54 protein-coding genes, 1 other RNA gene and 1 pseudogene (2 of these 56 cut by a window edge) are annotated in these 56633 nt (G+C 64.3%); 26 read left to right on the forward strand and 30 right to left on the reverse strand.

The genetic code is table 11. From position 1 onward, the window contains the following. The 4 genes from ruvB to ACP2YO_RS43515 form a co-directional block, all read right to left on the reverse strand. Nucleotides 1–496, reverse strand: the 5' end (the start) of a protein-coding gene (ruvB, locus tag ACP2YO_RS43500; protein ID WP_426437294.1) for a Holliday junction branch migration DNA helicase RuvB. Its footprint begins 554 nt before the window's first position; only the first 496 of its 1050 coding nucleotides appear in the window; the start codon lies at nt 494–496; the stop codon falls past the left edge of the window. Nucleotides 497–677: 181 nt separating this feature from the next. Then, nucleotides 678–1295, reverse strand: coding sequence for a Holliday junction branch migration protein RuvA (gene ruvA, locus ACP2YO_RS43505; protein ID WP_426437295.1), 618 nt, complete (start codon nt 1293–1295; stop codon nt 678–680). 307 nt (nt 1296–1602) lie between these two features. Continuing rightward, nucleotides 1603–2130 (reverse strand): crossover junction endodeoxyribonuclease RuvC, encoded by a 528-nt coding sequence (ruvC, locus tag ACP2YO_RS43510; RefSeq protein ID WP_426437296.1) that lies wholly within the window; start codon nt 2128–2130, stop codon nt 1603–1605. A 182-nt stretch (nt 2131–2312) separates the two neighbouring features. Then, on the reverse strand, nt 2313–3059 hold the full coding sequence (locus ACP2YO_RS43515; RefSeq protein WP_426437297.1) for a YebC/PmpR family DNA-binding transcriptional regulator: 747 nt from the start codon (nt 3057–3059) through the stop codon (nt 2313–2315). 212 nt (nt 3060–3271) lie between these two features. Between ACP2YO_RS43515 and ACP2YO_RS43520 the strand changes: the two genes are divergently transcribed. From ACP2YO_RS43520 to ACP2YO_RS43540, 5 genes are all read left to right on the forward strand, one after another. Then, nucleotides 3272–5032: a methyl-accepting chemotaxis protein gene (locus tag ACP2YO_RS43520; protein ID WP_426437298.1), complete on the forward strand. Its 1761-nt coding sequence runs from the start codon at nt 3272–3274 to the stop codon at nt 5030–5032. Nucleotides 5033–5061: 29 nt separating this feature from the next. Beyond that, on the forward strand, nt 5062–6474 hold the full coding sequence (locus ACP2YO_RS43525; protein WP_426437299.1) for a methyl-accepting chemotaxis protein: 1413 nt from the start codon (nt 5062–5064) through the stop codon (nt 6472–6474). Between the two features lie 264 nt (nt 6475–6738). Beyond that, nucleotides 6739–7203, forward strand: coding sequence for a (2Fe-2S)-binding protein (locus tag ACP2YO_RS43530; protein WP_426437300.1), 465 nt, complete (start codon nt 6739–6741; stop codon nt 7201–7203). 10 nt (nt 7204–7213) lie between these two features. Then, the gene (locus tag ACP2YO_RS43535; protein ID WP_426437301.1) at nt 7214–9391 is read left to right on the forward strand and encodes a molybdopterin cofactor-binding domain-containing protein; all 2178 of its coding nucleotides are present in this window, start codon (nt 7214–7216) and stop codon (nt 9389–9391) included. Then, complete coding sequence (locus ACP2YO_RS43540; protein WP_426437302.1) at nt 9388–10734, forward strand: c-type cytochrome; 1347 nt, start codon at nt 9388–9390, stop codon at nt 10732–10734. The genes ACP2YO_RS43535 and ACP2YO_RS43540 overlap by 4 nt, the downstream gene beginning before the upstream one ends. A gap of 10 nt (nt 10735–10744) precedes the next feature. On the opposite strand, the gene ACP2YO_RS43545 is transcribed toward ACP2YO_RS43540, so the two are convergent. From ACP2YO_RS43545 to ACP2YO_RS43565, 5 genes are all read right to left on the reverse strand, one after another. Then, nucleotides 10745–11569, reverse strand: coding sequence for a TIGR00282 family metallophosphoesterase (locus ACP2YO_RS43545; protein ID WP_426437303.1), 825 nt, complete (start codon nt 11567–11569; stop codon nt 10745–10747). Between the two features lie 2 nt (nt 11570–11571). Next, the gene (locus ACP2YO_RS43550; RefSeq protein WP_426437304.1) at nt 11572–12150 is read right to left on the reverse strand and encodes a 5-formyltetrahydrofolate cyclo-ligase; all 579 of its coding nucleotides are present in this window, start codon (nt 12148–12150) and stop codon (nt 11572–11574) included. Nucleotides 12151–12356: 206 nt separating this feature from the next. Continuing rightward, a non-coding RNA gene (gene ssrS / locus ACP2YO_RS43555) (6S RNA) lies at nt 12357–12518 on the reverse strand. 162 nt (nt 12519–12680) lie between these two features. Continuing rightward, entirely contained in the window at nt 12681–13064 is a 384-nt protein-coding gene (locus ACP2YO_RS43560; RefSeq protein ID WP_426437305.1) for a cell division protein ZapA, read from the reverse strand. Continuing rightward, on the reverse strand, nt 13061–13381 hold the full coding sequence (locus ACP2YO_RS43565) for a DUF4164 domain-containing protein (RefSeq protein ID WP_426437306.1): 321 nt from the start codon (nt 13379–13381) through the stop codon (nt 13061–13063). Before ACP2YO_RS43565 ends, ACP2YO_RS43560 begins: the two co-directional genes overlap by 4 nt. A 345-nt stretch (nt 13382–13726) precedes the next feature. On the opposite strand from ACP2YO_RS43565, the gene tkt reads away from it, so the two are divergent. The 9 genes from tkt (at nt 13727) to ACP2YO_RS43610 (ending at nt 23347) form a co-directional block, all read left to right on the forward strand. After that, entirely contained in the window at nt 13727–15709 is a 1983-nt protein-coding gene (gene tkt / locus ACP2YO_RS43570) for a transketolase (RefSeq protein ID WP_426437307.1), read from the forward strand. 164 nt (nt 15710–15873) lie between these two features. Next, nucleotides 15874–16881, forward strand: a complete 1008-nt coding sequence (gene gap / locus ACP2YO_RS43575) for a type I glyceraldehyde-3-phosphate dehydrogenase (protein WP_426437308.1) — start codon at nt 15874–15876, stop codon at nt 16879–16881. Nucleotides 16882–16891: 10 nt separating this feature from the next. After that, nucleotides 16892–17026, forward strand: a complete 135-nt coding sequence (locus ACP2YO_RS43580) for a hypothetical protein (protein WP_426437309.1) — start codon at nt 16892–16894, stop codon at nt 17024–17026. Between the two features lie 14 nt (nt 17027–17040). Further along, the gene (locus tag ACP2YO_RS43585) at nt 17041–18234 is read left to right on the forward strand and encodes a phosphoglycerate kinase (protein WP_426437310.1); all 1194 of its coding nucleotides are present in this window, start codon (nt 17041–17043) and stop codon (nt 18232–18234) included. 47 nt (nt 18235–18281) lie between these two features. Next, complete coding sequence (gene fba / locus ACP2YO_RS43590; RefSeq protein ID WP_426437311.1) at nt 18282–19349, forward strand: class II fructose-bisphosphate aldolase; 1068 nt, start codon at nt 18282–18284, stop codon at nt 19347–19349. 179 nt (nt 19350–19528) lie between these two features. Then, on the forward strand, nt 19529–20572 hold the full coding sequence (locus ACP2YO_RS43595) for a class I fructose-bisphosphate aldolase (RefSeq protein WP_426437312.1): 1044 nt from the start codon (nt 19529–19531) through the stop codon (nt 20570–20572). Further along, the gene (locus ACP2YO_RS43600; protein ID WP_426437313.1) at nt 20573–21250 is read left to right on the forward strand and encodes a thiamine phosphate synthase; all 678 of its coding nucleotides are present in this window, start codon (nt 20573–20575) and stop codon (nt 21248–21250) included. A gap of 7 nt (nt 21251–21257) precedes the next feature. Continuing rightward, nucleotides 21258–22334: a tetratricopeptide repeat protein gene (locus ACP2YO_RS43605; protein ID WP_426437314.1), complete on the forward strand. Its 1077-nt coding sequence runs from the start codon at nt 21258–21260 to the stop codon at nt 22332–22334. Between the two features lie 218 nt (nt 22335–22552). Next, nucleotides 22553–23347: an inositol monophosphatase family protein gene (locus tag ACP2YO_RS43610; protein WP_426443467.1), complete on the forward strand. Its 795-nt coding sequence runs from the start codon at nt 22553–22555 to the stop codon at nt 23345–23347. A 14-nt stretch (nt 23348–23361) separates the two neighbouring features. On the opposite strand, the gene ACP2YO_RS43615 is transcribed toward ACP2YO_RS43610, so the two are convergent. From ACP2YO_RS43615 to ACP2YO_RS43625, 3 genes are all read right to left on the reverse strand, one after another. Next, nucleotides 23362–24495, reverse strand: a complete 1134-nt coding sequence (locus ACP2YO_RS43615; protein ID WP_426437315.1) for an AAA family ATPase — start codon at nt 24493–24495, stop codon at nt 23362–23364. An 87-nt stretch (nt 24496–24582) separates the two neighbouring features. After that, nucleotides 24583–27744, reverse strand: coding sequence for a multidrug efflux RND transporter permease subunit (locus ACP2YO_RS43620; protein WP_426437316.1), 3162 nt, complete (start codon nt 27742–27744; stop codon nt 24583–24585). Nucleotides 27745–27750: 6 nt separating this feature from the next. Further along, complete coding sequence (locus tag ACP2YO_RS43625) at nt 27751–28959, reverse strand: efflux RND transporter periplasmic adaptor subunit (protein WP_426437317.1); 1209 nt, start codon at nt 28957–28959, stop codon at nt 27751–27753. 534 nt (nt 28960–29493) lie between these two features. Here ACP2YO_RS43625 and ACP2YO_RS43630 point away from each other — a divergent pair. Genes ACP2YO_RS43630 through ACP2YO_RS43645 form a run of 4 tightly spaced genes read left to right on the forward strand, consistent with a single transcriptional unit; the run spans nt 29494 to nt 32376 of the window. Further along, nucleotides 29494–30486: a flagellar motor protein MotA gene (locus ACP2YO_RS43630; protein ID WP_426437318.1), complete on the forward strand. Its 993-nt coding sequence runs from the start codon at nt 29494–29496 to the stop codon at nt 30484–30486. 15 nt (nt 30487–30501) lie between these two features. Then, nucleotides 30502–30873, forward strand: coding sequence for a VOC family protein (locus ACP2YO_RS43635; RefSeq protein WP_426437319.1), 372 nt, complete (start codon nt 30502–30504; stop codon nt 30871–30873). Nucleotides 30874–30897: 24 nt separating this feature from the next. Then, complete coding sequence (locus tag ACP2YO_RS43640) at nt 30898–31926, forward strand: peptidoglycan -binding protein (protein WP_426437320.1); 1029 nt, start codon at nt 30898–30900, stop codon at nt 31924–31926. Continuing rightward, nucleotides 31927–32376, forward strand: coding sequence for a GNAT family N-acetyltransferase (locus ACP2YO_RS43645; protein WP_426437321.1), 450 nt, complete (start codon nt 31927–31929; stop codon nt 32374–32376). It abuts the gene before it with no gap. Nucleotides 32377–33329: 953 nt separating this feature from the next. On the opposite strand, the gene ACP2YO_RS43650 is transcribed toward ACP2YO_RS43645, so the two are convergent. After that, entirely contained in the window at nt 33330–34322 is a 993-nt protein-coding gene (locus ACP2YO_RS43650) for an aldo/keto reductase (RefSeq protein ID WP_426437322.1), read from the reverse strand. Nucleotides 34323–34432: 110 nt separating this feature from the next. Between ACP2YO_RS43650 and ACP2YO_RS43655 the strand changes: the two are divergent. Then, nucleotides 34433–35326, forward strand: a pseudogene (locus tag ACP2YO_RS43655) (LysR family transcriptional regulator). 216 nt (nt 35327–35542) lie between these two features. Here the strand turns inward: ACP2YO_RS43655 and ACP2YO_RS43660 are convergent. After that, nucleotides 35543–36997, reverse strand: coding sequence for an amino acid permease (locus ACP2YO_RS43660; protein ID WP_426437323.1), 1455 nt, complete (start codon nt 36995–36997; stop codon nt 35543–35545). A gap of 402 nt (nt 36998–37399) precedes the next feature. Between ACP2YO_RS43660 and ACP2YO_RS43665 the strand changes: the two genes are divergently transcribed. Then, entirely contained in the window at nt 37400–37684 is a 285-nt protein-coding gene (locus ACP2YO_RS43665; RefSeq protein ID WP_426437324.1) for a hypothetical protein, read from the forward strand. A gap of 3 nt (nt 37685–37687) precedes the next feature. Here the strand turns inward: ACP2YO_RS43665 and ACP2YO_RS43670 are convergent, their stop codons facing one another. After that, nucleotides 37688–37996, reverse strand: coding sequence for a PilZ domain-containing protein (locus tag ACP2YO_RS43670; RefSeq protein WP_426437325.1), 309 nt, complete (start codon nt 37994–37996; stop codon nt 37688–37690). Nucleotides 37997–38354: 358 nt separating this feature from the next. Between ACP2YO_RS43670 and ACP2YO_RS43675 the strand changes: the two genes are divergently transcribed. The 3 genes from ACP2YO_RS43675 (at nt 38355) to ACP2YO_RS43685 (ending at nt 42115) form a co-directional block, all read left to right on the forward strand. Beyond that, nucleotides 38355–39863 carry an AMP-binding protein gene (locus tag ACP2YO_RS43675; RefSeq protein ID WP_426437326.1) on the forward strand — a complete coding sequence of 503 codons (1509 nt, stop codon included), beginning with the start codon at nt 38355–38357 and terminating at the stop codon, nt 39861–39863. Between the two features lie 158 nt (nt 39864–40021). Then, nucleotides 40022–40993: a S1C family serine protease gene (locus ACP2YO_RS43680; protein WP_426437327.1), complete on the forward strand. Its 972-nt coding sequence runs from the start codon at nt 40022–40024 to the stop codon at nt 40991–40993. A gap of 39 nt (nt 40994–41032) precedes the next feature. Next, nucleotides 41033–42115 carry a phospholipase gene (locus ACP2YO_RS43685; RefSeq protein WP_426437328.1) on the forward strand — a complete coding sequence of 361 codons (1083 nt, stop codon included), beginning with the start codon at nt 41033–41035 and terminating at the stop codon, nt 42113–42115. A gap of 22 nt (nt 42116–42137) precedes the next feature. Here the strand turns inward: ACP2YO_RS43685 and ACP2YO_RS43690 are convergent, their stop codons facing one another. Further along, nucleotides 42138–43037 (reverse strand): SDR family oxidoreductase, encoded by a 900-nt coding sequence (locus tag ACP2YO_RS43690; RefSeq protein ID WP_426437329.1) that lies wholly within the window; start codon nt 43035–43037, stop codon nt 42138–42140. Nucleotides 43038–43079: 42 nt separating this feature from the next. Further along, nucleotides 43080–43820 carry an SDR family oxidoreductase gene (locus tag ACP2YO_RS43695; RefSeq protein WP_426437330.1) on the reverse strand — a complete coding sequence of 247 codons (741 nt, stop codon included), beginning with the start codon at nt 43818–43820 and terminating at the stop codon, nt 43080–43082. Nucleotides 43821–43938: 118 nt separating this feature from the next. On the opposite strand from ACP2YO_RS43695, the gene ACP2YO_RS43700 reads away from it, so the two are divergent. After that, entirely contained in the window at nt 43939–44826 is an 888-nt protein-coding gene (locus ACP2YO_RS43700) for a LysR family transcriptional regulator (protein WP_426437331.1), read from the forward strand. Nucleotides 44827–44844: 18 nt separating this feature from the next. Here the strand turns inward: ACP2YO_RS43700 and ACP2YO_RS43705 are convergent, their stop codons facing one another. Together ACP2YO_RS43705 and ACP2YO_RS43710 are read right to left on the reverse strand one after the other, a co-directional pair. Next, nucleotides 44845–45498 carry a nucleotidyl transferase AbiEii/AbiGii toxin family protein gene (locus tag ACP2YO_RS43705; protein ID WP_426437332.1) on the reverse strand — a complete coding sequence of 218 codons (654 nt, stop codon included), beginning with the start codon at nt 45496–45498 and terminating at the stop codon, nt 44845–44847. After that, nucleotides 45485–45799 carry a hypothetical protein gene (locus tag ACP2YO_RS43710; RefSeq protein WP_426437333.1) on the reverse strand — a complete coding sequence of 105 codons (315 nt, stop codon included), beginning with the start codon at nt 45797–45799 and terminating at the stop codon, nt 45485–45487. The genes ACP2YO_RS43705 and ACP2YO_RS43710 overlap by 14 nt, the downstream gene beginning before the upstream one ends. A gap of 150 nt (nt 45800–45949) precedes the next feature. On the opposite strand from ACP2YO_RS43710, the gene ACP2YO_RS43715 reads away from it, so the two are divergent. Next, entirely contained in the window at nt 45950–46156 is a 207-nt protein-coding gene (locus ACP2YO_RS43715; protein ID WP_426437334.1) for a hypothetical protein, read from the forward strand. 108 nt (nt 46157–46264) lie between these two features. Here ACP2YO_RS43715 and ACP2YO_RS43720 read toward each other — a convergent pair whose 3' ends face one another. The 3 genes from ACP2YO_RS43720 to ACP2YO_RS43730 all read right to left on the reverse strand — a co-directional run bounded on the left by ACP2YO_RS43720 (nt 46265) and on the right by ACP2YO_RS43730 (nt 48581). Beyond that, entirely contained in the window at nt 46265–46594 is a 330-nt protein-coding gene (locus ACP2YO_RS43720) for an agmatine deiminase family protein (RefSeq protein WP_426437335.1), read from the reverse strand. Continuing rightward, nucleotides 46558–47226, reverse strand: a complete 669-nt coding sequence (locus ACP2YO_RS43725) for an agmatine deiminase family protein (RefSeq protein WP_426437336.1) — start codon at nt 47224–47226, stop codon at nt 46558–46560. Before ACP2YO_RS43725 ends, ACP2YO_RS43720 begins: the two co-directional genes overlap by 37 nt. Nucleotides 47227–47444: 218 nt before the next feature. Next, the gene (locus ACP2YO_RS43730) at nt 47445–48581 is read right to left on the reverse strand and encodes an L-dopachrome tautomerase-related protein (protein ID WP_426437337.1); all 1137 of its coding nucleotides are present in this window, start codon (nt 48579–48581) and stop codon (nt 47445–47447) included. Between the two features lie 234 nt (nt 48582–48815). Between ACP2YO_RS43730 and ACP2YO_RS43735 the strand changes: the two genes are divergently transcribed. Continuing rightward, nucleotides 48816–49187: a winged helix-turn-helix transcriptional regulator gene (locus ACP2YO_RS43735; protein ID WP_426437338.1), complete on the forward strand. Its 372-nt coding sequence runs from the start codon at nt 48816–48818 to the stop codon at nt 49185–49187. A 125-nt stretch (nt 49188–49312) separates the two neighbouring features. Here the strand turns inward: ACP2YO_RS43735 and ACP2YO_RS43740 are convergent, their stop codons facing one another. From ACP2YO_RS43740 to tilS, 8 genes are all read right to left on the reverse strand, one after another. Next, nucleotides 49313–49990, reverse strand: coding sequence for a DsbA family protein (locus tag ACP2YO_RS43740; RefSeq protein WP_426437339.1), 678 nt, complete (start codon nt 49988–49990; stop codon nt 49313–49315). 36 nt (nt 49991–50026) lie between these two features. Further along, nucleotides 50027–50764, reverse strand: coding sequence for a sulfite exporter TauE/SafE family protein (locus tag ACP2YO_RS43745; RefSeq protein WP_426437340.1), 738 nt, complete (start codon nt 50762–50764; stop codon nt 50027–50029). Nucleotides 50765–50899: 135 nt separating this feature from the next. Beyond that, nucleotides 50900–51622: an LrgB family protein gene (locus ACP2YO_RS43750; RefSeq protein ID WP_426437341.1), complete on the reverse strand. Its 723-nt coding sequence runs from the start codon at nt 51620–51622 to the stop codon at nt 50900–50902. Then, the gene (locus tag ACP2YO_RS43755) at nt 51619–52005 is read right to left on the reverse strand and encodes a CidA/LrgA family protein (RefSeq protein ID WP_426437342.1); all 387 of its coding nucleotides are present in this window, start codon (nt 52003–52005) and stop codon (nt 51619–51621) included. Before ACP2YO_RS43755 ends, ACP2YO_RS43750 begins: the two co-directional genes overlap by 4 nt. 274 nt (nt 52006–52279) lie before the next feature. Beyond that, nucleotides 52280–53479 (reverse strand): ABC transporter substrate-binding protein, encoded by a 1200-nt coding sequence (locus tag ACP2YO_RS43760; protein ID WP_426437343.1) that lies wholly within the window; start codon nt 53477–53479, stop codon nt 52280–52282. A 135-nt stretch (nt 53480–53614) separates the two neighbouring features. Continuing rightward, entirely contained in the window at nt 53615–54034 is a 420-nt protein-coding gene (locus ACP2YO_RS43765) for a DUF3052 domain-containing protein (RefSeq protein WP_426437344.1), read from the reverse strand. A gap of 12 nt (nt 54035–54046) precedes the next feature. Further along, a complete protein-coding gene (gene ftsH, locus ACP2YO_RS43770) occupies nt 54047–55969 on the reverse strand; it encodes an ATP-dependent zinc metalloprotease FtsH (protein WP_426437345.1) in 1923 nt (640 codons plus the stop codon). Nucleotides 55970–56225: 256 nt separating this feature from the next. Beyond that, nucleotides 56226–56633: the final stretch of a tRNA lysidine(34) synthetase TilS gene (gene tilS, locus ACP2YO_RS43775; RefSeq protein ID WP_426437346.1), read on the reverse strand. It continues 615 nt past the right edge of the window; 408 of the gene's 1023 nt are visible here — the last part of the coding sequence; the start codon falls outside the window, past its right edge; it ends in the stop codon at nt 56226–56228.

The following is a 56633-nucleotide window of genomic DNA, read 5'->3' on the forward strand; positions in this document are numbered from 1 at the left end:
GAAGCCCCGCGCGCGTCGTGGCGCCGACCAGGGTAAATTTCGCCAGCTCGATCTTGACCGAGCGTGCCGCCGGGCCCTCGCCGATGATCAGGTCGAGCTGAAAGTCCTCCATCGCGGGATAGAGCACTTCCTCGACCGCCGGGCTCAAGCGATGGATCTCGTCGATGAACAGCACATCGCGTTCTTCGAGATTGGTGAGCAGCGCCGCGAGGTCGCCCGCCTTGGCGATCACGGGCCCGGAGGTGGCACGAAAGCCGACGCCGAGCTCGCGCGCCACGATCTGCGCCAGCGTGGTCTTGCCGAGGCCGGGGGGACCGACGAACAGCACGTGATCCAGCGCCTCGCCGCGCTTCTTTGCGGCTTCGATGAAGATCGAGAGATTCTTGCGCGCCTGCGCCTGGCCGACGAACTCCGACAGCGACTGCGGGCGCAGCGCGGTGTCGCCGACATCATCGGTACGGCGTTCGGGGGTGACGATGCGAGAGGGGGTGTTCATGGACGCAACATAACATGATCGCCACCTCCCCCCTTGCGGGGGAGGTCGGCGCGCAGCGCCGGGAGAGGGGTAAGCCACAAACGCCAGCGCCCGCGGCTACCCCTCTCCCCGGCCCTCCCCCGCAAGGGGGGAGGGAGCGCAGCGGGGCGCTCGGTCCGAGTGGCGCATAATTTCGGGGCACTCACTTCGACAATTCCTTCAACCCCAGCCGGATCAGTTGCGCGGTTTCCGCCTTCTCGCCGGCGCTGCGCGAGGCGGCAGCAATCGCGGCCGCCGCCTGCGGTTGACCGTAGCCGAGATTGACCAGCGCGGAGATCGCGTCCGTCACGGGGCGCGGCGCGCGGTTGTTGTCGAGCGCCCCGGACAGATGCACCACGGCCGGATCGACATTGGCAAAACCCGGCGCCTTGTCCTTCAATTCGGTCACGATACGTTCGGCCACCTTCGGACCGACCCCCGGGGTGCGCGCGACAGCTGCCTTGTCACGCAGCGCGATTGCGTTGGCGAGATCGGTCGGCGGCAACGTGCTGAGCACCGCGAGCGCGACCTTGGCGCCGACGCCCTGCACGGTCTGCAGCAGGCGAAACCATTCGCGCTCGTGATCCGAGCGGAAGCCGAATAGCTTGATCTGGTCCTCGCGGACATAGGTCTCGATTGATAGCACCGCCGCCTCGCCCGGCGACGGCAATGCCTGCAGCGTACGGCCCGCGCAATGCACCTGATAGCCGACGCCGCCGACATCGAGGATGACGTAATCCTCACCATAGGAATCGACCAGGCCCTTGAGCTTGCCGATCATGAGGCACCGGCCGATGGGTTCCCTCCCCCCTTGCGGGGTCCGAGGCGAGCGAAGCTCGCTCTCGAGGTTAGGGAGAAGGGTGCCGCTTGCTCGGCTGCGTGATGTGACACGAGAGCAGCTCGCGCAGGATGGATTGCACTAGCTTGCAACATCTCTTTGGTCGGAGCCCGGGGCTTACCCCTCTCCCCAACCTCGAGAGCGAGCTTCGCTCGCCTCGGACCCCGCAAGGGGGGAGGGAGCCTGACCAGCGTGCGCTCCTCACGTCCGAGCGTGCTCACCTCACCTCGCATGAACTCGCAAGCGTCACTCATAAGCTCGCCACCCTCAGACGCAGCGCGGTGCTCTGGCGATGATGGGCGTGGGTGATTGCGATCGCGAGCGCATCGGCGGCGTCGGCAGATCGCGGCTCGGCTTTCGGCAGCAGGATCTTCAGCATCACCTGGATCTGGGCCTTCTCGGCATGTCCCGCACCGACCACGGTCTTCTTGACTTGGTTCGGCGCATATTCGGCGACCGAGATGCCGAACATCGCGGGCGCCAGCATGGCGACGCCGCGGGCCTGGCCGAGCTTCAGCGTGGCGACACCGTCCTTGTTGACGAAGGTCGCTTCCACCGCAGCTTCCGCCGGCTTGAAGTCGCCGAGCACGGCGGCAAGCCCCTCATGGATCGCGAGCAGGCGGCTCGCCAGCGGCAGGTCGTCCGGCGGCTCGACCGAGCCGCATCCGATATAGACGAGACGATTGCCCTCGGTCTCGATCACGCCCCAGCCGGTGCGGCGGAGGCCCGGATCGATACCGATGATGCGGACGGGGGAGCGAATCGGCTGGGATGTCATGGGGTAGTGATACCGCCTGCCTGCTACGAGCGAAACAGAAACAGAACGTCGTCCCCTGCCCCGGTCGTCATTCCCGCGAAAGCGGGGATCCAGTACGCCACGGCTTATCGGCTCAAGCCCATCTGCCTCTGGAATTACTGGGTCGCCCGGTCGAGCCGGGCGATGACAGCGGAGCAAGCGGATCAGCCGCCCAACTTCGCCATCAGTGCGTCGGACACTTCGAAATTGGCGAATACGTTCTGCACGTCGTCGTGGTCGTTGAGCAGGTCCATCAGCTTCAACAGCTTTTCGCCGGTCTCGTCGTCGACTGAGAGGATATTCTGCGGCTTCCAGATCAGCGCCGCCTTGCGCGCTTCGCCGAACTTCGCCTCCAAGGCCTTGGCAACCTCACGAAAGGTCTCCTGGGACGCATAGACCTCGTGGCCACTTTCGCTGGAGGCGACGTCGTCGGCGCCGGCCTCGATCGCGGCATCCAGCATGGCGTCGTCGGAGGCGACGCTGGAATCATATTCGATGACGCCGGTGCGGTCGAACATGAAGGCGACCGAGCCGGTTTCGCCGAGATTGCCGCCGGACTTGGTGAAGAAGGAGCGGATGTCGGAGGCCGCACGGTTGCGGTTATCGGTCAGTGCCTCGACGATCACGGCGACGCCGCCGGGGCCGTAGCCCTCATAGCGGATCTCATCATAATTCTCGCCATCGCTGCCGGCGGCCTTCTTGATTGCCCGCTCGATATTGTCCTTGGGCATGTTCTCGACGCGGGCGGCGACCACGGCTGCGCGCAGGCGCGCATTCATCGCGGGGTCGGGGGTGCCGAGCTTGGCCGCTACGGTGATTTCGCGGGCCAACTTGCCGAAAAGCTTCGACTTCTGGGCATCCTGCCGGCCCTTGCGGTGCATGATGTTCTTGAATTGGGAATGGCCGGCCATGCGGAGTCTCTTGGTAGGTGTCAGTCAAACGGGGTGGAAAACGCGGCGTTATAAGCCCGTCGCGGGCCAAAATCAAAGATCAGCGAGGCCTTCCGGTACAGGAACAGGTCCGTATGCCGGAATATGAGGCACCTGTTAACCCTGACTTCATGACCGGGTGAGAGGATCACGCGTCTCATCTCAATTCCCAAGATCAACTCCGAAGAGTCACCATGGCGTTCGGTTTGTTTCGAAGGCGAGGACCGGAGCCGGTCGCGCCTGCCATAGAATCAAGGGTTCCCGCGCTAGCGGTCGCACCCGAGACCCCGACCTCGGCCGAGAGCGATTCGGCCAGGGAAATCCTGGAACTGCTCGAACTTGAGCTCGGCGGCATGATCCGCAAGCTCGAGCGCGCCGCCAGTTCCGTGGCCGACGGCGCCGAGGCGACCGCTGCAACCCTGGCCACCATCCGCGCGCGCACCGACGCCCTGACCGGCCGCTCAAGCGCTGCGCAGAGCACCGCGACGACGTTTTCGAATGCCGCCGGCAGGTTCACCCATTCCGCTGAGGGCATCGGCCAGCAGGTTCGCAGCGCCAGCAGACTGGCCGATGACGCCGCCGCCGCGGCCCGCGAGGCCACCGCCAATGTCGACCGCTTGCGCGAATCCTCCGCCGCGATCGGCAACGTCGTCAATTTGATTGCGCAGATCGCGCGGCAGACCACGCTGCTGGCGCTCAACTCGACGATCGAGGCGGCGCGCGCCGGCGCCGCGGGCAAGGGCTTTGCGGTGGTCGCCACCGAGGTCAAGGCGCTGGCGGTGCAGACCCAGAGCGCGACCGAGGAGATCACGAAGAAGATCGATGCCCTGCAGAAGGACGCCACCGGGTCCGCGGACGCCGTCCACCGCATCTCGCAGGCGATCGAGGCGATCCGCCCGGTGTTCGAAAACGTCAACGGCGCGGTCGCCGAGCAGAACCAGATCACCGGCGAGATGGGCCAGAACGCAGCGTCCGCCTCGGACTTCATCGTCTCGGTCGGCGACAGCGCCGGCGAGATCGACAGCGCGACCAGGGAAGCGGCTGTTCATGGCGACGATGTCGCCAAGGCCGGCAAGGCGGTGACCGCCTTCGCCCAGAAGCTCAAGTCACGCTGCGCGGTGCTGTTGCGCCAGAACGAGCGCGGCGATCATCGCAAGAACGAGCGCCTGCCCTGCAGCCTCAAAATCGAGATCAAGACCGCAACGCGCACGATCACCGCACCCGTCTACGAGATCGCGATGGACGGCATCGTGATCGCCGGTCAGGACGCCGACAAGTTGCCGGCTCACGAGAGCCTCACCGCGACGCTGCAGGATATCGGCGCCTGCCGGATCAGGATCGGTGAACGCACCAAGGCCGGCGCCCAGGCGCGGTTCGAGGCGCCGAGTGCCGCGCTGCGCGAAGCGATCGAAGACAAGATGTGGGCGATCCACGAGGAGAACACCGAATTCGTCGCCCGCGCGATGGAAGCCGGCGCCGCGCTGACCCGGATCTTCGAGAATGGCGTCGCGAGCGGCGCGGTCGCGATCGAGGATATGTTCGACACCAATTATGTCGAGATCGCCGGAACCAATCCGGTGCAGTACCGCACCAGGATGCTCGACTGGGCGGACCGCGCGTTGCCGCCGTTCCTGGAGGCGTTCCTCGCCAAGGAGAAGCGCCTGGCGTTCTGCGCCGCGGCTGACCAGAACGGCTATCTGCCGGTCCACAACAAGATCTACTCGCATCCGCAGCGGCCGGGCGACGTCGCCTACAACACCGCCAACAGCCGCAACCGCCGCATCTTCAATGACGCCGCAGGCCTTGCCGCCGGCCATAACCAGCGCGCCTATCTGATCCAGAGCTATGCGCGCGACATGGGCAACGGCAACACCGTGATGATGCGCGAGATCGACGTGCCGATCCGCGTGCAGGGACGGCATTGGGGTGGTTTCCGGACCGCCTACAAGCTTTGATCGAAACCGCGCACGGAGCGCATGCAGCGATGTCGGTTGCGCAAGCCGAACAGCAGGTGACCTCGACCAGCGAGCGGCTGGTCGATCAACTCGCCAACAGGATCGGTGGACTCGGCGTCGAACTCGCCGATGTCGCCGGCAACGTCCAGGACGTCGCTGCCCGCGTCCTGGGCCAGTCGGAGCGCTTCGGCGATCTGCAGAAGACCGCCGAGCAGATGGTTTCGGCCAACCACAACATCGCCGGCGCCTCGCAGGCCGTCTTGTCGGCAACCACGGCCGCGGTCGGCGAGATCACCCAGTCGCGCGCCGTGGTCGAGACCGCGGTCCGGCACATTGCCGAGCTGATCGAGGCGGTCGGCCGCATCGAGCATCGCCTGGCGTCAGTCGGCACCGCGCTCGCCAGCGTCGCAAAAGTCTCCGGATCGATCGAGGCGATCGCGCGGCAGACCAATCTCCTGGCGTTGAACGCCACCATCGAGGCGGCGCGGGCCGGCGCCGCCGGACGCGGTTTTGCGGTCGTCGCAAGTGAAGTGAAGAATCTCGCCGAGGCGACCCGGCAGGCGACCCAGTCGATCGGAGATACGGTTCGCGGCCTCGACGGCCAGGTCACCAGCCTGATCGGCGAGAGCAGCGATGCCACGGTGCGGGCCAAGGACGCCGGCGACGGCGCCGCGCAGATCCAGAGCATCATCGCACGCGTGCAGAGCGGCTTTACCTCGGTCGGACACGAGATCGATGCCGTCGCCAAGGCCGCCACCACCAATCTCGAACAATGCGACCGCGTGATCTCGGAACTCGGCCATCTCGCCGGCGGCGTCGACCTGTCATCGAAGGAACTGAAGCAGGCCGACGGACGGGTGGCGAGGCTGCTCGAACTCTCCGAGAGCCTGATCGTGATGATCGCCGACAGCGGCGTGCAGACTTCCGACGCGCCGCTGATCCGCGTCGTGATCGAGACCGCGAAGCAGATGTCCGGGCTGTTCGAGGACGCGATCGGGCGCGGCGAGATCACCCTCACGCAGCTGATGGACGAAAAATATCGCGAGATCGCGGGCACCGATCCGAAGCAGTATCTGACCGATTACACCGCCTTCACCGATCGCGTGCTGCCCGCGATCCAGGACCCGATCCAGCAAAGCGATCCGCGCATCGTGTTCTGCGTCGCCTGGGCCAAAGGCGGCTATCTGCCGACCCACAATCCGAATTATCGCCTGCCGCAGGGGCCGGACCCGGTCTGGAACAACGCCAATTGCCGCAACCGCCGCCTGTTCAACGACCGCGCGGTGAAGAAGGTCGCGGCCAATACAAAACCGTTTCTGCTGCAGACCTACCGGCGCGACATGGGTGGCGGCAACTTTGTCCTGATGAAGGACCTGTCATCGCCCATCGTCGTCCGCGGCCGTCACTGGGGCGCGTTCCGGATGGGCTTCCGGCAAAGCTGAGGACAAACAAATTCGAGCGCCCGCTCTTGGCAATTGCCAATCGAGCACTGAATGACGACCGTCATCTCAATTAGCCTAAAACTGAAGCTGATATGCCGCACGATCGCGTGAACGATAGCAGCCTCGATCGAGCAGCCTTCATGCAAATCAGGCATCATGCAAATTGGGCTTGCGGACGAACTCTTCGCTTCCCAACTTATCGCAGCGCGGTAGTGTTGCGGGCAACGTGTCCGCTGCCCGCGGCCATCGATCCTGGGGGTGCTTATGGCAATAACGTTGACCATCAACGGCGAAGCGAAATCCTTCGATGCCCCCGCCGAAATGCCGCTGCTCTGGGTCTTGCGCGACATTCTCGGCATGACCGGAACCAAGTTCGGTTGCGGCATCGCGCAATGCGGCGCGTGTACGGTGCACATTGACGGCAAGCCGGTGCGATCCTGCGTGCTTCCCGTCGGCGCGCTGCACGACAAGGCCGTCACCACGATCGAGGGAATCGGCGCATCGGCTGCCGGTGCCAAGGTGCAAAAGGCCTGGCTCGATCTCGAGGTGATCCAGTGCGGCTATTGTCAGTCGGGCCAGATCATGTCGGCTGCGGCGCTGCTCGCATCGACACCAAGTCCCGATGATTCCGATATCGACGCCGCCATGGCGGGAAACATCTGCCGCTGCGGCACCTATGTCCGGATCCGGGCCGCCATCAAGCAGGCCGCCTCCGGGCGCCAGTCATAGGAGCGGCGTCATGACATCAGCTGAAAAACAGTCCGACGCCGTTTCCCGCCGCGCGCTGCTCGCCGGCGGTCTTGCAAGCGGCTTCCTGCTCGCCTTCTACCTTCCGGTCCGGGCCGCCAACGAGCCAACACAGCCGCCGGAGGCGACCGACGGCGAATTCGCGCCCAACGCCTTCATTCGCATCGATCCCGCCGGCCTGACCACGCTTGTGATGCCGCAAGTCGAGATGGGCCAGGGAATCTATACCTCAATCGCGATGATCCTGGCCGAAGAGCTCGACGCGGATTTCTCGAACATCGTCCTGGAGCACGCGCCGCCCAACGAAAAACTGTACGCGAATCCGATTTTCGGGATCCAGGCGACAGGCGGCTCGACATCGGTGCGCGCGTTCTGGAAGCCGCTTCGCGAAGCCGGCGCAACGGCCCGCGCCATACTGATTCAGGTCGCCGCGAAGCAATGGCAGGTCGAACCCGGGACATGCGTCGCGTCGTATGGCGAGGTGATCCATTCGCAGAGCGGGCGCAGGCTCGGCTACGGCGCGCTGGCGCGGGACGCCAATGGGCAAACACCGCCGAAGAATGTCGCGGTCAAGGACCCGAAGGATTTCGTGCTGATCGGCAAGCCCGTGAAGCGCTTCGACACCCCGGACAAGGTCAACGGCACGACGATCTATGGCATCGACGCCATGGTTCCGGGCATGAAATTCGCGACCTTGGCGTCGTCTCCGGTGTTCGGCGGCAAGATCGGCAAGGTCGACGACACCGCGGCGAAAAAACTTCCGGGCGTTCGGCAGGTCATCGTTCTCGACGACCTGGTGGCAGTGGTCGGCGACCACATGTGGGCGGCAAAAAAGGGCCTCGAAGCACTCGACGTGACCTGGAATGAGGGCGCCAATGCGCGTCTCAATTCCAAGGACATCTGGGAAGATCTGCGCGCCGCCAGCGAAAAGGACGGCGCGGTCGCGAAATCCGACGGTGATATCGCCAGGGGGCTTGCGACCGGTGACAAACTCGAAGCCGCCTTTGAGTTGCCGTTTCTCGCGCATGCGACCATGGAGCCGTTGAACTGCACCGTTCATTTCAAGGGCGACTCCTGCGAGATCTGGACCGGCACGCAAATCATGGCGCGGGTGCAGTCGGAGGCAGCGAAGGCAGCTGGGCTGCCGGCCGAGAAGGTGACCGTGAACCAGCATCTGATCGGCGGCGGTTTCGGCCGCAGGCTCGAGCCCGACATGGTGGTCGCGGCGGTTCGCATTGCCAAGCAGGTCGACGGACCGGTCAAGGTGGTGTGGACCCGCGAGGAGGACATGCAGCACGACGTTTATCGGCCGGTCTATCGCGACACAATCGCCGCCACGCTGTCCGGCGGCAAGATCGTCGGCTGGAAATATCGCATCACGGGCGCGGCCATCATCGCGCGCTGGCTGCCACCGGCGTTCCAGAAGGGCGTCGACATCGACGCCGTCGACGGCGCCGTGGACATTCCCTACGACATCCCCAACATCCACATCGAATACAACAGGGCCGAGCCGCCGGCGGTGCCGACCGGCTTCTGGCGCGGCGTCGGTCCCAACAACAACGTGTTCGCCATGGAATGCTTCATGGACGAACTCGCGCGCAAGGCCGGCAAGGACCCGGTCACGTTCCGCCGCGACATGCTTGGCAAGAACCCGCGCCAGTTGGCCGCGCTCAACCTCGCCGTGGAAAAGTCAAACTGGGGCCAGCCCCTTCCCGCGCGCGTCGGGCGCGGCGTTTGTGCGCAGCCATCGTTCGGCAGCTACCTCGCCACGGTGGTGGAAGCGGAAATCGACGAACAGGGCGAGGTGCATCTGCGTCGCGTCACAACGGCGGTCGACACCGGCATTGCGGTCAATCCTGATACCATCGCGGCGCAGATCGAAGGCGGGCTGATCTTCGGCCTGACCGCCGCGCTCTATGGCGAAATCACCATCGACAAGGGACGGGTGCAGCAGTCCAATTTCCACGACTATCGCATGCTGCGGATCGACCAGGCCCCGAAGATCGACATTCATCTGATCAAGAGCGGCGAGGCGCCCGGAGGCATCGGCGAGACCGGCGTGACGGCGGGTCCGCCCGCTTTGCGCAACGCCATCTACGCCGCGACCGGCGTCGCGCTGCGGAGGCTTCCGATTGATCGCAGGCTGATCGCCGCGGAGAAGAAGGCATGAGCTCCGCCACGCGCCGCATCCTCGGAAGCATCGTCGCGATCGTGGTGGTCGCACTCATTGTCGGCGTCTGGGTCATTCGCGGCCCCGGGCCGATGGCGTTCGGGACCGGCCCGAATGTCGAACTCTCCGAATACAAGGACACCAATCCAACCGGCGTACCAGCCTCTCTGGCCAAGGCGAGCCTCGTCGAACGCGGCGAATATCTGGCGAAGGCGGCGGACTGCATGGTCTGCCACACCGCGCAGGGCGGCAAGGAATATGCCGGCGGCCTCGGGTTCAAATTGCCGTTCGGCATACTCTATTCGACCAACATCACGCCGGACAAGGAAACCGGGATCGGCAATTACAGCGACCAGGAGTTCCTGAATGCCTTGCATGCCGGCATCCGCCGCGACGGCGCGCGGCTTTATCCGGCGATGCCATACACGTCCTACACCTACATCACCGACGCAGATGCATTGGCGATCAAGGCCTATCTGTTCAGCCTGCCGCCAGTGCGCGCAGAACCACCGGTCAATACGCTGGCATTTCCATTCAATCAGCGCTGGGGAATGATGTTCTGGTCGGCGGTGTTCAACCCGGATACGCGGTTCGAGCCGGATATTTCGAAGTCGCCCGAATGGAATCGCGGTGCCTATCTCGCAGAGGCGCTGGCGCATTGCGGCGAATGCCACACGCCGCGAAACCTGGCGTTTGCGCTGAACAACCGCAAGAAATTCGCGGGCGCCCTCACCGCCGGCTGGCGCGCCTTCAACATCACGTCGGACAAGTCCACCGGCCTCGGCAATTGGAGCGATGAGGATCTCGCGGCCTATCTCTCGAACGGGCATGCGACCGGCCACGGCACTGCGTCGGGCCCGATGGGCGAGGCCGTCGACCACAGTTTCAGCCAATTCGCACCCGAAGACATCCGCGCGGTCGTGGCCTATCTGCGCAGCGTGCCGCCGGTCGCCTCACCCGATTTGCCGGCGACCACGGCGCCGCCCGCCTCCGCCTCGCACAAGGAAGGCCCGACGGCTGATGCGCGCGGCAAGATGGTGTTCGAGGGCGCCTGCGTCAGCTGCCACGGCTGGAGCGGTGAGAGCGCCGTCTCGCCGATGGCGACCCTGACCGGCGCGTGGGCCGTGAACGATCCCGGCGCAACCAACGTCGCGCAGATCGTGATATCGGGTACCAAGCGGCATACGCCCGATGGCGCACTCTCGATGCCGGCCTTCGGCCACGTCTATTCCGACGACGAGATCGCAGCGGTCGCCAATTACGTGACCGCGCGGTTCGGCACCAGGGGATCGAAACTCACGGCGCAGGACGTGGCGGAGTTGCGCGAGCAGACGGCGCAGTAGCTCCGGATTCTCACACCCAGAAACTTGGCACCGCGGGCTCGAGCCGGCCGCCGGCCCGCACCGGTGCGATCTTTGTGGCAAGACCGGTCGCGTCGTCGGTCTCGACCGCGACGCCGCTCAGCGTCGCAGGCCCCGCGGCCGGCTCGAACCGGCCGGACGGAATGCCGGTGAGGAAGCGCTGCAGCGGCTCCTCCTTCTGCATGCCGATCACCGAATCATAATCGCCGGTCATCCCGGCATCGCTCATATAGGCGGTACCGGCAGGCAAGACCTGATGATCGGCGGTCGGCACATGGGTGTGGGTGCCGACCACAAGGCTGACGCGGCCGTCGCAGAAGAAGCCGATGCCCTGCTTCTCGCTGGTGGCCTCGGCATGGAAATCCAGCACGATGGCGTCGGCGCCCTCGCGCAAGGGACAAGCCTCGAGCTCGCGCTCGATCGCTGCGAAGGGATCGTTGGAGGACGGCTCCATGAACACGCGGCCGATCGCATTGATGACGAGCGCGCGCTTGCCGTTCTTGGTATCGATCAGCGCCGAACCACGGCCGGGAGAATGGCGCGGAAAATTCAACGGGCGGATCAGGCGCGGCGCGCGCTCGATGAAGACCAGCGCCTCCTTCTGATTCCAGGCGTGGTTGCCGAGCGTGATCGCATCGGCGCCGGCGTCGAGCAGTTCCTGGTAGATCGCCTCGGTGATGCCGAAGCCACCGGCGGAGTTCTCGCCATTGACGATGACGAGATCGAGCGACCAGTCCTTGACCATGCCGGGGAGGTGGTCGGTGATGGCGGTGCGGCCGGTCCTGCCGACGACGTCACCAACGAAGAGAATACGCAATGCTAGGCACTCCGGAAATCGAACGTCTTACGCTCCGTTAGCACATAATCCAGCGAGACGTCGTGCGACAGCGCCGGAATTACTTTGGTTTCCTGTGCGGCGAAAGCAAGCCCGGCACCGATCACGTGCTTGGCTTTGCGCAGATGCGCGAAGGTATAGTCGTAATAGCCGGCGCCATAGCCGATGCGGTGACCGAGCCGGTCGAAGGCCGCGAGCGGCACCAGCATGACGTCCGGCTGCACCTCGGCCGCGGCCGGCGACGGCTCGGGGATGCCGAGCGGCCCGAGCATCAGCCGGTCATGCGGCGACCAGACGCGGAAGGTCAGCGACTGGCCGCGCGCATTGACGCAGGGCAGCGCGAGGCGCGCACCTTTGGCTGCGAGTTTCAGCATCAGCGGGGCCGGATCGATCTCGCTGCGGATCGGCGAATAGCCCGAGACGATCATGCCCTGCGCGATCTCGAACGGCGCGCCGCGCTTGGCCAGCGCCTCGGCGGCGGCGCCGCGCTGCTCGTCGCTCAGCGCATCGCGCTTGGCGAGCGCCAGCGCCCGAAGCTCGGCCTTCGATGGAGATGCGTGCATGACCCATCTTCCGCTGTCATCGTCCCCAGGAGCGCACGATCCGGTATTCCAGAGACGCTTGCATTCTTGACTGACAGGCCGCGCCGCACTGGATACCCCGCAAGGAATCCCGCATCGGACGAACCAAAGGCGAGACCCGATGACGGGATACGCGACTGCACCTCAATCGCCACAACGCGACGACTAAGGAAACAGACGAAATTCAGTGCGAAGCCACAGAGGCCGTTGGAGCGCTCGATCCCGGAGTTCCCTACGAAAGTAGGTGGGCACCATATGTCCGAGTCCACGGACCCGGCCAGGGACAGTTCCCTAAAGGATCGATAAGGCCCCGGGGATATTATGGCTCCTGACGCACGACGCAGCTTCGCGAGGACCAATGTAGCGACGAAGTCGCGGTTCCGCCAGCGGGAAGAACCTACAATCCCGGCCAGCTCCGTCTTCCGTCATTGCGAGCGGAGCGAAGCAATCCATGCCACCGCGCCGAGGGATGGATTGCTTCGCTCCGCTCGCAATGACGAGTTCGGGGTCGACTACCCGATCGCGATCCCGCCGCCGACCGTGCGGTTGAGCACTTGCGTGGTGCGTTCGATCCGCTCGGCGGCGGCATTGAGTGCGTTGGAGACCGCCGTCTGAGTCGCGCGGGCGCGGTCGGTGGCCGCGACGCGCGCGTTGCGTAGCTGCTCGACCTCTTCCTCGAGGGTGCGGATGCGTGCCCCGGCGTCGAGCAGTTCGTCGCAGGCGGTGAGCGCGGCCATCACGGTCAGCCTGGCGTCGCCGATCTCGCCGAACTTGCCGCGCAGGGATTCCACGCGGGATTCCAGATTCTCCGCGAGCTTGAGCAACCGCACCTCCTGGCCCTCCTCGCAGGCCATCCGGTATTGCCGGCCGTTGATGGTGACGTTGATGTGGCTCATTTGCTGTCTCCACCCTCGAGCACGGCGCGGATGGTGCCGATCGCCGTGTCGAGTTTTTCCGCGATCTCGCGATTGGTGCGTTCGAGCCTGCGCGTCTTCACCAGCGACCCGTCGAGCTCGTCGGCAAGCCTTGAGCGGTCGGCCCCGAGCGCCTGGATCCGGCTCGCCAGTTCGTTCTCGTCGCGGTCGGCTTCGCGGCGCCGCTCCACCGAGCTCTCCAGCGCATCGAGTGCCGACATCAGCCGCTTGGTTGCAGCATCGATGTCGGCAAGAGGTGCCTCGGTATTGCCAGACCCGTTGGCGGGACGATCACTCATGAGACGCGGCGCGGACCCTTGATATAAGCCTGATGCAAGCCTGCATATAAGCCTGCCTGGGCTAGCCTGCTGCACGGCAAAACTGGCGTTTCGGCAAGCGTTTAGGAGACGAAATTTACGTGGCAAGCGAGCCCAGCGCAACGCCAGCGCAGAACTATGCACCGATCAATCAAAATGGGCGATTCGGAGCAACTTTTCCCCGTTTTGGGGCGTTTGATCGCCTTGGACTTCGGGAATTGAGGTGCTAATCCACCCTCAACCCCGTAAGGCCATCACGCGCGTGTCGCGGCTGCCCGCCCCGACGCATCTCGCAAGCTAGCTCCTCATTTCAGGCGGAATTTCATCATGACGCAGGTCGATCATACCCGTATGGCCAATGCGATCCGTGGCCTTGCCATGGACGCCGTCGAGAAGGCGAACTCCGGCCATCCAGGTCTGCCGATGGGCGCCGCCGACATGGCGACGGTGTTGTTCACGCAATTCCTGAAATTCGACGCGGCCGATCCGGCCTGGCCGGATCGCGACCGCTTCGTCCTGTCGGCCGGCCACGGCTCGATGCTGCTCTATGCGTTGCTGTACCTCACCGGCAACAAGGAGATGACGCTCGACCAGCTCAAGCATTTCCGTCAGCTCGGTTCGCTGACCCCGGGACACCCCGAGAATTTCCACACCAAGGGCATCGAGACCACCACCGGCCCGCTCGGCCAGGGCATCGCGACCGCGGTCGGCATGGCGCTGGCCGAGAAGATGCTCGCCGCCGAATTCGGCAAGAAGATCGTCAACCACCACACCTATGTGATCGCCTCCGACGGCGACCTGATGGAAGGCATCTCGCAGGAAGCGATCGCGCTGGCCGGCCACTGGCGCCTGAACAAGATGATCGTGCTGTACGACGACAACGGCATCTCGATCGACGGCCCGACCTCGATCTCCGACTCGGTCGACCAGGTGAAGCGCTTCAAGTCGGCCGGCTGGGCCTCCGAACTGATCGACGGCCAGGACCAGCAGGCGATCGCGGCCGCGATCACCCGCGCACAGAAGTCCAGCAAGCCGACGATGATCGCCTGCAAGACCACGATCGGCTACGGCGCCCCGCACAAGGCCGGCACCAACAAAGCCCATGGCGAGGCGCTCGGCGCCGAGGAGTTGAAGGGCGCTAAGGAAAAGCTCGGCATCTCGCTCGAGCCGTTCTCGGTGCCGGACGACGTGCTGAAGGCATGGCGCGAGGCCGGCAGCCGCGGCGCTGCCGCACACAAGGAATGGGACGAGCAGTTCGCCCAGCTCGGCACCCGCAAGCGTGCCGAATTCGAGCGCCGCCTCCGCCACGAGCGTCCGCAGGCGCTTGCGAAAGCGCTGCGCGCCCACAAGAAGTCGCTGCTGGAAAAGCCGCTCAACATCGCGACCCGCAAATCGTCGGAAGCCGCGATCGAGGTGATCGCCGCCGCGATGCCGATGGAATTCGTGGCCGGGTCCGCCGACCTCACCGGCTCCAACAACAACAAGGCGAAGTCGGCAGAGGATTTTGCCGCCAAGACGCCGAAGGGCCGCTTTATCCATTACGGCATCCGCGAACACGGCATGGCAGCGTGCCTCAACGGCATCTTCCTGCACGGCGGTTTCGCGCCGAACGGCGCGACCTTTCTGGTGTTCACCGACTATGCGCGCGGCGCGATGCGGCTGTCGGCGCTGATGGGCACCGGTGTCGTTTATGTCATGACCCATGATTCGATCGGCCTCGGCGAGGACGGCCCGACGCATCAGCCGGTCGAACATCTTTCCGCACTGCGTGCGATTCCCAACATGCGCGTGTTCCGCCCCTGCGACGCCGTCGAAACCGCCGAGTGCTGGGAGCTCGCGCTAAACCGCATTGATGGTCCGACAGTGCTGGCGCTGACCCGCCAGAACCTGCCGCAGCTCCGCACCACGGCACCGAACGACATCCCGTGCAGCCACGGTGCCTACGAACTGGTGCCGGCGCAGGGTGACGCAAAAGTGTCATTGTTCGCGTCGGGTTCCGAGGTCGAGATCGCGGTTGCCGCGCAGAAGCAGCTCGCCGAGCGTGGCATTGCGACGCGGGTGGTATCGGTGCCGTCGCTGGAATTGCTGCTGGCACAGCCCGCCGAACGGCAAAACGCCATCATCGGCAATGCTCCGGTCAAGATCGCGATCGAGGCTGCGGTGCGCTGGGGCTGGGATGCGGTGATCGGCCGCGATGGTGAATTCATAGGCATGCACGGTTTCGGTGCCAGCGGCCCGGCGAAGGACCTTTACAAGCACTTCGGCATTACTGCTGAGGCCGTCGTTAACGCTGCGCTGAAGCGCGTCTGACGCTGGCCTGACACCCGCCCGCCGAAGGTTGAGCTTGCCGCGAAAAAGGATTACCAAAGCTCCATCTTTTCCGTACGCGCCCGGCCGAACCGGACGTTCCGCCGTAACACCTTCGTGGGACACCTCCCGCGCGGCGGGCAGCAGCTTTTAGAGGAGAGACGAGCATGGCAATCCGCGTCGCGATCAACGGGTTTGGCCGCATCGGCCGCAATGTGTTGCGTGCCATCGCCGAGTCCGGCCGCAAGGACATCGAGGTGGTCGGCATCAATGACCTCGGCCCGGTCGAGACCAATGCGCACCTGCTGCGCTTCGACTCCGTGCACGGCCGCTTCCCCGGCACGGTGACCGTCGACGGCGACTCGATCAGCGTCGGCAACGGCAAGATCAAGGTCTCGGCCGAACGCGATCCGACCAAGCTGCCCTGGAAAGAGCTCGGCGTCGACGTCGCGCTGGAATGCACCGGCATCTTCACCGCCAAGGACAAGGCCTCCGCCCACCTCACCGCCGGCGCCAAGCGCGTGCTGGTCTCGGCTCCGGCCGATGGCGCGGATGCGACGATCGTCTACGGCGTCAACCACGACACGCTGACCAGGGACCATCTGGTGATCTCGAATGGGTCCTGCACCACCAACTGCCTGGCGCCGGTCGCCAAGGTGCTGAACGACACCGTCGGCATCGAGACCGGCTTCATGACCACGATCCACGCCTATACCGGCGACCAGCCGACCTTGGACACCCTGCACAAGGATCTCTATCGCGGCCGCGCGGCGGCGATGTCGATGATCCCGACCTCGACGGGGGCTGCAAAGGCGATCGGCCTGGTGCTGCCGGAACTGAAGGGCAAGCTCGACGGCGTCTCGGTCCGCGTACCGGTCCCGAACGTCTCGGTGATCGACCTCAAGATCGTCGCCAAGCGCAACACCGATGTGAAGGAAATCAACGAGGCGATGAAGCGGGCCTCCGAGCAAGAGCTCAAAGGCGTCCTCGGCTACACCACCGCGCCGAACGTCTCGATCGACTTCAACCACGATCCGCACTCGTCGACCTTCCACATGGACCAGACCAAGGTGCAGAACGGCAATTTCGTGCGCGTGATGTCGTGGTACGACAATGAGTGGGGCTTCTCCAATCGCATGGCCGACACCGCGGTCGCAATCGGAAAGCTGCTGTAAGGCACACTGAATGACCCTTCCGGCCTGGATCGGCATTCCCGGCGCGGTTCTGTTGATCGCGTTCATCGTGTACGGCTTCCGCCAGGGCACGAAGGTGACGACCAGGCAGGAAGGGAATCCGCCAGAGCGCGATTTTCCCTCCTGACCTGTGGTCATCGCATGAACAAATTCCGCACCCTCGACGACGTCGATGTGAAGGGCAAGCGCGTGCTGCTGCGCGTGGACCTCAACGTCCCCATGGACAATGGCCGCGTCACCGACGCCACGCGGCTCGAGCGCGTCGCTCCCACCATCACCGAAATCTCCGACAAGGGCGGCAAGGTGATCCTGCTCGCCCATTTCGGCCGGCCCAAGGGACGCGATCCCAAGGACTCGCTCAAGCCCGTCGCCGAAGAACTGTCGAAGGTCATCAAGCGTCCCGTCGCCTTCGCCGACGACTGCATCGGCGGGGTGGCGGCCAAGGCCGTCGGCGCCATGAAAGACGGCGATATCCTCTGCCTGGAGAACACGCGCTTCCACAAGGAGGAAGAGAAGAACGATTCCGGCTTCGTCGCGGAGCTCGCCAAGCTCGGCGACATCTGGGTCAACGACGCCTTCTCGGCCGCACATCGCGCGCACGCCTCGACCGAAGGCCTCGGCCACAAGCTTCCGGCCTATGCCGGCCGCACCATGCAGGCCGAACTCGACGCGCTTGGCAAGGCGCTGGATGCGCCGACCAAGCCCGTGATCGCGATCATCGGCGGCGCCAAGGTGTCGACCAAGATCGACCTGCTGGAAAACCTGGTGGGCAAGGTAGACGCGCTGGTGATCGGCGGCGGCATGGCCAACACCTTCCTGCACGCGCAGGGCGTCGGCATCGGTAAGTCGCTCGCCGAAAAGGATCTTGCCGCGACCGCGCTGCGCATCATGGTGAAGGCCAACGCCGCCAACTGCGCCATCATCCTGCCGGTCGACGCCGTCGTCGCCAGCCAGTTCGCGGCCAACGCGCCGTCGCATGCCTACGGCCTCGACGCGATCCCCGCCGACGGCATGATCCTCGACGTCGGCCCGCAATCGATCGCGCGCATCCATGCTGCGATCGACGATGCGGCGACCCTGGTCTGGAACGGCCCGCTCGGTGCCTTCGAGCTGACACCGTTCGACCGCGGCACGGTGGTGTCGGCCAAGCATGCCGCCGAACGCACCAAAGCCAAGAAGCTGATCTCGGTCGCCGGTGGCGGCGACACCGTGGCGGCGCTCAACCAGGCGGGCGTCGCCGGAGATTTTTCCTACGTCTCGACCGCGGGCGGCGCGTTTCTTGAATGGATGGAAGGCAAGCCGCTGCCGGGCGTCGAAGTTCTGAAGAAGGGCTGATTCACGGGTTCACGCGCGAAAGCGCTGTAAATGCAGGGAGAAACTGAATGGCACGCATTACGTTGCGGCAATTGCTCGACCACGCAGCCGAGCACGACTACGGCGTACCGGCGTTCAACATCAACAATATGGAGCAGGCGTTGTCGATTATGGCGGCAGCCTCCGAGGTCGATGCCCCCGTCATCATCCAGGCCTCGCGCGGCGCGCGCTCGTATGCCAACGACGTCATGCTCAAGCACATGATGGACGCCGTCACCGAGATCTATCCGCAGATTCCGGTTTGTGTGCATCTCGACCACGGCAACGAGCCCGCCACCTGCATGACCGCGATTCAGGCCGGCTTCACCTCGGTGATGATGGACGGCTCGCTGAAGGCCGACGGCAAGACCCCGGGCGACTGGGACTACAATGTCGGCGTCACCAGGACCGTGACCGGCATGGCCCATCTCGGCGGCATCTCGGTCGAAGGCGAACTCGGCGTGCTCGGCTCGCTCGAGACGGGCATGGGCGACAAGGAAGACGGCCACGGCGCCGAGGGCAAGCTGTCGCATGACCAGCTTCTCACCAATCCCGACGAAGCCGTGAAGTTCGTCAAGGAAACCAGGGTCGACGCACTGGCGATCGCGATGGGCACTTCACACGGCGCCTACAAGTTCACCCGCAAGCCCGACGGCGACATCCTCGCCATGAAGGTGATCGAGGAGATCCACCGCAAGCTGCCGAACACGCATCTGGTGATGCACGGCTCCTCGTCGGTGCCGCAGGATTTGCAGGAGATCATCAACGCCAATGGCGGCAAGATGAAAGCGACCTGGGGCGTGCCTGTTACCGAGATCCAGCGCGGCATCAAGAACGGCGTGCGCAAGATCAATATCGATACCGACAACCGGATGGCGATGACCGGCCAGATCCGCAAGGTCCTGCACGAAAATCCGGAAGAGTTCGATCCGCGCAAATACCTGAAGCCGGCGATGGAAGCGATGACCAAGCTGTGCAAGCAGCGCCTGCAGGAGTTCAACACCGCAGGCCAGGCCAGCAAGATCAAGAAGGTCCTGACCACGGCCGAGATGGCCAAGCGCTACGCCAAGGGCGAACTCGATCCCAAGGTTGCCTGAACCATATCGCCTGACAACATCAACGACGGGACACCGGTTCTGACACAGTCGGAGGCGGTGTTCCGATCGGCGGCCTGCCGCAGCTGCAACAAACGGCCGCCGACGAACGTTTTCTAGGCAATCGCCCGATAACCGCCTATTTTGGCTCGCAAAGGCAATTCGCTCTGGAGGACGCCTCGATGAATCTCGCTGACCTCAACAATGTAGCGCTTGCCATGGTGACCCCGGGCAAGGGCCTGCTCGCCGCCGACGAATCCTCGGGCACCATCAAGAAGCGTTTTGACGCCATCAAGGTCGAATCGACCGAAGACAGCCGCCGCGACTATCGCGAGATGCTGTTCCGCTCGCACGAGGCGATGAGCAAATACATCTCCGGCGTCATCCTTTACGACGAGACGATCTGGCAGAATGCCAAGGACGGCACGCCGCTGGTCAAGCTGATCGAGCAGGCCGGCGCCATTCCCGGCATCAAGGTCGACGAAGGCACGCAGGCCTTGCCGAACTGCCCGGGCGAACTCGTCACCGTCGGCCTCGACAAGCTCGCCGAACGGCTGGCGAAATATTACGAGCGCGGTGCGCGCTTCGCGAAATGGCGTGCCGTGATCGATATCGGCAGCGGCACGGGCGGCAGCCGCAGCATCCCGACCATGACCGCGATCCGCGTCAACGCGCACGCGCTGGCGCGCTACGCGGCGCTGTGCCAGGCCGCGCAGATCGTGCCGATCGTCGAGCCGGAGGTGCTGATGGACGGCGATCACGACATCGACCGCTGCTACGAAGTGACGCAGCGCGTGCTGAACCGCACCTTCCAGGAATTGCGGGTGCAGCGTGTCGCGCTGGAAGGCATGATCCTGAAACCGAACATGGCGATCTCGGGCAAGAAGTGCGCGAAGCAAGCCTCGGTTCAGGAGGTCGCCGAGAAGACCGTCCGCCTGCTCAAGAGCTGCGTGCCGGCTGCTGTGCCGGGCATCGCCTTCCTCTCCGGCGGCCAGGACGACGAGGAAGCGACCGCCCATCTCGACGCCATGAACAAGATCGGCAATTTGCCCTGGCCGCTGACCTTCTCCTACGGCCGCGCGCTGCAGGCGGCGCCGCAGAAGGCATGGTCCGGCAAGGCCGACAATGTCGCCGCGGGCCAGCGCGCCTTCTCGCATCGCGCCAGGATGAACGGCCTGGCGAGCACCGGCAATTGGGACGCTGGCCTTGAAAAGCAGGCGGCATAGTTGGCCACCAAACCCGTCCCGCCGCGGCCGGCCCCGCGCCTCTATCTCGCGACGCCTGAGGTCGACGAGCCCGCGCAGCTTGCTGCCGATCTTCCTGGCCTGCTGGCCGCGGCCGATGTCGCCGCGGTGCTGGTGCGGCTGCGCGAGACCGACCAGCGCACCATGATCTCGCGGGTCAAGGCGCTGGCGCCGGCAATCCAGACTGCGGGCGCGGCGGTATTGATCGACGGCTACCCCGAAATGGTGGCTCGCGCCGGCGCCGACGGCGCGCATCTCACCGGCATCGCTGCGATGGAAGACGCGATGCCGTCGCTGAAGCCGGACCGCATCGTCGGTGTCGGCGGGCTCGCGACGCGCCACGATTCGATGGCCGCTGGCGAGGCCGGTGCCGACTATGTGCTGTTCGGTGAACCCGATCCCGCAGGGCAGCGCCCGTCGATAGAGGCGATCGCCGAGCGGCTCGGATGGTGGGACGAATTGTTCGAGCCGCCCTGTGTCGGCTTCGCCGTCTCGCGCGAGGAGGCCGAGGAATTCGCCGCCGCCGGCGCGGATTTCGTCCTGGTCGGAGACTTCATCTGGACCGATCCGCGCGGCGCGAAAGCGGCGCTGATCGAGATTGGCGAGGCGGTTGCGCAAGCCCACGCCAGAACGTTCGGAAAGGCCGGGGCCGAGGGATGACGCCGGAATGAAGCGCCTACGTCCGATAGGTGTTGCGCTCGGCTGCACGATGCTTGCGAGCGGCGCGATGGCTCAGCTTTCGATCACGCCGCCCTCCCAGACACCGCCCGCCAAGAAGGAGGCCCCGAAGGAGAAGCCGAAGGTCCATTCGCCGGTAGCCAAGAAGCCAACGCCCAAGCCCGCAGCGACGCCAACGCCAACGCCGACCGCCTTGCCGTCGCTGAAACAGGCCTTCGACGATCCCAACGTCGATCTGGTCTACGGCGCCTATCAGCGCGGTTTGTACAAGACCGCATTCGACCTCGCGACCGCGCGCGCCCAGTACAACGGCGATCCCAAATCGATGACGATGCTGGGCGAACTCTACGCCAACGGCCTTGGCGTCAAGCGCGACTACGCCAAGGCCGACGAGTGGTACCGGAAAGCCACCGACGGCGGCGATCGCGAGGCGATGTTCGCGCTCGCCATGATGAAGATCGCCGGCCGCGGCGGTACAGTGGACAAGGACGGCGCGGTCAACCTGCTGGCCTCGGCGGCCAAGCTCGGCGAGCCCAAGGCGGCCTACAATCTCGCGCTGCTCTATCTCGACGGCCAGACCCTGCCGCAGGACGTCAACCGCTCCGCCGAACTGCTGCGCATGGCCGCGGACGCCGGCAACCCCGAGGCACAATACGCGCTCGCGACGTTCTACAAGGAAGGCACCGGCGTGCCAAAGGACCTCGAGAAGTCGGTGAGGCTGTTGCAAGCCGCCTCGCTCGCCGACAATGTCGACGCCGAGGTCGAATATGCCATCGCGCTGTTCAACGGCACCGGTACGCCGCGCAACCAGCCGGCGGCAGTGGCACTGCTGCGGAAGGCCGCCCGGCAGAACAGCGCGATCGCGCAGAACCGGCTGGCCTTCGTGCTGGCAACCGGCGAGGGCGCACCGATGGACAAGGTCGAGGCACTGAAATGGCACACGGTGGCCAAGACCGCCGGCAAAGGCGACCCCGCGCTCGACGAGATGCTCGCCGACATGACCCCCGGAGACCGCGCCAAGGGCGAGGACGCTGCCCGGAAATGGATCGGAAACAACGTCAAATGACGCCTTGACGGCGGCGGCTACAGAGGGCACCCAATCGGCAACCTCCCGGCTCCGCAGCCGCCACCGTCATCCTGAGGTGCGAGCAGAGCGAGCCTCGAAGGATGCACGGCCCGGCCGGTGGCCGCCGATCCTTCGAGACGCGCGTTCCCGCTCCTCAGGATGACGGGACTACCTTTGAATCCGTCACCCGGCACAATCGCACCGAAGAAACCACCATCATGCTCTATTCCGCCCTCATCAATGTCATGGTCAAGGCCGCGCGGCGCGCCGGCCGCAGCCTCAAGCGCGATCTCGGCGAGATCGAGCATCTCCAGGTGTCGCTGAAGGGGCCGGCGAATTTCGTCTCGCTCGCCGACAAGCGCGCCGAGGAAATGCTCTTGACCGACCTCGACAAGGCCCGCCCAGGCTACGGGTTCCTCGGTGAGGAAGGCGGCAAGCGCGAGGGCAGCGACAAGAGCCACACCTGGATCGTCGATCCGCTCGACGGCACCACCAACTTCCTGCACGGTATCCCGCAATTCGCGATCTCCATCGGGCTTCAGCGCGAAGACACGATCATCGCAGGCGTGATCTACAATCCCGCCAATGACGAGCTCTACATCGCCGAACGCGGCAAGGGCGCCTTCCTCAACGACCAGCGGTTGCGCGTCGCCGGCCGCCGCAGGCTCGACGAATGCGTGATCGCCTGCGGCCTGCCGCATATCGGCCGCGGCAACCACGCGCTGGCGCAGCAGGAGATGGCCGCGCTGCAGACCAAGGTCGCCGGCTTCCGCCGCTTCGGCGCCGCCTCGCTCGACCTCGCCTTCGTCGCAGCCGGCCGCCTCGACGGCTATTGGGAGCGCAATCTGCAGCCCTGGGACATCGCGGCCGGTCAGATCATGGTGCGCGAAGCCGGCGGCACCGTCTCCGGCATCCAGGGCAGCGACGACCCGCTGCAGACTGGCCACGTGGTCTGCGGCAACGAGTTCGTGCACGGCGAGCTGATCAAGGTGCTGAAGCCGCTCGGGCAGTAACGCGACTGCTCTATCTAAGCCTCATCATCATCGTCTTCCTCTTCCTCGTCGCGAAATTCACCGCCGAGGGTCAGGCCCTCGATGGTCGTGGCACCCTTCGCCTTGATCACCCGGCGAAGCGGGACCGAGCTCTCGCTGCGCAGCGCCTCCATCAGAGGTTCGGAATGGGTGACAATCCAGATGCCGGAACGGCGTGATGCCCTGGCGATCAGGCGGGCCAACGGCGCCAACAGCGATGGATGCAGACTGGTCTCCGGTTCGTTCAGCGCGATGAACGGCGGCAGCCGATAGCCCATGAACACGGCAAGCAGACAGATATATTTCAGCGTCCCATCGGACAATTCGTGGGCCTTGAACGGACGCGGCATATCCTCAAGCTGTAACTCAAATTCACACCGCCCATTTTCTTCCCATGCCCGGAGTTCGGCGCCCGGGAATGCGTCCTCGATCGCATCCTGCAGATCAGTGGTTTCTTGCCTGATGATCGAGAGTGTTGCCAAAGCGGCAGCCAGATCGTGGCCATCGGCGCTCAGCGAGGGTGTCGTGATGGCGAGACAAGGCTTTCGTATCGGCGACGCCGGATCGGTCCGGAAGTCATGATAGAATCGCCAGCCAAGCATTGCGTTTCTGATCAGGTCGATTTCGGGGCATTCCTTGCCATCCGAAAACCCGGCAAGCGCGGTTTCCGACGGCAGCACCGCATCCTTGTGGCCGCTCCAGGCGCCGCTTTCGCCGCGGACGCTGACGAGTGAGTTCGTCCGCTCCATCAGCAGAACTTTTCGCTTGCCGTGGGTCGCCTCGATGCTTTCCGACTTGATCATCGGTTCGCTGGAAAATGCGGCCTCGAGCGGGCCGGGAAATCCGAGCTCGATGGAATATGTGATGTGGTCGAATCTGGCGGCCAATCGCAGTCGTCCATCCTCGCCGCGTTTGCGAATGCCGGACCAGGAGACGGAGTTCAATCCGCCCTCGTCGGCGATCGTGCGCGTGATGCGGCCTGTCGCCGCGTCGCGCAACAGCGACAACGACTTGTAGAGATTGGATTTACCGACACCGTTTTCGCCAACGAATACGGACAAGGGTTGAATTGGCATGAAGAGCCGCCGAATCGAGCGATAATTCGAGATCGCAATGTCGGTTGGACGCATCCAGTGCCCTCAATCAGCGGCTCATACTCCCGTGGCCGCGCCAATGGAGGTTCGCTCAATCCAGAGATGCAGTCTGGATTGGCAATCTCAAGAAGGCAAGCCGGTCGCCGGCGCCGGCGGACCATATGCCTCTACGTTCTCCTCCGTCGCCTTCTCCCGATCCCCGCCCAGCACGCGCTGCACGCTGACGAAGAACACCGGGACCAGCAGCAGCGCCAGGATGACGACGGCGATCATGCCGCCCATCACGGATGTGCCGAGTGCCTGCTGGCTGGCGCCGCCGGCGCCGGTCGCGATCGCCATCGGCAGCACGCCGCAGACGAAGGCCAAACCCGTCATCAGGATCGGGCGAAAGCGCAAGCTGCACGCCTCCACCGTTGCCTCGACCAGCGGCTTGCCCTGCGCGCGCAGATCCTTGGCGAATTCGATGATCAGGATGGCGTCCTTGGCGGCGAGACCGATGATGGTGATCAGGCCGACGGTGAAATAGACGTCGTTGGACAGGCCGCGCATCGTTGCCGCCACCACCGCGCCCAGAATGCCGAGCGGAATCGTCAACAGCACCGCGAGCGGAATGGTCCAGCTCTCGTAGAGCGCGGCGAGCAACAGGAACACCACGAAGACCGACAGCGCCAGCAGGAACGGCGCCTGCGAGCCCGACAGCTTCTCCTGCAGCGACTGTCCCGTCCATTCATAGCCGAAGCCGCGCGGCAGCTTGTCGGCAAGCCGCTCCATCTCCGCGATCGCATCGCCCGAAGTGAAGCCGGGCTTGGCCTCGCCGGAGATGCGCACCGCTGGATAATAGTTGAAGCCCGCGATCTGCGTCGGGCCCTTCGACCACTCGATGGTCGCGAATGCCGAGAACGGCACCAATTGCCCGCGGCTGTTCTTGACGTTGTAATTGAGGATGTCATCCGCGTTCATGCGGCTGGTCTTGTCAGCCTGTACGATGACGCGCTGCATGCGGCCGCGGTTCGGGAAGTCGTTGAGGTAGTTCGAGCCGAGACTGGTCGAGATCGTGTTGTTGATGTCCTCGAAGGTGACGCCGAACGCACCCGCCTTCTCGCGGTCGATCATCAGATTGACCTGCGGTGCCGGCGGCAGGCCTTCGACATAAACCTTCTGCAGCACCGGGCTCGCATTGGCGTCCGTGATCAGGCGGTCGGACGCCGCGATCAGCGCCGCATAGCCCTTCTGGCCGCGGTCCTGCAGGCGGAATGAGAAGCCCGACGAATTGCCGAGGTTGTCGATCGGCGGCGGCTGCAACGCCGAGATCTTCGCGTCGCGGATCGACGACAGCTCGCGGTTGATGTCGGCGACGATGGCAGCGGCCGAATCCTGCGGACCGCGCTCCGACCAGTCCTTCAGCGTGATGAACGCCTGCGCGGTGTTCATGCCCTGGCCGAGGAAGCTGAAGCCGGTGAGGAAGGTCACGTTTTCGATGCCGTCGCGCTCCTTCAGATATTTTTCGACCTTCTCGACCGCCGCTTCCGTGCGCGCATACGAGGACTCCGACGGCGTCTGCACGTCGGTGGTGATGAAGCCCTGGTCGTCGACGGGCAGGAAGCCGCCGGGCAACCGCACGAAGCCCCAACCGACGCCGAGGAGCAGCACGGCATAGATCAGCATCAGCCGTCCGGTGCGCTTCAGCGAGCCCTGCACGATCAGCGTATAGCCGGCGCGGCTGGTGTCGAGCACGCGATTGAACCAGCCGAACACGCCCTTGCGCGCGTGGCCGTGGCCCTTCTGCACCGGCTTGAGCAGCGTCGCGCACAGCGCCGGCGTCAGCGACAGTGCAAGCAGCGCGGAGAACGCGATCGCCGCCACCATGGTGACCGAGAACTGGCGGTAGATGATGCCGACCGAGCCGGGGAAGAACGCCATCGGCACGAACACGGCCATCAGCACCAGCGTGATACCGATGATGGCGCTCGTGATCTGCGACATCGCCTTCTTGGTCGCCTCCTTCGGCGACAGCCCCTCCTCGGCCATGATGCGCTCGACGTTCTCGACCACGACGATGGCATCGTCGACCAGGATGCCGACCGCCAGCACCATGCCGAACATGGTCAGCATGTTGATCGAGAAGCCTACCATCATCAGCGTGGCACATGTGCCGAGCAGCGCCACCGGAACCACGATGGTCGGGATGATGGTGTAGCGGATATTCTGCAGGAACAGGAACATAACGATGAACACCAGCACCACCGCCTCGACCAGCGTCATCAGCACCTTTTCGATCGATGCCTTCACGACGGGTGTGATGTTGTAGGGGATCTCGTAGCTGATGTTGGCCGGGAAGAAGCGCGACAGCTCCTTCATCTTGGCCTCGACCGCGCTTGCGGTCGCCAGCGCATTGCCCTTCGGCGACAGCAGCACCGAAAGGCCCGCGGTCGGCTTGCCGTCGAGCCGCGTGTTGAACTGGTAGCTGAGCCCGCCGACCTCGATCCGCGCGACGTCGCGCAGACGCACAGTCGAACCGTCCGCATTGGCGCGCAGGATGATCGCGCCGAATTCGTCAGGCGAGGCGAGCTGGCCCTTCACCAGCACCTGGGCGGAAATCTTCTGCGTATCGGTGCTCGGTTCGGCGCCGATGCTACCAGAGGCGACCTGGGCGTTCTGCGCCGTGATCGCCTTGTTGACGTCGTCGGCCGAGAGGCCATAGCCGACGAGTTTCGCCGGATCGATCCAGATCCGCAGGCTGCGCTCGGTCGAATAGAGCGTGGCGCGGCCGACGCCGGGAATGCGGCGAACCTCGCCCAGCACGTTGCGGATCATGAAGTCGCCGAGGCCGACCTCGTCGAGGCTGCCGTCGGTCGAATTCAGCGTGATGATCTGCAGCACCGCCGAGGAGGCTTCCTCGACCAGGATGCCCTGCTGGATCACAGCGCGCGGCAAACGCGCCTCGACGCGTTTGAGGCGGTTCTGCACTTCCACCGAAGCCTGTCCGGTGTCGGTGCCCGGCTTGAAGTTGGCGATGATTTCGACCTGGCCGAGCGAGTCGGAGGTCGATTCGAAGTTCAGGATGTTGGCCGCGCCGTTGAGCTCCTCCTCGATCAGCCGCGTCACGCTGTTATAGAGGTTCTCCGGCGACGCGCCGGGATAGCTGGTCGAGATCGAGATCGAGGGCGGCGCGATAATCGGATATTGCGCGACCGCGAGCAGCGGAATCGAGATCGCACCGACCAGACAGATGAACAGCGCGACGACCCAGGCGAAGATCGGCCTGTCGATGAAAAAGCCAGCCATGTGCGATCACCGCCCGATGTGCGCGGTTTGCTGGGCGTCCGTCGCTGCCCCGGCCGATCCATCGGCCTGATTCCAGGCCTGCGGCCGCACCTTGTCGCCGGCGGCGAATTTCTGGAAGCCTTCGACCACGACCTTGTCGCCGGCCTTGAGGCCCTCGGAGACGAACCAGTGGCCACCCTGCAGCGAGCCGGTGCGCACCGGCTGCACCGCGATGAGATTGTCGTCCTTGACGACGAAAACCTCGCTGCCGCCGCCACCATTGCGCTGGATCGCCTGCTGCGGCACGGCGATCGCGTCGGTGTCGATGCCCTGCTCGATCTGCACGCGGACATACATGCCCGGCAGCAGGATCCGGTTCGGATTCGGGAATTCGCCACGCAAGGTCACCTGCCCGGTATAGGCGTCGACCTTGGCCTCGGAGAACAACAGCTTGCCCGGCACCGAATAGATCGAGCCGTCATCGAGCACGAGACGGACCTTCATCGCATCAGGCGAGATGCGGTCGAGATCACCGCTCTCGAAGGCGCGGCGGAGCTGGTTCATCTCGGTGACCGACTGCTGGAAGTCGGCATAGATCGGATCGAGCTGCTGGATCGTCGCGAGACTCGCGGTATCGTTCTGCACGACGAGCGCACCTTCGCTGGCCAGCGCCGCGCCGACGATGCCGTCGATCGGCGCACGGATGGTGGCGTAATCGAGATTGAGTTTTGCGCGCGCGACGTCGGCCTCGCGGCCCTGAACGTCCGCCTCGGCCTGCTTCAGCGTCGCGATCGCCTTTTCGTTCTCGGCTTCCGGCGCGGTGCGCTGGAGGGTCAACGTGGCGATACGGCGGGCTTGCAGCGAGGCCTGTTCGCGCACGGCCTCGGCACGCGACAGCGCGGCGTCGGTCGACTGCACTTCGACTTCAAATGGGCGCGGATCGATCTGGTAAAGCGGATCGCCGGCCTTCACCTCGCTGCCCTGGTGGAACATGCGCTGGACAATGATGCCGGAGACGCGCGGGCGCACCTCGGACACACGCGTCGGCGCAATGCGCCCCGGCAGCTCGCGCACCATCGCGCGCGCCTGCTGCTTCACGGTGACGACGCTGACGTCCGGCTCGGGTGCTTGTGCGGCGGCGGTTGCGGAGTTCGGTTTGTTGCAGCCAGCAAGCAGTGGCGCCGTCACGGCCAGCATCAATGCAATGCATGCCGATTGCGCGCGAAGTCCAGACATGAAAAAAGCCGCCCCTGATAAGTGAACAAACAAACAGCGGCGTCGTATCGACACCCCTGCGTTGCTGCGATGAACATAAAATCTGCTTGCTGCGACGCAATGCGTTTGCCGGGCGGCCCATTGTCACATAAGCCCATCGCGCTGATTTCGCGGACTCTTTCGTCGGCTCACCGGATTGTGAGCGGGTTCCATCGCAGGCTGCGAGGCTCCATTAAGGAATGCGTGGACGGGAACGGGCCATTTGCGTGCGTGCGAAGGCAGCGTGCCGCAATATTGTAAGGCGATGCGGCCCAATTGCCGCGCACGGTATTTCCCCTCATCCGGCACCCCGCGGTCCGCGATCGGATCGCCATCTCCGCGACGGATGAGGATGCGGGACGAGCCGGGATGCCCTTGCGAAGCGGGTGCGACGCGGCGTGGTTTCAACCCCAGGTGCCTCTTTCGTACCCTCGATCCGGCTTTCCTTACTTTCCTCCTTCCGCCGCTGTGCCATATTGCTGATAGATGCGGCCTTCGCGAACGGATGACCCGGCAATGCCCCCTTCCCGCTCCGACATGGAGATCGAACTGAGCAAGCTGTCCACGCCCCGGATTTTCCTGGTGCGGATGCTGGTGTTTCTGGTGCTGTGCGGCCTGGTCGGCGTCGTGCTCTACAAGCAGATCGTCACCGCTTTCTTCGCCAATCCCGGGCTGAACGCCCTGATCGGCCTGGTGCTTCTGATCGGGACCATCCTGGCGTTCCGGCAGGTGATCCGGCTCTATCCGGAGGTCTCCTGGGTCAACAATTTCCGCATCGCCGACCCCGGCCTTGCGATCGACCGCCGCCCGACCCTCTTGGCCCCGATGGCCGCCATCCTCGGCGGCGAGCGAACCGGCCGGATGACCATCTCGCAGCAGACCATGCGGCATTTGCTCGATTCGATCGCGACCCGCCTGGATGAGGCCCGCGACATTTCGCGCTACATGACCGGCCTGCTGGTCTTCCTCGGCCTGCTCGGCACCTTCTGGGGCCTGATCGAGACGGTCGGCTCGGTCGGCAAGGTGATCGACGGGCTCAAGGTCGGCGGCGACGCCGGGGCGCTGTTCGACACGCTGAAGGAAGGCCTTGCCGCCCCGCTCGGCGGCATGGGTATCTCGTTCTCGTCCTCGCTGTTCGGCCTCGCCGGCTCGCTGATCCTCGGCTTCCTCGACCTGCAGTCGAGCCAGGCCCAGAACCGCTTCTACACCGACCTCGAAGACTGGCTCGCCACCACCGTGCGCGGCATTTCCGGCGATGAAAGCGCCGGGACCGGTGGCGCCGACCTGCAGGGCGCGATCGATCGGCTGCGCACCGCAGTCGAGGACGGCGGCAGCAACCGCAGCACCACCGCCGCGATGGCCAATCTTGCCGAGGCGATCCAGGGGCTGGTCGCGCATATGCGCACCGAGCAGCAGATGATCCGCGAATGGGCCGACGGCCAGGGCGAGCAGAACCGCGAGATCAAGCGCCTGCTCGAACGCCTCGCCCGCCAGCCGGAAAAAAGCTGAGCCACGGAGGTCAGCGTGCTGGATCACGTCACCATCAGCATCACGGACATCGAACGGTCGAAGGCGTTCTATGACCAGGCGCTGCAGGCCCTCGGCATCAGCCGCCTGTATGCCGAAGGCGCGCAGGCCGCGGGCTACGGCATCCGCCCGAAGGCTTTCTTCTGGATCGGAGCGCGCAGCACGCCGCAGACCGGTGCGCATATCGCCTTTACCGCCACCGATCGCGCCACCGTGGACCGATTCTACGAGGATGCGATCAAGGCCGGCGGCAGGGACAACGGCCGGCCCGGAATCCGCCCGCATTATCATGCACACTATTACGGCGCCTTCGTCCTCGATCCCGATGGCCACAATATCGAGGCCGTCTGCCACGCCCCGCAGGACTGATTGCGTCAACCAAAGAGAACCTGAATGGCCCTCGCCCGTACCCGCCGCAGCGAATCCGCCTTCAACTACTGGCCCGGCTTCGTCGACGCGCTGTCGACGCTGGTGCTGTCGATCGTGTTCCTGCTGTCGGTGTTCCTGGTGGTGCAATTCTTCCTGTCGCAGGAAGTCACCGGCAAGGACAAGGCGCTGGAGCAGCTCAACGCCAAGATCGCCCAGCTCAACGATTTGCTGTCGCTGGAGAAGCTCACCAAGCTGACGCTCGACGACCAGGTGTCGCAATTGCGCGCCGGACTCGCCTCGGCCGAAGGCGAGCGCGACCGTATGAAGGGGCTGTATGAAGGGCTTGCGAATTCCGGCAACGACGCCCAGGGCCGCGCCACCGAGCTCAACAAGGCGCTGGATTCCGAAAAGTCCGTCTCGTCGCGTGCGCTGGCGCAGATCGAGGTGCTGAACCAGCAGATCAGCGCGCTGCGCCGCCAGCTCGCCGCCCTGGAGGAGGCGCTCGACGCCTCCGAGAAGCGTGACAAGGAATCGCAGGGACGGATCGCCGATCTCGGCTCGCGGCTGAACGTCGCACTGGCGCAGCGGGTGCAGGAACTGTCGAAATACCGTTCCGAATTCTTCGGACGCCTGCGCGCCATCCTCGGCAACCGTCCGGATATCCGCGTCGTCGGCGACCGTTTCGTATTCCAGTCGGAGGTATTCTTCGACACCGGACAGGCAACGCTGTTGCCCGAGGGCAAGACCGAGCTCGAGACGGTCGCCAGCGCTCTGGTCGATCTGGACAAGCAGATCCCGAGCGAGATCGCCTGGGTGCTGCGGGTCGACGGCCACACCGACGTGCGGCCGATCAACAGCCCACTGTTCAAGTCGAATTGGGAGCTGTCGTCGGCGCGCGCGATCTCGGTGGTGCAATATCTGGTGTCGCTGGGCGTGCCCGCGCAGCGCCTGGTTGCGGCCGGCTTCGCCGAATTCCAGCCGCTCGACACCGCGCAGACCGAAGACGCCTACAAGCGCAACCGCCGCATCGAGCTGAAGCTGACGGAACGTTAGGTGGCAAGCGGCTTCCAACTCCGCTCGTATCACGCAGCCGACGAGGAGGCCGCCATCGAGCTGTGGCGGCTGACCTGGCAGCAGGCTTATCCGTCGATCGACTTCAATGCCCGCGTGGCGTGGTGGCGCGAACGCTGGCGCAGCGAGCTGGTGCCAAATGCCGCGATCGTGGTCGCGGAGCAGAACGGCGCGTTGGCCGGTTTCGTGACCATCGACAGCGCGGGCTATCTCGACCAGCTCGTGGTCGATCCGGCGCAGTGGGGCTCGCCGCTTGCGGGTGCGCTGGTCGATGAAGCCAAGCGCCTCTCGCCGGCCGGCGTCATGTTGCTCGTCAACAAGGACAACGCCCGCGCCATCCGCTTCTACGAACGCAACGGCTTTGTGCATGCCGGCGAGGACGTCAATCCGACTTCGGGACGGCCGGTGCTGAGGATGGCGTGGGTGCCGTGAGGACCGATGGCGAAGTCCGCCTCTCCCGTCGTCCCTGCGAAAGCAGGGACCCATAACCACAGGGTTAGGTCGTTGAAACGAGCTGTGGCCCCAGCGCCGCAAACCAATTCGCATTCGTGGCTATGGGTCCCTGCTTTCGCAGGGACGACACCGAATTTGTTGCGCGGATTGTGAGCCATACATTCGCGTTCTCGCGACACGATTTGTCCGAGTTTTGCATTTCGTTTGCCCTCTTTCTTGAATAGAGGGCGCAGGGAAAGCCGGGTGCCGATTGCACCCATGGGCCCGGTGCAACAAAAAGCACCGGGGTAGGACCACAGGTGTAACCGGAAACAACCCGGCTTTCCCTGCGCGATGGGTTACGGCTTATACGTGCTCTCCCCGGTGAGACTGGGCTTGCTTGTCACCGCCGTCAGCAGAGAGATTTCCCCTCTGCTGATGAGACACCTGCCACTAGGGCGTCAGGCCTGCACGACTTCGCCGTCCGCTGTCTGCCACGATCGTCCATCGCAACATCGGCGTCCACCGCATCTCACCGCAACACTCCTGACGATCGCGACGCGCCCCTCAATCGGGTGAGACGGGTGGATTCATACACTGAGTTGCGCTTCTGATAAAACGAAATATTTTTATTGCGAGGGCTTGCCACGTCGGGCAACTCAGTGATTGGCGTGAGGGAAGCACCGGCGAAGGGGTTCCCTCCCCCCTTGCGGGGGAGGGCTAGGGAGAGGGGTGCCACACGACGCGCTCTCTCCGTATCGGTTACGGCGGCAAAAGTTTGCGAGAGCGATGCACTCATCAGTCACCTCGCCCGGGGCCACCCCTCTCCCTAACCCTCTCCCTAACCCTCTCCCGCGAGGGAAGAGGGAACCTGGGCCGCGTGCTCACCTCACTCTCGATGGGAGAGTGAACGAGATGATCGTAAAGGATCTTAGATGCGTGGAGGCGCACCCTCAGCGCCCCACCATCCGCTGCAGATGCTCTGGATAGCGCGCGCCCTGGATCTCGACGGCGGCGAGTGCCTTGTCGATCCCGGCGAGATCACCGGCCGTCAGTTCGACCCGCACGGCGCCGATGTTCTCCTCGAGGCGGTGCAGCTTGGTGGTGCCGGGGATCGGCACGATCCACGGTTTCTGCGCGAGCAGCCAGGCCAGCGCGATCTGCGCCGATGTCACCTTCTTGCCCGCGGCGATCTGCCCCAACAGATCGACCAGCGCCTGGTTTGCCTGGCGCGCTGCTTGCGAGAACCGCGGCACGACGTTGCGGAAATCATCGCTGGCGAAGGTCGTGGTGGCGCTGATCGCGCCGGTGAGGAAGCCGCGGCCGAGCGGACTGTACGGCACGAAGCCGATGCCGAGTTCTTGCAGCGTCGGCAGGACCTCCTGCTCCGGCTCGCGCGACCACAGCGAATACTCACTCTGCAACGCCGTCACCGGCTGCACCGCATGCGCGCGGCGGATGGTCTGCGCACTGGCCTCCGAGAGGCCGAAATGCCGGACCTTGCCGGCAGCAATCAGCTCCTTCACCGTGCCCGCGACGTCCTCGATCGGCACGTCCGGATCGACCCTGTGCTGATAGAAGAGGTCGATGACGTCGGTATTCAGGCGCTTGAGCGAGGCGTCTGCAACCGCCTTGATGTGTTCCGGCCGACTGTTCAGCTTGCGCCGCTGGTCGTTGGCGCTTTCGATGTCGAAGCCGAACTTGGTGGCGATCACGACATCGTCGCGGAACGGCGCCAGCGCCTCGCCGACCAGCACTTCGTTGGTGAAGGGACCGTACACCTCCGCGGTGTCGAAGAAGGTGACGCCGTGTTCGACGGCGGCGCGGAGCAGCGCGATGCCTTGCTGCTTCTCGAGCGCCGGGCCGTAGGCGAAGCTGAGGCCCATACAGCCGAGGCCGATCGCCGATACCTCCAGATCGCTGTTGCCGAGTTTACGCTTTTGCATGTTGTCTCTCCGCATTGATGGCTGGAATCCATGGTGAGCAGGACTTAGGGCGTGCGCCGACGGGCGATTAGACGTAAGGATCGGGATAGACTTATGAGCAGAACTCATCAATGCCGCGGCACGACATCAACGACCTGATCGCCTTCCTCGCGGTGGCACGGGAACGCAGCTTCACCCGGGCCGCGGCGCGGCTCGGCGTGTCGCAATCGGCGCTCAGTCACACCCTGCGGGCGCTGGAAGAGCGATTGGGCGTGCGGCTCCTGACCCGCACCACGCGCAGCGTCGCGCCGACCGAGGCCGGGCAGCGGCTGCTGGAGGGTGTCGGTCCGCGCCTGGAAGAAATCGAGGCCGAGCTTGCCGCGTTGAGCGAGTTGCGCGACCGCCCGGCGGGCACCATCCGAATCAACGCCGGCGAGCACGCAGCCGAGACGATCCTGTGGCCGGCGCTGGCGGAGTTCCTGCCGCGCTATCCCGACATCAAGGTAGAGCTGACCGTCGACAACGGGCTCGCGAACATCGTCGCGGAGGGTTATGACGCCGGCGTTCGCCTCGGCGAACAGCTCGCAAAGGACATGATCGCGGTGCGGATCGCGCCGGATTTCCGCATGGTCGTGGTCGGAGCTCCGTCCTATCTCAAGCGGCGCGAGCGTCCGAAGCGGCCGCAGGACCTGACCCAGCATGCCTGCATCAACATTCGCCTGCCGACCCATGGCGGCATCTATGCCTGGGAATTCGAGCGGCGCGGCCGCGCCCTCAAGGTCCGCGTCGACGGACAATTGGTGTTCAACAGCACCCCGCTGCGGATCAAGGCGGCGTTGGCCGGGCTGGGGCTTGCCTATGTGGCCGAGGACCAGGTGCGCGCGCAGCTTGCCAAGGGGCAACTGATCCAGGTGCTCGACGACTAGTGCGCGCCGTTTCCGGGCTATCACCTCTACTACCCGAGCCGGCGGCAATCCTCGCCGGCCTTCGCGCTGCTGGTGCAGGCGCTTCGCTATCGGGGTTAGCGTGATGAGATAAGGTCGAGCTGGAACGGCGCCGAAGGTTCACCTCTCCCTTGGGAGAGGTCGATTTGCGCAGCAAATCGGGTGAGGGGTTACAGCCTATCGAGAAGCAAGAGCCCTCACCCGGCGCTTCGCGCCGACCTCTCCCCGGCGGGGAGAGGTGAACCGAAACCGCGGCGAACCGATTCGACCAAAACTCATCTCGCTTTAGCGCGCGCTTTAGCGCGCCGCCGCATCGTTGAGCAGCACCGAGTGGCTGCGGCCATACGCGAAGTAGAGGGCGAGGCCGATCGCCAGCCACACGATGAGACGCAGCCAAGTTGCCCAGGGCAGGAACACCATCAGCAGCAGCGAGAAGGCCATGCCAAGAACCGGTACAAACGGCACGCCGGGTGTGCGGAACGGGCGGGCGATGTCCGCATCGCTCTTGCGCAGATAAATCACCGCGCCGCAGACCAGCACGAAGGCGAACAGCGTGCCGATAGAAACCATTTCACCGAGGATGTCGATCGGGGTCAGCGCGGCGACGACCGCCACGATGATACCGATCAGAAGCTGGCTCTTGTAGGGCGTCCCGAGCGAGGGATGCACATCGGAGAACATTCTGGGCAAGAGGCCGTCCTTGGCGATCTGGAAGAAGATGCGGCTCTGGCCATAGAGCAGCACCAGGATCACCGTGGTGAGGCCGCAGAGCGCTCCGATCTTGATCAGCACCGAGAACCAGGTCTGCCCGATGACATCGACGGCCTTGGCGATCGGATCGGGCACGCCGAGTTCGGTGTAGGGCACGAGGCCGGTGAGCACAGCGGAGACCGCGACATAGAGGATGGTGCAGATCAGGAGCGAACCGAGAATGCCGATCGGCATATCGGTTTGCGGGTGCTTGGCTTCCTGAGCGGCGGTCGATACGGCGTCGAAGCCGATGAACGCGAAGAACACGACGGAGGCACCGCGCATCACGCCGGTCCAGCCGAATTGACCGAAGGTGCCGGTATTGTCAGGGACGAAGGGGTGCCAATTCGCCGGCGTGACATAGCCGATGCCGAACAGGATGAAGGCGCACACCACGACGAGCTTGATGGCGACCATGATGTTGTTGAGCCGGGCCGACTCCTTGGTTCCGCCGACCAGCATGGCGGTGAGCAGCAGGACAATCAGCGCGGCCGGCAGGTTGATGACGCCTTCGACCGTCGTGCCATCAGGCAGCTTGAACTCCGTCCAGGGCGCCGCGGCATATTGCGGAGGAATGTTGATACCGAAATTATGCAGCAGCGAGACGATATAGCCCGACCAGCCGACGGCGACGGTGGAGGCGCCCATGGCGTATTCGAGGATGAGGTCCCAACCGATGATCCAGGCGAAGATCTCGCCCAGGGTCGCATAGGTGTAGGTGTAGGTGCTGCCGGAGACCGGCAGCAGCGCGGCGAGCTCGGCGTAGCACAGGCCGACGAAGGCACAGGCGATGCCGCCGACGACAAAGGAGAGCATGATGGCCGGGCCGGCATAGTGCGCCGCCGCGGTGCCGGTGAGAACGAAGATGCCGGCGCCGATGATGCAACCGATCCCGAGTGCCGTGATGCTCAGCGCTCCGAGCGTCTTGCCAAGCGCGTGCTCACCTGCTTCGGCGATGATGGCGGTGACGGACTTACGCGCCATCAAACCCATGTCAGTCATGACGACATTCCCTTCGACTGTGGCGTGTAGCCAGCCAATCAAGATGAAAGCTTCGGGTCCCGGACTCTGAATGATTGTCTCGACATGACAGGAAGGCAAGCGCTTTTTGGCAGGCGTGCCGGCGAGAGAACTATCAAGGAGAGGTTTTCACCTTACACACGCGGGTCGCGCGCGTGGTTCCGTTGGCTCGACGATCGCCGTCCTCCGGACCTCAGCTACACGAATATTTGCGCGGCAGCGCACCATGGCCGTGCGGAACGAGACCCGTGCAGCCGACGTTGTTGCTGTGTTGAAAAAGTAACCTCGCGGCCTTGGCGGATCCCCCTTCCGTCGGGGCCGTGCTTTCTGGATCGGCCCGATGGTCGCTGTCGCGACCGGCCTCCAGTCAATTCGGAGAAACGAATGTTCAAGAACAAGTTCGCCATCATCCTCGCCGCCGGCCTTGTAGTTGCCGGCCTTGCGCTCGCGCCAGCTCAGCTTCTCGCTCAGGGCGTCGGCGGCAGCGCACCGCCGCCCAGCCCCGGGACCCGCGCCGCTCCCTCGGGTGGCGTGGGCGGCAGTGCAATGCCAGCAAGGCCGGGTCAGCGATTCGGGTCGACGGGTGGCGTGGGCGGCAGCGCACCGCCAGCCAACCCAGGCGAGCTCGGCACCACGACCGGCGCCGGCAACGGCACAACGGGAAGGTAGGACCTAGGCCGCGCTGACGGGCTCGGCGTCGGCAGCGGCCGCCACGACGAATCTGAGCCCGTAGGTCTTGCCGCGGCGCCAGACCACTTCGCAGGCGTGACGCTTGGAGTGATCGGCCAGCAGCATCAGCATGAGCCGGTCGTTGACGACGAACTCCACCTCGGTGACGATCTTGGCGCCACCGGGCGAGACGTCGACGACCGCACACTCGCTGTCGGTCGCGCCACCGTCGACGGTGATCCAGGCCGGACGATTGTTGAGCTGGCGTCGCGGCTCCCGACTGATCTTGATCCGTGACCCGTTGCTCGCCATCGTCGTGACCCTTGAGGACCGTGACCCTTGAGGACTTGGAATGCCCGGCGCATAATCGCCTCACGCATACTGCCGCCACCCCGTAAAGTCCGGCTTAGCGTGATCGCTTGAACTTTACCGGAATCTTGACGGGGCTTTTAAGCAACGCGGATTCATCAAATCCGGCAGTGGGATACCAATCGTACGGGGTTGGTTGCTTGACGATGTTAGCTTGACTTGGATGTTAGATAGACTTGGCAGTTAGCTTGACTTGGCACACCCGCTGTTGATCACTGGCGCGCGGCCTCCCGCCACGTCCCTGTAATCGTCCCTGCACCAAGAGCGGCATCAAGACGCCTCTGTCCCTCGGAAACGCCCCATGCTCATTCCCCTCGCCGACGTGCCGCGCTGGTATGCCGAACGCAAGCCCATCGACGCGATCGCCGTCAGTCACGGCCAGGACACGCTGACCTGGACGCAGCTCGAGCGCGGTGCCAATGCACGGGCACGGGCGTTCGCCGCCAAGGGCGTCAAGCCCGGCGACTTCGTCGCGATCGGACTGCCGAACAGCAACGCATTCTTCGAGACCAGCTTCGCGGTGTGGAAGTGCGGCGCGACGCCGACCTCGCTGTCGTGGCGGCTGCCGCGCGGCGAGGCCGCGGCCGTGCTCGACATCCTGAAGCCGTCTCTGGTGGTCGGCGGCGAGGCCGACTGGAATGCGCCGAACACGTTGCCGGTGGATTTCGTGCCGCACGGCTTCTCCGACGAGCCGCTCGACGCTCCGATCGCCCGCTACTGGAAGGCGATGACGAGCGGCGGCTCGACCGGACGGCCGAAGGTGATCCTTGATCACAACCCGGCTGTGATCGACACTGTCGCGCCGCTGCTGCTCGGAATGCCGCATCAGGCCTCGGTGCTCAATCCGGGGCCGCTCTATCACAACGCACCGTTCCTGCTGTCGCACTCGGCGCTGTTCGGCGGCGGGCGGCTCGCCGGCATGGTAAAGTTCGATGCCGAAGAGACGCTGCGGCTGATCGAGGCAAACCGCGTGCAGTGGGTGAATTTCGTGCCGACCATGATGCACCGGATCTGGGCGCTGCCCGACGAGGTGCGCAGCCGCTACGACGTCTCCAGCCTCGGAATCGTATTTCACATGGCGGCTCCGATGCCGCCCTGGTTGAAGGAGAAGTGGATCGAATGGCTCGGGCCGGAGCGGATCTGGGAGCTCTATGGCGGCACCGAGCGGCAGGGCGCTTGTGTCATCAACGGCACCGAATGGCTCGCGCACAAGGGCTCCGTCGGCAAGACGGCAAAACTGCGCATCGTCGGCGAAGACGGCAACGACGTCGCGCCGGGCGAGACCGGCGAAATCTATTTCCTGCCCAATGACGGCGTCGGCACCACCTATCACTATCTTGGTGCCGCGCCGAAGCGGCGACCGGACGGCTGGGAATCGCTCGGCGATATCGGACGCCTCGATGCGGAAGGCTATCTCTATCTCGGCGATCGCCTCGCCGACATGGTGCTGCGCGGCGGCGCCAACATCTATCCCGCCGAGGTCGAGGCCTCAGTCAGCGAACATCCCAAGGTGCGATCCTGCGTCGTGGTCGGCCTGCCCGATCCGGAATTCGGCCAGCGTGTGCACGCGATCCTCGAGCTCGCCGAAGATGCCGACGCGCAAGAGATCGCCGACGGCATGGGCGATTTTCTCAAAGACCGGCTCAGCCGCTACAAGCATCCGGAAAGTTTCGAGCGTGTCGGCGTGGCGCCGCGCGACGATTCCGGAAAGGTCCGCCGCACGCTGCTGCGGGACGAGCGCGCCGCCTGGATGAAGGAGGATCGCGCCTTCCGCATCATGCCGGCGCGCGGGCGAACAAAGGGCGATTGAGTTCAATTCATCTTGCAGGAGGCATGTCTGCACGCCACATGAGCTGTGCAGGCGGCCGCCGACGGTATATATTTTCACTTTCCCTGCCGGCAGAACCTCCATTTTACTTTCGAGTTGACTTGGGGTTCCATCGCCCTGCACGCCAGGAGACCTCTAAGATGCCCGCTCTGACCGAATGGAAAGTGCCGCCGGCCTTTCAACCCCGTCCCGAAGACTATCGCTTTGATCTCGATCGCGCTCTGGCGTCCGTGGTCGGGCTGCATTCGATCATTCCGCCGGATGCCTCCAGCGCCGAGACACTCGGCACCGAGCGCGCCGGCAACGGCGTGCTGATCGATGACGGGCTGGTGCTGACCATCGGCTATCTGATCACGGAAGCCGAATCCGTCTGGCTGCATCTCGGCGACGGCCGCGTGGTCGAGGGCCACGCGCTCGGCCTCGATTTCGAATCCGGCTTCGGCCTGGTGCAGGCGCTCGGCCGGCTCGACGTCGACCCGCTGCCGATCGGCTCGTCGGCGGCAACGCGGATCGGCGACAATGTCGTGGTCGGCGGCGCCGGCGGCCGCACGCGCTCGGTCGCGAGCCAGATCGTCGCCAAGCAGGAATTCGCGGGCTACTGGGAATATCTGCTGGACGAGTCGATCTTCACCCATCCGTCGCATCCGAACTGGGGCGGCGCCGGACTGATCTCGGGTAACGGCGAGCTGATCGGCATCGGCTCGCTGCAGCTCGAACGTGAGAAGGGCGGCAAGGCCGAGCATGTCAACATGGTGGTGCCGATCGACCTGCTGAAGCCGGTCGTGAGCGACCTGCGCAAGTTCGGCCGCGTCAACAAGCCGGCGCGGCCGTGGCTCGGCATGTACACGACCGAGGTCGACAACCGCGTCGTCGTGGTCGGCATCGCCGGCAAGGGACCGGCGGCGCGCGCCGAGCTGAAGACCGGCGACGTGATCCTCGCGGTCGCCGGCGACAAGGTGACGAGCCAGACCGAGTTCTACCGAACACTTTGGTCGCTCGGCGCGGCCGGCGTCGACGTGCCGCTGACCGTCTATCACGAGGGCGTCACCTTCGACGTGACGCTGACCTCGATCGACCGCGCCAAGCTGTTGAAGGCGCCACGGCTGCACTAACACGAGCACGGCTTCACCAAACCGAGAAGGACAGCGGCGATGAGCGAGGCCGTGGTGGACGACATCGTGGCCGTGCTGCCGCCGCTGTTGCAGACGCTGGAATCGCTGTCCTTTGTCGCACGCAATCTCAACCCGCCGGATTTCGGCCGCGTCATGGAGATCGCCGGCGAGCCCGACGCGGCGCTGACCGCGGTACGGCCGCGGATTGGGAATTGGCCAGAGAGGTTCGCGCACATCAAGGCGGCACTTGAAGCCGCCAGCGACGCCGCACTTGCCGGCTATGCAGGCCTGCGCGCGGTGCAGAACGGCGAGGGCGATCTGGTCAGCGTGTTCCGCGCGCTGCGCCATGCGCCGCGAGCGCAGGAGGCGCTCTATCCGCTGACCGAGCTGGCACCGGTCAACGGTTTCTTCATCGCGCCTGAATTGCGCGAAGACGCCGATCTGCTGGCGAAGCTCGCGGCCCCCGCCAACGACAGCGCCGGCCTCTTTCATGAGCAGAACGAGTCCGGCAGCCGCGGCGGGTTCTCGCTCTACGTGCCCGAATATTACACGCCCGACCGCGCCTGGCCGCTGGTGGTGGCGCTGCACGGCGGCAGCGGCAACGGCCGCGCCTTCCTGTGGAGCTGGCTGCGCGACGCCCGCAGCCGCGGCGCCATCCTGGTCGCGCCGACCGCCACGGGACCAACCTGGGCGCTGATGGGTAACGACACCGACACGCCGAACCTCAACCGCATCCTCGACGAGGTCGGCTCGCGCTGGAATATCGACCAGACCAAATTGCTGCTCACCGGCATGAGCGACGGCGGCACGTTCAGCTATGTGAGCGGGCTCGATGGCGCCTCCCGCTTCACCCATCTGGCTCCCGTTGCGGCAACTTTCCATCCGCTGATGGCCGAGATGGCCGATGCGGACCGCCTGCGCGGTTTGCCGGTCTTTATCACCCACGGGCAGCTCGACTGGATGTTTCCGGTGCAGACCGCGCGCCAGACCCAGCAGCTGCTGTCCGCCGCCGGCGCCAAGGTCACCTACCGCGAGCTCGACGATCTCAGCCACTGCTATCCGCGCGAGATCAATGCTGAGATTCTGCAGTGGCTGAATGGCGAGTCTGCCGGCGGCGCGTAAGGCACCGCCGGCTGTTTGCGCGTCAGCTGTTCACCCGCGGCTTGAGCAGGTCGGAGAAGCCGACCCGGTGCAGCATCTCGTCGCGGACGCGGTCGATCACGGCGAAAGCAACCTCGGCACCATCCTGGGTCGGATCGATGTGGACGCGGAACGGCCGCTTGCCGAACGGCGTGTCGACGACCTCGACGATGGCGTCGGCGACCAATGACGCATCGGCATCCGCAGGGACGATCGCCGAGAACGCCTTCATGATCTCCTCGCCGAACCCGGCATAGGGACCCGCTTCATATTCGGCGACCCGCACCTGGTCCGACGGCCGGCCGGAATGGGCAAAGTGATTGGTGCCGCCGGTGAAGGCGCCGGGCACGATGATCGAGGTCTCGATGCCCCAGCGCGCCAGCTCCCTTGCATAGATCACCGCCATCGCGTCCATGCCGGCCTTCGCCGCAAAGTATGGCGCCAGATAGGGCGGCGTGCCGCCGGCCGAACTGCTGCTCGAGACCCAGACCAGCAGTCCCCTGCCCTGCTTGCGCAGCTGCGGCAGCGCGGCACGATTGACACGCTGGGTCGAGAGCACGTTGACGTCGTAAAGTTCGGCGAGCTGCTCGGGTGTGAAGGCCTCCGCCGGACCGAACGCCATGTGGCCGGCATTGTGCATGACGACGTCGAGGCGGCCCTCCTCGGCGACGATCTGTGCAATCGCCGCGTCAGCTGAGGCCTGCGAGCCGACATCGAGCTCGAGCGCGCGAAGGTCGACATTATTGTCCCTGGCGAATTCCTCGACGTCGGCGACCGCGGCAGCGTTACGGCCCGTGGTTTGGCGCATCGAGGCGTAGACCGTGTGACCGGCTTTGGCGAGCGCGTTGGCGGTGAGCCGGCCGAAGCCGCTCGACGCACCGGTGATGACGATGACCTGTTTCATGACACGTTTCCTTGTGTGGGATTGAATGAGTGTTTGGGGGCGTCAGACCAGGCCACCATTGGCGCGCAGGGTCTGGCCGTTGATCCACGCTCCGTCGGGACCGGCGAGGAAGGCGACGACGGAGGCGATGTCATCGGGCGTGCCGAGCCGCTCCAGCGGGACCATCTTGGCGAAGCGGTCGATCAGCTCGTCCGACTTGCCGTTGAGAAACAGATCGGTCGCGGTCGGGCCGGGCGCGACCGCATTGACGGTGATCGCGCGTCCGCGCAATTCCTTGGACAGGACCGCGGTCAGCATTTCGATTGCAGATTTGGTCGCGACATAGATGCCGTAGCTCTCGAGCTTGGTGCCGACGACGCTGGTCGAGAAATTGACGATGCGTCCGCCGTTGCGCAGCCGCCGCGCCGCCTCCCGCATGGTGTTGAAACTGCCCTTGAGATTAACTCCGATCTGCTGGTCGAACAGCGCATCGTCGCTGTCGGCGATCTTCGCAAGCTTCATGATACCGGCATTGTTGACCAGCACGTCGACGCCGCCGAAGGCCGCCTCCGCCGCGTCAAACATCCCGCGCACGGCGCTGGCGTCGCTGACATCGGCCTTCGCCGTCAGCACCCGGCCGCCAGCCGCCTCGATCCTGTTGGCGACGGTCTGGGCCGACTTGGCGTCGCCGGGATAGTTGATCACGACGGTGAAGCCGTCCCTGGCAAGCCGTTCGGCGATCGCCGCGCCGATCCCGCGCGAGGCGCCCGTCACCAGAGCTACCTTGTTGGTTTGGTTCGTCATTTTCAGTCTCCCATCTTTGTGCGGCTTGGCCGCGTTCGATGGGAGGAAACTAGGCCTTGGCATCTTCCGGATAATCATGCATTTTCTGGCATTACTATTCGTTATTCTCGGATAATAAATGGACCGGTTTGATGCGATGCGCGTGTTTGCCCGCGTGGTGGAGCGGCGCAGCTTTTCACTGGCCGCCGACGATCTCGGCCTCCCGCGCTCGACGGTAACCGACGCGGTGAAGGGGCTGGAGGCGCGGCTTGGCGTGCGGTTGCTCGAGCGCACCACGCGCACGGTGAGCCCGACGCTCGATGGCGAGGCGCATTACCGGCGCTGCCTGTCGCTGATTTCAGATCTCGAAGATGCCGAAGGCGCGTTCGGCGGTGCGAGGCCGAAGGGGCTGTTGCGCCTCGAAGTGCAAGGCACGCTGGCGCGGCACTTCCTGCTGCCGAACCTGCCCGGCTTCCTCGCGGAATATCCCGACATCGAGATCACGATGAGCGAGAGCGATCGCTGGATCGATCTGATCCGCGAGGGCGCCGACTGCGTGCTGCGCTTCGGGCAACTGCGCGACAGCGACATGATCGCGCGGCAGGTGGTGATGCTGGACCGGCTGACCTGTGCCACGCCAGACTATTTCGCGCGGTTCGGCACGCCCACCGATCCGCTCGCACTGGACGGACATCGCATGATCGGCATCCGCTCGCTGTCGACGGGCCGGCTGCGGCAGATGCAATTCGTGATCGACGGCGTCCTGAAGGAGTTTGCGCTGCCGGCGCCGATGTCGGTGACCGGGCCGGAAAGCTATCTCGCGACCGCCAAGCTCGGGCTCGGCCTGGTGCAGGTGCCGCGCTTTCACGCCGAAGCCGATCTGGCGCAGGGAACGCTGGTCGAGGTCCTGCATCATTGCCGGCCGCCGCCGGTGCCGGTGCACCTGCTCTATCCCCGCAACCGCCAGCTCTCACCGCGCGTCCGTGTGTTCATCGATTATGTGATGCGAGCGTTCGGGCGGAGTTGACGCTGTGCAGGTTCAAACTCAACAAAGCCCGGCTTTCAGATGGATATCGGGCAGCTCGCCCACGCGATCCCGCGCGTTCGACAGGATGTCTCGATCATTGGACGTCAGCGTATCCAGGTCCCCGTCGCCGAAGAATCCGAGTGCGCGCAACACCTCTGCCGGTTCGCCTCGAAACATCGTCTTGAAGGCGCTCAAGGCCGTCGGCAACGAGGCGCCGGCTGACAACATGGCGGCGATGTCCCGGTAGTCCTTGGCCTCGGCGCGGTCCAGCGTGGCCTTGAGCTTGGTCGCCATCAGATCGTCAAGCGACGCGACGAGCAACACGCCATCAGCCGTCTGAAGCGGGTCGTTGATCCGACCAAACTTGAGGCCGCCAAAGAACGAAACCTTGACCGCGCCAGACGGCGTCTCGGTCAAAACTGCAAATGTATCCGGCGCATCCTGCAGGATCACGGCACTATCGATGAAATCGAACTCGGCGCGAAGATCGTCCTTGTCGAGGCGACCGGTACAGAAAAAGTCGAAGTCGAGCGATTCACGATGACCAAGTTGAAGCGCGACGGCGGTCCCACCATACAGAACGAACTTTTGTTTCCGCGCCGGAGCCAGGTCGGGCCATATCTCCCGTTGCGCGGCCGGAAGGATATCAAGTCGCGGCTCAAACTGCGGCATAAAATCCCCTGCGCGGCGCCTTGTCGGGAATGGCCATACCGGTCGCAAGTGTCAGCCGGCCTCGCCAGAATTCCCATGACCTGTCGTTGAGCCAGCCAGGCTCGGCACTGCGCATGATCTCGACCAAGCGCTCGTGGCCGACCGCCTTCTCGAGCACCAGAATGTCGTCATAGGTCCCGAGATTCATCGTCTGTGCGACGATACGCGCTTCGGAAAAAGAGTGTCCGTCCACCGGCGTCCACCACAGATATTTGCGGCGAAATTGCTCCAGGAGCTCGTTCGATAGGTGACTTGCCGTCATGGCCTATTATAGCCGATTCAACGGTCATTTTCCACGCAGAACACCCGCTTGCAGAGACCAGGACAGGCGGAGGTGGACGATCCGTGGTGCCCCGGCCCGGAACCATCCTCTCCCCTGCGACGTTATCCAGCCAACACCGGAGGATTTGTGATGCGGACTTTTCTCGGAATGATTTTGGGTGCGCTGCTGATGGTTTGCGGCGTCTATGTCTACGATTCCATGCAGACATCGAGCGTGGCAAACGGCCAGGTGGCACAGGACAGCCGCACCATCGTCAATTGGGATGTCGCGGCCCATGACTGGAACATGCTGAAGACGCGGGCCCATGAGGAATGGACCAAGGTCGCGTCGAAGTAACGGCTGCCTTTGCACCTTCTGCACCGATGCAAATGGCCTCTCCCCCGCGCGGGAGAGGTGGCGCCTACCACCCAAGCGGCCTCGTTCGGGGACAAACGAGACCTGAATTCAGGCGGCGCGCTTGGGCTGTTGCTGGGTGGCGCAATGGATGCCGCCGCCCGCCTCGCCGATCGGATCGATGTTCAGACTGATGACCTCGCGCCCTGGATAGAGCCTGAGCAAGGTCTCCTTCGCAGCGGCGTCTGTCGTGTCGTCGCCAAACTCTGCGGCGATGACGGCTCCATTGCAGACATAGTAGTTCGCATAGCTCGGCACGAAATTGCGCGAGCGTGAGCGGATATCGACCGGATCTGACATGACGACGATGTCGAGCTTGCGTCCTTGCGCGTCTCGCGCCGCTTTTAGTGTTCGTAGGTTTCGAACGAGGCCACCGACCATCGATCGCTGCGATCGACTGACTTTCCAAGCTGGATCACGACTTGCCCCGGCTTCACGAAGCGGGCAAGCGCGTCGATGTGATCATCGGTGATATCGGCTCCCTTGATGCCGGGTGCCCAGATCACCCGCTCGGCACCGAGGGCGTCCAACAGCAAACGCTCGATCTCTTCCTTACCGTCAGTGTTTCGGTTGCGGTTGATCCAGCTGCTTTCATGCGCAATGACGGTGCCCTCGCCATCGACGTCCAAGCCACCGCCTTCGCCAACAAGGCCGTTCGCGAACACCGGGAGATCAAGCCGCTCTGCGACACGACGCGCAATCAGGCCATCATCCGCATGGCCCTGCTTGTTGCCCCAACCGTTGAAGCGCAGATCGGAGACCGCAATCCCGCCAGATTGGGACACGACGAAGGTCGGGCCGGAATCCCGGCACCAGAGGTCCTCCGTTGCAATGGACCATACCTGGACATCGGATGGAAGCGCCGCGGTTGCGGTATCGATTTGCTCGGTGCGCGCCAATACGACCACCGGCTCGAATCGGGCGATCGATCGCGCGATCAGACTGATCCTGGACCTAACTGCATCAAGGCCCCGCTGGCTTCCGTAGAAACTTGCGCGCGACGGCCATTGCATGAACGTCCGCTCGTGCGGCTCGCTTCCAACGGCATGCGGAACCCGGTCCCCCTCGCAGACGCGAGACTGTTCGCGATCGCTGCACGCGTCATGGCGATTGGCTCCAGCAAACCATGCGTCCAGGTTACGCCAGCGCGACTGGAGAATCCACGCTATCCACGGACGCCGCCGGGCAAACGGCCTCTCCCGCACGGGAGAGACCATGATCATTTGCCTGGTCAGCGGGAAATATAGCCCGCCGCAAGCGGCTTGAAGCGATAGATCAGATAGGGTGTTTTGTTTTCCGCCTTTCCGCCATGAAACATGGCGGCCGCGGAGACCTGCGATGCCGACACGTACATGTAGCCATCGGGCGAATACGATATGCCGTCGGGCCATACGAGGCCGGGATCGCTGATCATCGTGTGATACTTGCGGTCCGGAGTGATAACTCCGACCGACTTGTTCTCCACTGCGGTCAGGTAAATGTTTCCGGCATAATCGATTGAGAGCCCACCATTGTTTGGCTTATCGGAATAGCGCTCGACTTTCGAGGAGAGCTGAGCCGGCGACAGGGTTTCGTTGTTCAGATCCGCAGCGCGGATTCGGTACAGCGAGCGCCCGCTCAAGGGAGCGAAATAGACCCACTCGGCCTGCATATCCATCGTGATGCCGTCGCATCCGACCTTGATGGGGACAGGCTTGCCGTCTTTTCCCGGGACCGTCAGATCGTTTCCGTCGACCGTGATCGGAACGTTCTCCGGAATTGTCGAGTGGTCGCCGTCCAGGAGCCTCCGGGCATAACCACTATCCATGTCCATGACGATGATGGCGGCATGCGATCCGTCGCCGCCGGGCCCGATGTCTTCATCGGCAATGTAGAATTTCCGGTTCTTCTGGTCGATGACGATGTCTTGCGGTTGAGACCCGGCCCGCGTCAGCGGCTCGGGCAGATAATATATTCGCTCGAGCTTGTTGGTCCGCGTATTCCACCCTACGAGCTTCGGGGTGATATGGGTGCGAAACCCCATATCGATAATCCACACGACGCCGTTCTCGTCCGAGCGCAATCCGAGGACATTGTCGAGATAATGATCGGTGCCGTCTCGCGGCGTGTTCCATTCCGCGTTCGGAAAAGGCTCGAACGTCGTTGGAGACAGCAGCTTCGCGACCCGCACGTCCGGGCTATAGAACGGATGGTGGCTGAAGATGATCTGATTGTCGGGCGTAAAGGCCACATTGCCTACAGAGTTTGGAAGCCTCGCGACGACTTCCGTCTGGACGGGGTGAATGTCCGTCGGCGCTTCGGCCGCCAGCACGCTGGTCGCGAGTGCACCCAGTGCGAACGAAATGGCCGTCATCCATGTGGTTCTCATTGCTTCCTCCCCATTCTGCTTGTTTTAAAACACGATCTATCGCGCGAAGGCGTTGTCGCCCTCACAACGAATGCGCCGGAGTGCTCAGCCGGCGGCCGCGATCGCTCCCGGAATTTGAGAGCCGGCCGATCGCACGAACTCGCTCCTCAACTTGTTGTTGAGCCAAGTAGGAGCTATCGTGAGGGAAGGGCAATACGCACAAAAATCGCCGATAGTGTCAAAAAGGATACCGTCATGGTCAAGCCACGCCACTCGCGCTTCGACTGTAGTCCCGGCTGCGCTGTCGAAGCTTCGATCAGTTTGATCGACGGCAAATGGAAGGGCGTGGTCATGTTCCATCTGCTCGACGGCACCATGCGTTTCAACGAAATTCGCCGACGGGTATCTGGCGTGACGCAGCGAACGCTGACCAATCAGCTCAGAGAGTTGGAAATCGACGGCCTGATCGAGCGCAAGATCTACGCGCAGATCCCGCCGAAGGTGGAATACAGTCTCTCGCCGCTGGGACGCTCATTCGAGCCCGTGCTCCGCGCACTCAAGACCTGGGGCGATGCGAATATTGGTTTGTTCGCCCGCCCGGCAACACGCATGCAGGCTGCCGAGTAGACTCGGCGAGGTATGTGATGTGGATTAGCGCCACAAGAGGCAAGCTCTGACGCCGATCCTGCTTGCCGGACATTTGATGCAGATGCGTCGTCCCAATCGGATCAGCGACGACCTTCGAGAGCGCTCTAATTCTTCTCGATCTTGCGGCCCATATTCGCCTTGCGGGCATCGGCGATGACCTGTTCGAACTGGTCCATGCTCAGCACGCCGGGGATGCGGAACTTGCCGACGATGAAGGCCGGCGTACCGTTGAAGCCGAAAGCTTCCGCCTGTTCGTTGTTGCGTGCGAGCAGCGCGTCGATCGCCGGCGCATTGGCGTCGAGATCCTTTTTCAGCTTGTCCATATCGAGGCCGGCGCCGGAGAGCAGCTCGGCGACGCGCGGCTCGGTGATGCGCGAATTGACCGCCATCATCGCCTCATGGGCGACGAGGAACTTGTCCTGATAGCGCGCCGCAAGTGCCATCCGCGCGGCGACCTTGGACACCGGCCCGAGGATCGGCCAGTCCTTTATCACCAGGCGAATCTTGCCGTCGTCCTGCACCACCTGGCGCAGCTCCGGCTCGAGCTTGCGGCAATACGGACAGTTGTAGTCGAACCATTCGACGATGGTGATGTCGCCATTGGGATTGCCCGCCACCGGAATCTCCGGGTCGCGCAGCACCAAGGCCTCGGTCAGGACCTTCTCTTCCTGCGCGCGGGCAGATCCCGTGGCCAGCAACGCTGCGCCGGCGCCGAACAGGCCGAGCGCGGCGCGGCGGGTGAGGCCCGGATCGATCCCGGATCGTGTCGTCAATCGATTCATGTAATGGCCTTGCGAGGAGCTCTCGCCTTTCTACGCTCAAAGCGACGTGATGTTACGTACCAGCATATAGATCGCCACCAGGATAATGACAGTGGCGAACACGATGTTGAGGGCGCCGCGCCGTACCGACAGGTGCCGCGCCGCGCGCGTTCCCGCCAGCCCGCCGACAATGCCGCCGGCGACGAATAGCCCTGCCAATGCCCAGGACACCAGTCCGGACCATGCATAGCTCAGCGCCGTGGTCATGCCGAAGGCAGTGACCGCCACCAGCGAGGAACTGACCGCGTTCATGATCGGCATGCCGGTCGCCAGCATCAAGGCCGGGACGATCAGGAAACCGCCGCCGATCCCGAAGAAGCCGGACATGGTTCCGGTCGCGAGCCCAAGGCCGGCGATCGCGGGCATGTTGGACATGTCCATCTTGACGTCGGTCAGGCCGACCCGCGCGCGGGTCTTCAGCATCAAGGCGGCGATCACGAGCATCACCAACGCGAATAGTGCGAGCAGCTTCTGTCCGTCGACCATCTTGCCGAGGATCGAGCCGCCGAAAGCACCACACATGCCGGCTGCGGCAAACAGCAGCGCACAGGACCAGATCACCGTGCCGCCGCGGGCATGGTTGGACAGGTTGACCGCGGCATTGGCCGCGACCGCGATTGCCGAGGTACCGATCGCGACATGCGGCTCCGGCACGCCGACCACATAGACCATCAGCGGCACGGCGAGGATCGACCCGCCCCCGCCGACCAGGCCCAACGAGAAACCGACCAGCATGCCCGATGCCAGTCCAAGCAGACTTTGCGTTGCGGAGAAGACCAAGGGGAACAGACTCGCGTTTGAGGGCGCAACCCTAGAAGGATTTGCTGCCTGATGCCATGCCGATAGCACAAAACTGCACTGCAACAAGGATCAGTGCACCAGAAATGTCACGGCGAGCGGCACCAGCAGCGAGGTGACCAGCGCGTTCAGGCTCATTGCGATCCCGGCAAAGACGCCCGCGACCTCATCGACCTGGAAGGCCCGCGCGGTGCCGATGCCGTGCGCGGCGATGCCGACGGCAAAGCCGCGGGCGCGAAAGTCGGTGATGCCGGTCAGGTTCATCAGGGGTGTGACCACGATCGCTCCCATGATGCCGGTGAGAACCACCGCCACCGCCGTCAGCGAGGGATCGGCGTGCAGGGACTCGCTGATGCCCATCGCGACACCTGCGGTGACCGACTTCGGTGCCAGCGACAGGATGACATCGCGTGGCAGGCCGAAGGCTTGCGCCAGCAGCACCACGGAGGCGATCGCCGTGATCGAGCCGACCGCGAGCGCCACCAGCATCGGCAGGATCGCGGCCGCGACCCGCTTGCGGTTCTCGTACAGCGGCACCGCGAGCGCGACGGTCGCCGGCCCGAGCAGGAAATGCACGAACTGGGCGCCGGCAAAGTAGGTGGTGTAGGAGGTGTTCGTGATCAGCAGGAACGCGCCGATGATCCACATCGAATGCAACACGGGATTGGCGAACGGATGCCGGCGGGTCGCGAGTGACACGGCATCAGCGGCGGCATAAGTCAACAGCGTCACCGTCAGCCAGAGCAGCGGTGACTGCGAGAGATAGACCCAGAGCGAGAATGGATTGTCGCTCACGGCCCGTCCTCGCCACGCGAGAGCAGGCTCGCGGCCGCAACGAAGGTCGCGACCGTCGCCAGCAACGTGACGACGACCGAGACCGCGAGCACGACAAGAATGGCGACGCCGTGCGCGGCCAGCAGGTCGAGTTTCTGCACCACGCCGACACCGGCCGGGACGAACAGCAGCGAGAGATTGGCAAGCAGGCCGCGGCTCGCGCTCTCGACGCCGTCATTGCCGAGCGGCCCGCGTGCAAGCGCCGGAACGCGATCGCGCACCAGAAGCAGCCCCAGCAGCAGCACGAGCCCGACCACCGGGCCGGGCACCGGGACCGCCAGCGCGCGCACCGCAACCTCGCCGATCAGTTGGCAGAGCAGGATCAGGCTGAGGCTGGCGATCATGATGAGACATTCGCGGGAGACATGCGCCTATCAGGTCGCCGCAGTGGGAGCTTGTCAATGCACGATCCGTCGGGTGTGAACGCGGCTCTAATGTGCAACCCGTCATCCTGACAGCTTGTGAAGGATTTCGCGTTTTCTTGTCTGCAGGTCGGCAGGGTTGGGTCGTTGCGAAGGTGTGGGTGGGTGACGGGTGTGGCGTTTGGGCGCTGTTGAGCCGATGGCCCTGTAAGATACGGAAATAGTGTGGAGCTCACGTTCAAGGAATCGCCGAGTCCTAATTCCCCGTCAGCAATTCGCCGAACCGGTCCCAGGCCTTGCCGTTGAAGCGCATGAACTGCATCTGGTCGACCGGCACATGGTCAGTCGGCGAGGTGTTGATCCTGATGCCCGGCAGCAGCATCGGCAGTTCAAGATCCTTGATCGCAAAGGCCTGCTTCAGGATGTTCTCGGTCGACAGATCATTGCCGCAGGCCTTCAGCACGGCCTCCAGCACCATCGCACTGTTGTACGCGTTGACGTAGTTGGTGTCATGCTGGTCGGCCTCCGGCACGTATCTGGTCATGAACTCGCGCCAGCCTTTCATGCCTGAATCGTCCTTCCACGCCGGATCATCGGGGTCCTTCACATAGGCCGTGGAAATAATGCCGGTGCCGGCCTCGACGCCGGCAGGCTGCATCACGGTCGAAATCCAGACCGCGGTGTTGGAGAGGAACGTCATCGGCCGCCAGCCGATCTCGTAGGCTTTGCGGATCGACTGCGCCGCGAATTTCGGCGTCGCCGCGATCACGAAGACATCGGCGTTCGACGCCTTCAGCTTGACGATCTGCGAGTCGATCGTCGGATCCGATATCTCGTAGGTCGCATCGGCGACGCGAGAATCGTATTTTTCGCCGAGCACGTCCTTCAGGCCGGCGAGATAATCGCGGCCGTAGTCGTCGTTCTGCGAGATCACGGCGAATGTCGCGTTCGGATTCTTCGCCAGTGCATAGCGCGCGTAAAGCCGCGCCTCGTAGCGGAACGGCGCTTGCACCCCCATCGCGGCCTGCGGAAATTCCGCGATGTCGCCGAATTTCGAGGCGCCGGAGGCCAGGAACAGCTGCGGGATGTTCTTGCCCTGCAGGTATTTTGCGATCGCGGTGTTATGCGCGGTGCCGATCGAGGAGAAGATCAGCGCGACTTCGTCGCTCTCGACCAGACGACGGGTCTGCTCCACCGTCTTCGGCGGTGCGTAGGAATCGTCGAGCGAGATCAAATTGACCTTGCGCCCGTTGATGCCGCCGCGCTCGTTCAGCATCTTGAAATAGCCGACCTCGCCCTTGCCGAGCGCACCGAACGCCGACACCGGCCCGCTATAGGGCATGGTCTGGCCGATCCTGATCTCGGTTGGCGTGACGCCGCGCATCTCGGCGGCGACGGAAGCGGCTGATAGCAGCAGGAATGAAACGGCGGCAAGCGCGCCAAATGCCTTACGCATCGGCTTTCCCCTGATTTTTTCACCGCGCTTCTTGGGACGCGGCCGTGCCGTTGACCGGCCGGGCGGAAGGATGCCACGGCGCCCGATGGACGCCAATCATAATCATGATGTTCTATAAGCAATGATCTACGGCCGCTATGTCGGCGCCTTGCCCCGATCCTTGACGGGGATCACGAATTTCAGCCCCGACCAGACCTGGTCGACGGCGCAGACCTTGATGTCGACGAGGCCGTTCGCAAGCGCGGTCTCGCGCACCTCTTTCTCGCTAAGATCGGTCGCGACGCCCGAGCTCTTCTTCGGCCACGACACCCAGATCATGCCGTCGGGCGCGATCGCCTCCCGATAGAAGCGCAGCTTGGTCGCAAGCCCTTTGGCCTCGGCTGCGAACAGATGCACGACGTCGAGCGGGCCCTTTGCGGCCTTCGCGATCCGCACACCGGCGGGCAACTCACCGACGAGATCGCGATAGGCAACCGACAATCCGTCCACAAAAATGCAAAAGCCCGGCTTGAGGCCGAGCTTTTGCACAACTGATTTGCCGGAGGTGCCGGCCATCGCCGCGGGCGTTTACGCCTGCGGCTGCGGCTCCAGGCCGGGATCCGGATCGGGCCGCGGACGCGACTTGCCGGCCGGCGGCACGGCGGACGCGCGCGGCGTGGTCGGCTCCAGCACCGACTCGCGGTTCGGCTTCTTGCCCTTGAGCAGATCCTGGATCTCGTCGCCGGAAAGCGTTTCGAATTCGAGCAGGCCCTTTGCGAGGGCTTCAAGATCGGCGCGCTTTTCGGTGAGAATGCGCGTAGCTTCGTTGTAGCCTTCTTCGACAAAACGCCGGATCTCGGTGTCGATCTTCTGAACCGTCGCCTCCGACGCGTTCTGGGTGCGCGACACCGACATGCCCAGGAACACCTCGTCCTGGTTCTCGCCATAGGACACGGTGCCAAGCGCCTCGGACAGACCCCAGCGTGTCACCATCATGCGCGCCAGCCGCGTTGCCTGCTCGATATCCGACGATGCGCCCGAGGTGACCTTCTCGCGGCCGAAGATCAGCTCTTCGGCGACACGGCCGCCCATCATGATGGCGAGGCGCGAAGTCATCTGCTCCAGCGACATCGACAGCTTGTCTCGTTCGGGCAACTGCATCACCATGCCGAGCGCGCGGCCGCGGGGGATGATGGTCGCCTTGTGGATCGGATCGGTCGCGACGACGTTGAGGCCGACGATGGCGTGGCCGCCCTCGTGATAGGCCGTCAGCAGCTTCTCTTCCTCGGTCATGACGAGCGACTTGCGCTCGGCGCCCATCATCACCTTGTCCTTGGCCTCTTCGAACTCAGCCTGCGTCACCATCCGCTTGTTACGGCGGGCAGCGGTCAGCGCGGCCTCGTTGACGAGGTTCATCAGGTCGGCGCCCGAGAAGCCGGGTGTGCCGCGGGCGATGGTCTTGAGGTTGATATCCGGCGCCAGCGGCACCTTGCGGACGTGAACCTTGAGGATCTGCTCGCGGCCAACGACATCAGGATTCGGCACCACGACCTGACGGTCGAAGCGGCCGGGACGCAGCAGCGCGGGATCGAGCACGTCGGGACGGTTGGTCGCCGCGATCAGGATCACGCCTTCGTTGGCCTCGAAGCCATCCATCTCGACCAGCAGCTGGTTCAGCGTCTGCTCGCGCTCGTCATTGCCGCCGCCGAGACCAGCGCCGCGATGACGGCCGACTGCGTCGATTTCGTCGATGAAGATGATGCAGGGTGCGTTCTTCTTGGCCTGTTCGAACATGTCGCGCACGCGCGACGCACCGACGCCGACGAACATTTCGACGAAGTCAGAACCGGAGATGGTGAAGAACGGCACGTTGGCTTCGCCCGCGACCGCACGCGCGATCAGCGTCTTGCCGGTGCCGGGAGGACCGACCAGCAGCACACCACGCGGAATCCGTCCGCCGAGCCGCTGGAATTTTCCGGGGTCACGGAGGAATTCGACGATCTCCTGCAAATCCTGCTTGGCCTCGTCGACACCTGCGACGTCTTCAAAGGTCACGCGGCCATGCGCTTCGGTCAGCATCTTGGCGCGCGACTTGCCGAAGCCCATCGCCTTGCCGGCGCCGCCCTGCATTTGACGCGACAGGAATATCCAGACGCCGATCAGCGCGATGAACGGCAACCAGGAGACCAGCAGCGAGACGAACCACGGCACGTTGTCGCCGGGCGGCTTCGCGGTGATCGAGACCTTGCCGTCGTACAGGCGCTTCACAAGCGTCGGATCGCTCGGCGCATAGGTCTGGAAGCTGGAGCCGTTGGTAAAGGTGCCGTGAATCTCCGGCCCCTGGATCACGACGTCGCGGACATGGCCCTGGTCGACTTCGGTCAGAAGCTGCGAGAACGAGATGTCCTGCGATGAGGTGCGCTGGCCAGGATTCTGGAAAAGCGTGAACAACGCCAGCAACAGCAAAACGATAATGACCCAGAGGGCGAAATTCCGCAGATTGGCGTTCATGGTCTTCCTTCGTGGTCGCGCGGATCGCGGCCTCTCTTATCCTTGGGCAGGCTCTGTGGGAATCCCCAGGGAATCTATCCCGTCGCTCGCATACAATTTAGGTGCCGCTGGGGTCGATGCCAAGGGAACCATGCAGGACTATTTAACGCATCTTAGCGCGATTCCCGGTCAAATAATGGCGCTGAATTCAGTGTTTTTCGGGGTTAGTTAAGCGTCCCCGCCGGATTATGACGCCGGTTGAAACAATCGGTCGAACTCACCCGGAACGAGCCCGGCGGGGTGGCGCCGGCTCGACCCGGATACGGCCGCCGGCAACGCTGATGACCGCCCCGGCGAGGGTCTGTTTCAGCCTGGTTCCGCGCTCCGTCACGGCGCGATCCAATGCCGCCAGCAAGGTTTCGACCTTGCCGAGCTCGGCGGGCCCTTCGTGTCCGGTCCGGTCAATCGCGCGCTTGAGGAGGCGGAGGCGGATCTCCTCGGGCATCGCCGCAAACAGCACCGCGTCGAATCCGGCGCGAGGGGCACCCTGGTCCCTCAACGCAAGATAGCGCTCGGCGCCGTCGGCGAGCACCTCAACCGCGGCATTGGCGCGAGCGAGCCGCGCGGCAAGCCGAGCCAGGTTCCGTGCGTCACCGCCCTCCTCCGCGAGCGCCGGCATCAACGC

It is taken from the genome of Bradyrhizobium genosp. P, from assembly GCF_049949265.1.
GTDB lineage: Bacteria > Pseudomonadota > Alphaproteobacteria > Rhizobiales > Xanthobacteraceae > Bradyrhizobium.

Bases quoted from the DNA above. Each gene is read 5' to 3' on its own strand.
- gap (WP_426437308.1), top strand. From the start codon at position 15,874: ATGGCAATCCGCGTCGCGATCAACGGGTTTGGCCGCATCGGCCGCAAT.
- ACP2YO_RS43760 (WP_426437343.1), bottom strand. From the start codon at position 53,479: ATGCGTAAGGCATTTGGCGCGCTTGCCGCCGTTTCATTCCTGCTGCTA.
- ACP2YO_RS43535 (WP_426437301.1), top strand. From the start codon at position 7,214: ATGACATCAGCTGAAAAACAGTCCGACGCCGTTTCCCGCCGCGCGCTG.
- ACP2YO_RS43705 (WP_426437332.1), bottom strand. From the start codon at position 45,498: ATGCCGCAGTTTGAGCCGCGACTTGATATCCTTCCGGCCGCGCAACGG.
- ruvA (WP_426437295.1), bottom strand. From the start codon at position 1,295: ATGATCGGCAAGCTCAAGGGCCTGGTCGATTCCTATGGTGAGGATTAC.
- ACP2YO_RS43520 (WP_426437298.1), top strand. From the start codon at position 3,272: ATGGCGTTCGGTTTGTTTCGAAGGCGAGGACCGGAGCCGGTCGCGCCT.
- ACP2YO_RS43625 (WP_426437317.1), bottom strand. From the start codon at position 28,959: ATGTCTGGACTTCGCGCGCAATCGGCATGCATTGCATTGATGCTGGCC.
- ACP2YO_RS43745 (WP_426437340.1), bottom strand. From the start codon at position 50,764: ATGCTGGTCGGTTTCTCGTTGGGCCTGGTCGGCGGGGGCGGGTCGATC.
- ACP2YO_RS43640 (WP_426437320.1), top strand. From the start codon at position 30,898: ATGGCCCTCGCCCGTACCCGCCGCAGCGAATCCGCCTTCAACTACTGG.
- ruvC (WP_426437296.1), bottom strand. From the start codon at position 2,130: ATGACATCCCAGCCGATTCGCTCCCCCGTCCGCATCATCGGTATCGAT.
- ACP2YO_RS43740 (WP_426437339.1), bottom strand. From the start codon at position 49,990: ATGAATCGATTGACGACACGATCCGGGATCGATCCGGGCCTCACCCGC.
- ACP2YO_RS43525 (WP_426437299.1), top strand. From the start codon at position 5,062: ATGTCGGTTGCGCAAGCCGAACAGCAGGTGACCTCGACCAGCGAGCGG.
- ACP2YO_RS43605 (WP_426437314.1), top strand. From the start codon at position 21,258: ATGAAGCGCCTACGTCCGATAGGTGTTGCGCTCGGCTGCACGATGCTT.
- ACP2YO_RS43755 (WP_426437342.1), bottom strand. From the start codon at position 52,005: ATGATCGCCAGCCTCAGCCTGATCCTGCTCTGCCAACTGATCGGCGAG.
- ACP2YO_RS43660 (WP_426437323.1), bottom strand. From the start codon at position 36,997: ATGACTGACATGGGTTTGATGGCGCGTAAGTCCGTCACCGCCATCATC.
- ACP2YO_RS43610 (WP_426443467.1), top strand. From the start codon at position 22,553: ATGCTCTATTCCGCCCTCATCAATGTCATGGTCAAGGCCGCGCGGCGC.
- ACP2YO_RS43765 (WP_426437344.1), bottom strand. From the start codon at position 54,034: ATGGCCGGCACCTCCGGCAAATCAGTTGTGCAAAAGCTCGGCCTCAAG.
- ACP2YO_RS43540 (WP_426437302.1), top strand. From the start codon at position 9,388: ATGAGCTCCGCCACGCGCCGCATCCTCGGAAGCATCGTCGCGATCGTG.
- ACP2YO_RS43700 (WP_426437331.1), top strand. From the start codon at position 43,939: ATGGACCGGTTTGATGCGATGCGCGTGTTTGCCCGCGTGGTGGAGCGG.
- ACP2YO_RS43615 (WP_426437315.1), bottom strand. From the start codon at position 24,495: ATGCGTCCAACCGACATTGCGATCTCGAATTATCGCTCGATTCGGCGG.
- ACP2YO_RS43735 (WP_426437338.1), top strand. From the start codon at position 48,816: ATGGTCAAGCCACGCCACTCGCGCTTCGACTGTAGTCCCGGCTGCGCT.
- fba (WP_426437311.1), top strand. From the start codon at position 18,282: ATGGCACGCATTACGTTGCGGCAATTGCTCGACCACGCAGCCGAGCAC.
- ACP2YO_RS43565 (WP_426437306.1), bottom strand. From the start codon at position 13,381: ATGAGTGATCGTCCCGCCAACGGGTCTGGCAATACCGAGGCACCTCTT.
- tkt (WP_426437307.1), top strand. From the start codon at position 13,727: ATGACGCAGGTCGATCATACCCGTATGGCCAATGCGATCCGTGGCCTT.
- ACP2YO_RS43725 (WP_426437336.1), bottom strand. From the start codon at position 47,226: ATGCAATGGCCGTCGCGCGCAAGTTTCTACGGAAGCCAGCGGGGCCTT.
- ACP2YO_RS43685 (WP_426437328.1), top strand. From the start codon at position 41,033: ATGAGCGAGGCCGTGGTGGACGACATCGTGGCCGTGCTGCCGCCGCTG.
- ftsH (WP_426437345.1), bottom strand. From the start codon at position 55,969: ATGAACGCCAATCTGCGGAATTTCGCCCTCTGGGTCATTATCGTTTTG.
- ACP2YO_RS43530 (WP_426437300.1), top strand. From the start codon at position 6,739: ATGGCAATAACGTTGACCATCAACGGCGAAGCGAAATCCTTCGATGCC.
- ACP2YO_RS43670 (WP_426437325.1), bottom strand. From the start codon at position 37,996: ATGGCGAGCAACGGGTCACGGATCAAGATCAGTCGGGAGCCGCGACGC.
- ACP2YO_RS43715 (WP_426437334.1), top strand. From the start codon at position 45,950: ATGCGGACTTTTCTCGGAATGATTTTGGGTGCGCTGCTGATGGTTTGC.
- ACP2YO_RS43730 (WP_426437337.1), bottom strand. From the start codon at position 48,581: ATGAGAACCACATGGATGACGGCCATTTCGTTCGCACTGGGTGCACTC.
- ACP2YO_RS43680 (WP_426437327.1), top strand. From the start codon at position 40,022: ATGCCCGCTCTGACCGAATGGAAAGTGCCGCCGGCCTTTCAACCCCGT.
- ACP2YO_RS43620 (WP_426437316.1), bottom strand. From the start codon at position 27,744: ATGGCTGGCTTTTTCATCGACAGGCCGATCTTCGCCTGGGTCGTCGCG.
- ACP2YO_RS43630 (WP_426437318.1), top strand. From the start codon at position 29,494: ATGCCCCCTTCCCGCTCCGACATGGAGATCGAACTGAGCAAGCTGTCC.
- ACP2YO_RS43675 (WP_426437326.1), top strand. From the start codon at position 38,355: ATGCTCATTCCCCTCGCCGACGTGCCGCGCTGGTATGCCGAACGCAAG.
- ACP2YO_RS43515 (WP_426437297.1), bottom strand. From the start codon at position 3,059: ATGGCCGGCCATTCCCAATTCAAGAACATCATGCACCGCAAGGGCCGG.
- ACP2YO_RS43695 (WP_426437330.1), bottom strand. From the start codon at position 43,820: ATGACGAACCAAACCAACAAGGTAGCTCTGGTGACGGGCGCCTCGCGC.
- ACP2YO_RS43650 (WP_426437322.1), bottom strand. From the start codon at position 34,322: ATGCAAAAGCGTAAACTCGGCAACAGCGATCTGGAGGTATCGGCGATC.
- ACP2YO_RS43665 (WP_426437324.1), top strand. From the start codon at position 37,400: ATGTTCAAGAACAAGTTCGCCATCATCCTCGCCGCCGGCCTTGTAGTT.
- ACP2YO_RS43560 (WP_426437305.1), bottom strand. From the start codon at position 13,064: ATGAGCCACATCAACGTCACCATCAACGGCCGGCAATACCGGATGGCC.
- ACP2YO_RS43710 (WP_426437333.1), bottom strand. From the start codon at position 45,799: ATGACGGCAAGTCACCTATCGAACGAGCTCCTGGAGCAATTTCGCCGC.
- ACP2YO_RS43585 (WP_426437310.1), top strand. From the start codon at position 17,041: ATGAACAAATTCCGCACCCTCGACGACGTCGATGTGAAGGGCAAGCGC.
- ACP2YO_RS43580 (WP_426437309.1), top strand. From the start codon at position 16,892: ATGACCCTTCCGGCCTGGATCGGCATTCCCGGCGCGGTTCTGTTGATC.
- ACP2YO_RS43690 (WP_426437329.1), bottom strand. From the start codon at position 43,037: ATGAAACAGGTCATCGTCATCACCGGTGCGTCGAGCGGCTTCGGCCGG.
- ACP2YO_RS43550 (WP_426437304.1), bottom strand. From the start codon at position 12,150: ATGCACGCATCTCCATCGAAGGCCGAGCTTCGGGCGCTGGCGCTCGCC.
- ACP2YO_RS43595 (WP_426437312.1), top strand. From the start codon at position 19,529: ATGAATCTCGCTGACCTCAACAATGTAGCGCTTGCCATGGTGACCCCG.
- ACP2YO_RS43720 (WP_426437335.1), bottom strand. From the start codon at position 46,594: ATGGTCGGTGGCCTCGTTCGAAACCTACGAACACTAAAAGCGGCGCGA.